Genomic DNA, 57,671 nt, shown 5'->3' with positions numbered 1-57,671 from the left:
AACGACGACGCGATGAAACGCGCAAAAAGATTATCTATGGCGCTGCTGTTTTGAAGCTTCTCGAGGAAATTGAGAGAGACAAAGCTGATCGGTTGCTCAAGCTTCTGCACGAACGTATCTCACGCGACTCAGATCGAGAGCTGTTAGGGCTGTAAACCCAGTTAGATCCTCTTGAGGCACTGCCCGCTCTCAGAAGGGTTGGCTGACTTGGGCCTATTGAAAGAAAAAACTGGCGCGGCTTACCGCGCTCAGTATCGTCAGGTCGCGACGTGCGAAACATCCCTGTCTGGCGAATAGATGTCGAGAATATTCCAATGCCCGGTTGTTGGTGTCGGGTTGTTGATCATTGGCACATCGAGCACGGTTGGTTTGCCACTGGCGATTGCCGCTTCCAGTGCGGGCAACAACTCGTCAGCAGCGCTGAGTCTGTGCCCTTCCGCGCCATAGGCTCGCGCTATGTCGGCATAGCCCGGTCCGTTTGCGGGTGCGGCGGCTGATCCGGGGAACATGGTTCCATAGGTCAAACCGTAATGCGCTTTTTGAAGGCCGGCGATCGTTCCGAAGGCGTTGTTGTTCATGACCAGCCAGATAATGCCCAGATCAAGCTCGACGGCCGTTGCGAGCATCGATGGGTTTTGACCGAAGCCACCATCACCGACCAGACTGATTACAACGCGATCAGGTGCCGCCAGTTTCGCGCCGATCGCGCCCGGAGGGCCGAAACCCATCGTCGCGAACCCGCCCGGGGTCAGGATAGAACCCGGTGTCAGAATATCGAACTGTTGTCCTACCCCGTTCTTGTTCCATCCGACGTCCGTGGTGATGATGGCATCCTCGGGCAGTGCCTTGCGGGTATCTGCCAGAATACGCTCGGGCATCATTGGAAAGGCCGATGAGGTCGCCATTTCCGCGTTGCGCGCTTTGAAGTCCGTCCGGAAACCAGCGATCTTCTGCTCCAGCACGGGGCGCTTGAAGCCGTCCGGATACATCTCGCGGGCAACCCGGTTGAGGACGCGCAAAGCGGCCTTGGCGTCAGCAACGACGCCGATCTCGGTGGGATAGTTCCGACCGATTTCCTGTGGTTCGATGTCGATATGAATGACCTTTGAGCCGGGAATGTTGAACGTATAGCCGGGATACCAGCTGGAACAATCGGCCTCTTTGAACCGGGTGCCTACGGCAAAGATGTAATCGGCATTCAGGCAGGACTGGTTCACCAGTTCGGTGCCCCAAAACCCGGTCATGCCCAGCACAAGCGGATGGTCGTCCCGCAATGCGCCCTTGCCCATCAGGGAATGCGCGACGGGCAGACCCATATGTTCGACAAACTCGCGCAGCTCCTCGCTGGCCTGCGCCAGAAGGATACCGCCGCCGACATAGGCGACCGGGTTTTCGGCTTTAGCCAACGCTTCGACAATCTCTCGCGCTGTCTCGTCGTCAATCGATGGTTTCTTGAGCGCGCGCGTGTTGTCGCGGATACGGTCGAAACTGTCTGAGGAGATCACCTCTGAAAAGATATCCATGGGGACATTGACTAGTACCGGCCCGGGCTGGCCGCTTTCAGCGAGATGAAACGCCTTTTCCAGAATCTCGGCCATCAGGTCCGCCCGATCTACGCGCCATGCACGTTTGACAAAGGGCCGATAAATCTCCCACTGGGCAGCGTCTGCGTGCAGGTTCACTTCCTGATGTGGATGTTTGCCGTAGTAGTGCGAAGGAATATCGCCCGCGATCACGACCATAGGGATACAGTCCAAGGCCGCGTTGGCGACCCCGGTGGCGCAATTGGTCAGTCCCGGGGAGAGGTGGGACAGCACCACCGAGGCCTTGCCCGTCACGCGGGCATAAGCATCCGCCGCGTGGCTGGCGATTTGTTCATGTCGTACTGTAACGAAATCGATGGGACTTTCCGCCAGCGCAGCCAGAACCGCGATGTTCGTGTGCCCGCACAGGCCGAACACATGTTTGACCTCACGACGCTCAAGGAAATCAACGATGTGTTCGGCGACGGTTTTACCGTCCAGTTTGCTTGCGTCCATCACGCGACCTCCTGTCCGTAGAACTCACCGAACAAGTCCGGCTCCGAGGGGCGATCCTCGGGGATGGGACGGCTGACCCAAGTGTAGTTCATCATGTGTTTCATCGTGACGTTTTCGTTGGTGATGTTGCCGCCCCAGATGCCGCAACCCAGACTGCTGGTCATAGGCATACCATTGGTCCAAGCACCCGCATTGGCCTTGGATTGAGGCTGCCGAACCATCATCCGGCTGACCGGAGCCAGACGCGCCAACCGGTCGATATGATCGTCATTGTGGCTGTAGATGCCGCAGGAATGGCCCTTGCCCCCGGTGTTGTAGATCTGGCTGACCGTTTCCAGCGCGTCATCAAACGTGTTGAAGTGATAAAGCGCCATCAGCGTGGTCAGTTTTTCCTTGGAAAACTTGTGCTCTGGCCCGATTTGCCCCTGATTTTCAACCATCAGAAACTTGCGATCTTCGGGGATGCTAAAACCGGCGACTTTGGCCGTTTGCTGCGGCGGACAGGCGATGGTCGGGAAGGTGCGATTGCCCTTTTCGTCCCACATGGCCGCTTCAAGCATGGCCTTCTCTTCATCCGAACACAGGTAGCCGCCCTCGGCTTGAAGCGCCTTGACCATATCGTCGTAAACTGAGCGCTGGATGATGATGTTGCCGTCGGCCGAGCAGCCCGAGCCATAGTCGGAGGTCTTTGAAAGACGAGTGTTCTGCGCGGCGATGTCCAGATCGGCGGTTTCATCGATGACGATGGACGAATTGCCCGCGCCGACGCCATAGGCCGGGCGACCAGAACTGTAGGCCGCTTTGACCATCGGCTTGCCACCCGTTGCCAAAGTCAGGTCGCAGATCTCCATCAGATGTTGCGTCAATGGGATCGACGGTTTGCGGATCGACTGGAACAGGTCTTCGGGTGCGCCTGCTGCTCGACAAGCTGCGCGCATGACCTCGACCATCTCAAAGGTAGTATGGGCGGTCCGAGGGTGCGGACTGAAGATAACCGCATTTCGGGCGTTGGCGGCGGACACGCCAGTCACCGGTGGTGTCATCGCTGGATTGGTCATCGGAATCAGGGATGCGATCACACCGGCAGGCTTGGCATATTTTACCAGACCCTTTTCTTCGTCTACTTCTACGATCCCGGTCGATGGTGTCCGCAAGACATCACGCAGCACCATGTGAATCTTGAATCGCTTCGCGGGGCGCCCTTCGCGATCTCCGATACCGCTTTCGTCCACGCCTTGCTGGGCCAGACGCGTGAAGGTCTTCTCGTTCCCAGCATACCACGCAATTGCCTGAGACAGGCGGTCCAGCCTGTCCTGATCCCAATCCTCGATCTCGGCCATGGCAGCGCGGGCGCGCGCCAGCATATCGGCCGCGAGTTGTCGGTCGTTTTCAGTGAGCTCTTTGCCCATGATGATCCTCTTGGTGTTTTAGAATTGCTGCATCGGGCATGCGGCGCTGTGACCGCGCCTCGCCGAATGTTCGCTTGGCGTGGCTGAGACAGCGACGCGCGTGTTCTTCATATCCCAACTCGGCAACGCGGCTTTGGTTGGGCAGTTCTATGGAGTAGTCGACGGGTGGCATCCGTTCGATGATGCCGGTGAAGTCAATCCAGCCTTCGCCGGGGTACAACCTTGCATCACGGGCCAACTGGATCATGCCCTCGCGCGTATCGGCGATGCCGGGCAGGCAGTCTGAGATATGCAGGAAATGAAACAGGTCCGAGGGGACGTGCAAGAGCTCTCCCAGATCCACGCGGCTGAGATGCAGGTAGAGCGTGTCAACGAGGATACCGCCATTCGGTTGGTCCGCTGCGCGGACAATATCCAACGTCTCGTCCAGCGTGCGCAGGCGGGAAAAGCTTGGAAACTCCAGATCCACTGTCAGCCCATAGGGCGCTGCCAGTTCGCAGGTCTCGGAATAGACGTCGATCAGGAAGTCACGATCATCACGGGTGTTGGTCCACGCGCTCATGATCATGCGTTTTGCGCCCAGCTCTCCGCCAATTTCCAACGAAGGCTCAAAACTGCGCGGGTCGACATCTTCGGTGATGCGCGCAAGTTCGACATCAAGGACTTTCAAGCCGGTGGTAGACAGAGCCGTTTTGGTGGCCTGCACCTGCGCCTTGTCGATTGGGGATTGGGTGAATTCACCGGGCACATGCATCGGAATAAACCGGGGGCTGACGGCATCGTACCCGGCCCGCGCGGCGATATAGACCAACTCGGGCGGTGTGCAGCCAATCAGCGTCAGATGCGCCAAGGAATAGAGAGAGGGGCTTGCGCCAGCCTCTTCGGGTTTCACCATGAACGACAGCTCCACGTGTCTGCGAATCTCAAATTCATCACACGTAGTAAAAAATATCTGATATTTTTTAAAATATCAACTTTTATTGCTGGGCAGGAAATGAAAACGCCCGAGCAATAGCCCGGGCGTGTTTAACCTTTGTGTTGGCGGGGCTTTAGATGGCGACCCAGTCCCCTCCGGACTGGTGAGAGCGCACAGAGGCATCAATGAATCGAACACCGTCTGCGCCTTGATCGACACTGGGATAAGAGAGCCAATCGGCCGGAACGGTAACGCCATCCCGACGCGCCGCGACGGCCATGGCAAATTCCGTATAGAGATTGGCCCAGGCTTCGATAATCCCTTCGGGAAAGCCGCGTGCGGTACGGATCAGACGTTCCGCACCGGGGCCGATGCCGTGCCCGTGACCTCGACTGATCACACGGTCCGGCTCACCGAACCGATTGAACTTCAGCCGTTCCGCATTCTCCAGATCCCACTCCAGACCGCCTTCGCTGCCGAAGACCCGCAACCGCAATCCACCCCGATTTCCGGGGGCAAGACGCGTCGCCATCAGGGTTCCCGGAACCTCGTTTTGATAGCGGGTGAACATGAACACCGTGTCTTCCAAGGGCTTGGGCGCGCCGCAAACATGGAACTCGGCCCGCAGGTCGGTCATGGGCAGACCCGAGACAAAACTGGCGAGGTGTGCGGCATGGGTGCCGATATCGCCGACACAACTGGTCGGGCCTGAAATCTTGGGGTCCAGCCGCCATTTGACATGGGGCGCATCGGCCACATCATCGGGTGTCATCCAGTCTTGCATGAACTCAACATGGATTTGGTTGATTTTACCGATGCCGCCTTCCGCCACGATTTGCTTGGCTTGCCGGATCACCGGAAAACACGACATCGCATATCCGACGGCAAAGACCTGTCCCGTGCGCGCGGCGACCTCCTCAAGCCCCTCGGCCTCGGCAACTTCGTTGGTCAGGGGCTTGTCGCACAGTACATCAATGCCTGCCTCCAGAAACGCTTTGGAAGCTTCAAAATGAACGTGGTTCGGGGTAGTGATCATGACGGCATCTACGCCATCCGGGCGTGCCGCCTCGGCCTGTGCCATCTCCTCGAACGACGCGTAGCACCGGTCGGCCGGCAGGAACCACTCGGCCCCGCGCGCCTTGCTGCGCTCGGCATCTGAACTGAGCGCGCCTGCGGCGACATCCCATCGGTCGCTCATCCGCGCTGCCATCGCTTGCGTGACAGAGATCCGTCCACCGCCAACAACGCCCAGCCGCAAACGGCGAGACAACCGGGGGAATGGGCCGTCAAAGTTCAGGTCTTCGGGTAAAAGTCTCTCAGCCATTCTGAACCTCCATTTCCGGGACCCGTACGCCTTCCGGCAGCATTTCCACCGCCATGAAGATGCTGGGGGTAATCGTCTCGTATTGATGCCAGGGATAGTTGCCTTCGTCGTCATACATCGGCTTGTGGGTCGTGCCGGGGGCCATGAATTCTTCGAGGTAAAGGGTTTCAACATCCCGTTCGCGGCATTGCTGCATTTTGCCAAAGCCTACGATTTGCGTATGCACTTCGCGGAAGCCCGGCACAGGGCAAAACGGATGATCCTTGTGCAATCCGACATTCAGCGGCACCGATCCGGAATGGTACATGGTCAGTCCAACGTTGCCCACGAAGACCTTCGGCGACATGTAGTGGCTGACACCCCGCAGACGCTCCTCTTGACGAACATCAAAAGCAGAGGGCCATGTCTCTTTCACCTCTGCGAACAACGCGTTTTCATCGGCATAGGCGTCGAAACCGTAGACAATGACTGCGCGTTGCGCGTTTTGGATGGAGCTGTTTCGCACGATCACCGATGAAAGTGGCGCAACGGTCTGGTCCTCGACCGCGAGGTTCCTCCCCCCAAGGTTCAGAACAATGGCACGACCCTCGACAGATACTCCGTCTTCATCGGTGATGTGCTGGACGCGAAAGAATGGCTGGGCAAAGTCGAGTGTCTCAATCGGCATGGACCAGCTCCTTCCTCTCATCGTTCAGGAAATCGTCCGGCAGAGGTGCAGGCGCTTCGCATCGGCTTTCTATTGTCTGGTAGGCACCGAATTTCGGTGCCCGTTCAATCGCGTCCATGACCTCGAAAACGTGGTAGGCAAGCGCTCCACTTGCACGGGGTTGGCGTCCTTCTTGTGCCGCCAGGGCAAGATCCAACAGGCCGAGGCCACGGCTGTCTTCGTTAAACCCGTGTTTGTTTTCGACCACCTGCCAGTCCTCGCGACCAGTTGGACGGGGCTGATGAGACCAGCGCGAGGTCTCCCGCGTTTTCAGCCAGACATCCCCTTGAAAGATATTGGCACCATGAACCGGGTCAGGATCAGGAATGCTGATGGTGCCGTTTTCACCGTAGATCTCGAACCGCGGCGTTTCGCTATCCCAGACGTCAAAGCTCATAGTCATCGACCCTACAGCTCCGGAAGAGAACTGCAGCAGGCTTAGGGAGTGCGTGTCGACCTCGACATCCATCCATTCACCGTTTCTAGGGCCGTTTTCGATCATCCGCTGGTCAAACGTCCGCCGCGCCATACCGGCAACGCGGTCAATTGGTCCAAGGCAGCAAGTCATGGCGGTCAAGTAGTATGGCCCAAGATCAAGCAATGGCCCACCACCGGCCTTATAGTAGAAATCCGGGTTGGGATGATGGCGTTCCGTCCCATGGGTGCCGACATGGGCAAAGACCCCGGTTGGTTTGCCGATAGCGCCTTCATCAATCAAGCGCCGAACTGTCTGCCAGCGACCACCAAGAAACGTGTCTGGCGCACAGCCGACCAGCAACCCCTTTTCCGAGGCGGCATGCAGTATCGCTTTCCCATCCGTTCGGTTCATGACCAGTGGCTTTTCTGAATAGACGTGCTTTCCAGCTTCCAGAGCGCGCAGGCTGATTTCGGCATGTGCTGCCGGAACAGTCAGGTTCAGAACGCAGTCAATCGTCGGATCGGCGAACACCTCATCCGGCGTGCATGCCTTGGAGATGCTGAATTGATCCGCCTTGGCGCGGCTTTCCGAAGGATCAAGGCTTGCGCAGGCCACAACCTCGATGTTTGAAAATTTTGATAGTGTTTTTAGATAAATATCGCTGATACGACCACAGCCGATAAGGCCGACCCGGAAGGATTTCGATGTCTCACGTGTCATCTTTCCTGTCTTCGTAGAGGGGTAAGTAATTCGGGGGCATGGGCCCTTTGTTCCGACCGCCCTGCCCCATCTGCTCCCAGGCGTGGGCGAGTATTCCGACCGAGCGGGACAGGCAGAACAGCCCCCGCGACAAAGGCGCAGGAAAGCCAAGCTCGCAGAAGATCACAGCTGTCGCGCCGTCGATGTTCATGGCAATTGGCCGACCGCCGCGTTGACGACCGAGTTCGGCCTGAACCTCTTCTCCTATATTAGCAAAGCGACCCGATACAGTGCCTTCTGCCGCCGCATCACGAACAAGTTGCATCAACCGGGGTGCGCGTGGGTCGACGGGCTTGTGAAACCTGTGACCAAAGCCCGATACGATCTTGCCGTAGGTCTCGCGCCAGCCGTCCAAGCCATCCCGAACAGCATCATTCAGCGAAACTCCCGCATCCATGCGGACTGCGATATCATAGTACAGCTCTGCACACTGCTCGCCTGCCCCGCCGTGCACGTCGCCCAGCATGTTCACCGCAGTTGCCATCGCATTATTGAGACCTACCCCGCAGGTCGCAGCCATACGCGCCGCCGCGATCGAGGGAGCCTGCGGGCCGTGATCCACGCCTGCGACCAAAGCAGCCTCGAACAGGCGCGCCTGCGCGTCGCTGGGCAGATCACCCCGCACCATCAGCCAGATCATCTGCGGGAAAGATACGCTCCCGATCAGATCCTCTATGGCGTTGCCGCGAAAAGCGATCTGTCCGGGTTTCATGTCGATGATCGAGGTGCGCCACCATTGGCGAACAGCCCGCTCATCCATTGTCATGTTTTCATCCAGCACGGTCATTGAGTCTGCACCTCTTTGAGCGTCTGGGTTTTGCTTTGCGCAGCAAGGCGAATGGGCGCGTTACGCGCGCCATAACCGGCATACCCCAAGCGCCGCTCAACAATTTCGAAGAAGAAGCCGTTAAAGATGGGGCGACTGTATATCTGAAAATACTCGGAACCCGCTGTCCGATCGTAGAGAATGTTACCCCGGCGCAGTTGGGCAACCAAATTGTCATCCAATCCGAATGTCGCTTGCAGATCAGCGTAGTAGTTTTCCGGGATCGTCAAACTGGGAAAGCCGGACCTCTGCAATTGGGCTGAGGTTTCAAAAATATCATCCGACTGGAAGGCGATGTGCTGAACACCGGCCCCAAAACCATCTTCAAGGAATGACGCTGCCAGAGTTCGACGCCCAACTGCCCCATTCAGGTTTAAGCGCACTTCGCCTTCGGGACTTTCGATAGCCTGGCTTTGCACGACACCAGACGGGTCGGCGACGTTCACGATAGGGGATTTTGACATCTCGAAAGTCGAAATGTAGTAGAGCAGCCAGCTTTGCATCTCATCATGACGCATCGTCTGGGCCAGATGGTCGATACGGCGCAGACCAGCGGGCTGGGTCGCCTTGGTTTTCGCAACCGGCTCGAACTCGATATCCCAGACCCGATGCAGGTCGGATTTCTCATCGATGAAATGCACGACATTGCCACCGACACCCCGAATGGCCGGGATATCCAGCTCTCCGGTCCCCACCGGCTGTGAGAAATTCGGCGCGCCCAACGCGGTCGCCCGCTGAACCGTCTGATCCGCATCTTTGACACGCAACCCCATGTCACAAACGCAGGGGCCGTGACCCAGGAACGCCGAATGGGCAAAACCTTCCTTTTCGCTATTCACAACGATGTTTATCGCGCCCTGCCGCCACAGCTCGACGGACTTGCTCACATGCTTTCGCTCCATTCGAAAACACATTGCTGACAGCATATCTGCCAGTTGAGCGCCGCTTACCTCATCAGCTGTAAACTCGACGAACTCAAAGCCTGACGCATAAACGCGTTCCGGCAGGTCCGGGATGCCGAAGTCGGTTCCCGGCTCGGTCCGGGATACCTCATCCAGGAGGTTCACCAGCGATCTGTAACAGTCACGCGCCAGCGTTTGACCACCGGGTTGCGGCGCTGCTTCGTTGACGCGCGCAATGGACCAAGGCCCCTTGTACCCAGCACGGGACAACACCCGCACAAAGCCCGCAAGGTTCAGCGACCCAAGCCCTGGCAAAAGCCCGAAGTGCCGTTTGAGCCTGCGAATATCCATCTCAAGCCGGGGGGCGTCGGACAGTTGTACATGGAACAGCCGCTCTCCGGGGATGTCCCGAAGGCGGGCTGGTTTGGACCCGTCGGCAAGCGAGAAGAAAGAATTCAAAGCCAACCCCAGATGAGGGCTGTCGACAGCATCAACGACGCCTAACGCCTGTTCATCCGAGTGAATAAGATCCGACCATGGCAAGCCCATATAGGCCAGACGCATCCCCATTTCTTTAGCGATTTGGGCCGCCTCGCCAAGATCTGCGATTACCTGTTCTCCGGTCGCAGCGGCATCGACCTCGAATGCGGACCCAATAAGCAGCAGATCCGTACCCAACTCGCTCATCAGATCGAGTTTGCGCTTAAGCCGATCAAAGGCGCGCTCCCGTCCGGCGCCGGCCTGACCTTCAAGGTTATGGAAGGGTTGTAACAGGCAAATCTTCAGGCCGAGATCTGATGCAATTTTCCGAATTTGCGATGGCGGCCCGTCAAAAGCGGTCAAATCCGGTTCGTGTAATTCGACACCCCCGAATCCCGCGTCAGCGATAGCACTCAGCTTTACAGCCAGATCACCGGGGATCGACGTTGTCGAAACCGACAGGCACATTATCCCTGATATCCAAACATACGCGGCAACCACAGGACCAGATCCGGCATCAGCATCATGATCACCAAGGCGAAGATGAGAACCGCAAGGAAGGCCCAAATCTCCGAGATGATTTCACGCAGCGGAATGTCCGTCACAGCGTTGATCACAAAGAGTAGAATGCCATAGGGCGGCGTGATCAGACCGATCATCGAGTTCACTACGACCAACACCCCGAAATGCACCAGATCAATCCCAAGCGCTTCGCAGGTTGGAATGAACAGGGGCACAATCACGAGGATGATCGTTGTTGCGTCTAACACGCATCCCAACGCAAGGATCAGCAGGTTGACGAGGATCAGGAACACAATCGGGCTGACATCCGAACCCTCCAGCAGTGCCGAGATCGACTGAGGGATTTGCTCCTGAATAACGATGAAGTTCAGGATAAACGCACCACCAATAACCACCCCGACCGCTGCGGAAGAACGCGCGCTGTCGACGAACACTTGATAAAGGCCACGGAAGGTCAGCGCACGGTAGAACAACGCTGCCAACAGCAGGGCGTAGAATGCAGCCACGGCGGCAGCTTCGGTCGGAGTGGTGACGCCGCCATATATACCGTACAGCAGGATTGCGGGCATCAGTAGTGCCGGAAACGCGTTTGCGGTTTTAGCTGGCAATTCGCGCAGCGGAACAGGTTCTTCCAGTGCAAAGTTCCGCTTGCCGGCAAGATAGTAGTTCATCGCCATGAGGACGACGCCCATGATCAGGCCCGGCAGAATCCCTGCCAGGAACAGCGACCCGATAGAGGCTTTCGACACCAGCGCATAAAGGACCATCGGGATCGAGGGCGGAATGATCGGGCCAATCGTCGCCGACGCTGCCGTGATTGCGGCTGCGTAACCTCGGCTGTAGCGGCCATCCTTGGTCATCATTTCGATGATGATTTTGCCGATCCCCGCAGCATCCGCGACAGCCGACCCGGACATACCCGAAAAGATCAGAGACGCTACCACGTTGACGTGCCCAAGGCCGCCCTTGAATCGCCCGACCGCAGCGACGCAGAAGTTCAGCAAGCGGTCCGTGATCGACCCCGCATTCATGATATTGGCGGCGACGATGAACAAAGGCACGGCAAGCAAGATCGTGCTTTTGTAGAAGCCTTGCAGGATCTTCTCGCCCGCAAGCGCGACGTCCAGTCCGGCCACGCCCAGATACATCAACGAGGCCAGTAGGATGGAATAGCCGATAGGTGTCCCGATGCCTGCCAGCACAAAGAGTGTGAGCAGGCAAGAAAGAAGTTCGAAACTCATTTGCTTGCGTCCTCGTCGTCTTCCACGTCAACGCGGGGATGATCGTCGACCACGTTATATCCCACGACCATTTCAAGTTCAGTTTTAGGTGGGCCGTTGCGCATGATGTCAAAGAACAGCCATCCATAGCGCGCGGCTACGACCAGCATGAACACCGCGTAGATCGAAAACACCGTGCGCAGCGGTACCTTCTCGCCCGAGAAGGGGTTTCGCACGGTCGCGGTCTTGCGGATTTTCATCCAATCGATGTAATCCCACGTCGGCAGGAAACTGTAGAGCATCCCAATGACGATGGCGGCGGCTGCGAGCATCGCAAAGACCTGACGGACACGTCGGGGTACCGACAGGTAAATGATGTCAAACTTCACGTGATCCCGCTCGCGCACGATGAAGGCGCAGCTAAAAAAGATCACCCAGACCCACAAAATGCCGATCAGTTCAAGCGTCCATCCAGCGGGGGTAAAGAAGTACCGCAGAAGAATTTGTAGAAGGAAGATCAGGAAGATTGCCGCCAGCATCCCGCCGGCAATCGCCTCGGTCAGTCGGGAGAACCCTTTGATAAAGGCTTTCATTATGGTTCTCCCTCCCTTGTCTTACTGGGCTCAGTTGCCCAGAGCGTTGATCTGATCCAGAACGCCTTCGGGCCATGAACCTGCAAACTCGCTGTCCAGATACATGGACTGTACCTGATCACGGAACGCTGCGAGATCGGGTTCGTAGATCTCCATCCCCTGCTCTTTCAGGAAGCTGACAAGGTCCTCTTCTTTCTGAAGCTGCTTCTGGCGGCCGGATTCAGCTGCAGCATCCGCAGCTTCCTGAACCTTGGCCTGCTGTTCCGGTGTCAGCCCGTCCCAAACCTCTTTGCCGATTGCAATATAGTTCAAGTCGACCAAGTGCGATGTTAGGATGATCTGATTGGTCACTTCGTAGAACTTGGCATCCACCACGGTCGGCAGCGGGTTGTCCTGACCATCTACAGCGCCGGTCGACAGAGCTGTGTAAACCTCTGAGAACGCCATTGGTGTCGGGGCGGCACCCAGCGCTTTGCCAAGGAACTGCCACGCATCTGTGCCCGGCATCCGCAGGTTCACACCCTCCAGATCAGCCGGAGTGCTGACGGTCAGTTCATCCTTGGGCTGGCGCAGGTTCACCTGACGACGGCCCAGGTACATGACCGACAGCAGTTTGACGCCCAGTTCTTCCTCGGCCTTTTGCTTGAAGGCATCCATCAAGGGATCGTTGAAGACAGCCACCTGATGCGCGGCGTCCTGGTGGACATAGCCTGCGGTAAATATCGAAAACTCGGGGAAGAACTGTGCCAGCTCCTGCGCCGAGGTGATCGACATTTCCAGGTTGCCCCGGCTGATGGCATCCAATTCGGTGCCTTGGGCGAAGATGGTTCCGTTATAGCTGGGCTCGTAGCTTGCGAAATCAGCGACCATGGGCGCGAAAACCTCGGCCATTGCGACCGAGCGCTGATCGGTTTCCGACCCCGACGTTGCGAGGCGAAGTTGCACTTTGTCGTCTGCAAGCGCACCACTTGTTGCGCTGAACAGAACACCTGTTGCAACCAGGGCTGATACAGCAGCCCGGCGGGTAAGTTTGGTAATCACTTTGCTCCTCCCTGAGACATCATGATGCTTTTTTCCGATTCTGAGTTTTGACCTATTTTGGACACTTTGCAAGATTTTTTACAAAATATCAGATATTTTTCATTACCTGCAATCTCTGTTGCTGCGTTTCCTGAAGGTTTCTTATCTTGACAGTCTCGCCAGTTCTGCAAGAATTCTGAATAGCTTCAATAACTTGAAGCGTTCTGAACCCTTCCCATCCAGACACAATCGGCACTGCTTCGTGCCGAGCTACTTCAACAAAGTGCCTGAGCTGATTGACCAGAGGGTCAGACGCACCCTTCTTCAGCGCGGTTGATGAGATTGGCGTCCACCAGTCCCTTTGCTCACCCTGGTAACTCCACAATCGAAGATCGGGAACGGACAACGAACCATGAGAGCCACCTATCATGTAGCTACTCTCAGTGGTCGACGGATAGATTGGATATTCCTGAGACGTCATCTCCCAGCTCCATGGAGCAACGATGCTATCGGACACACTTATGGTCCCGATCGCCCCACTTTCAAACGTCAACAGCGCGCCGGCGACATCTTCGTTGTCGTAACCCCGCTGCGATGAAGCCGACTGAGCCTGAACGGTCACGACTTCTCCGGCCAGGTACCGCAGCAAATCCACATCGTGGACAAGATTGACTGAGATGGGCCCTGCACCGGGTTTCTTTCTCCAGGGCGCAGCATCAAAATATTCGTCTGGCTTATAGAACCAACAATTCGCATGGACAGCGCGCACATCTCCAATCCTCCCATCGACAATGGCTTCCTTAGCTGACCGAATCAGAGGATTGTGCCGACGATGATGCCCAACCATCAGAGGCACATTCGCCTTCTCCGCTGCTTGAATAAGCTCAAGTGCAGCGGTGGCTTCGACGGCGATTGGCTTTTCGACAAGAACGGGACAACCATGTCGAACACACGTGAGGCCTTGTTCAACATGAAGAGTGGTAGGGGTCGCCAGAACAGCTCCGTCCGGCGTCTGATTTGCAAACATTTCCTCCAACGTCTCGTAACACGCGATCGCGTGCTCAACGGCGTAGGCACGACCTTCGTCGCTGGGATCGACCACCGCGACGAGATCAACATGGCGCAACGCTCGGATAGCGTCTGCGTGGCGGCGTCCAACAAGACCAATGCCCACAATGGCAATGCGAAAATTCTTAGACACTTTGCTTCCTTCCGGAGGGTCCGGAAAATCCCGAAACCGAAGATTGTGATCGAGCTGCTTTACCCAACTTGGCCACGACCGTATTGGGCTTTTCGCGATTCCGCAATAATGTATGATATTTTTATTTTTACCATACATCGGTTTGGATTGCTGATGTCTCTGAAAAATGCTAATTGAACGAGGAAACTGATAATATCGGGTGAAACGCATGGTGAAACAGCCATCTACGATAGGTGCAAGCACCTATCAGCGCATCAAGCGGGACATCATCTTCGGGGAACTGCAGCCCGGCTCCAAACTGAAGCTGGACGCTTTGAAGGAACGCTACTCGGCAAGCCTTTCGACACTTCGCGAAACGCTGAACAGGCTCGCCAGCGACGGATTTGTCGAAGCTCCCGAGCAACGAGGTTTCCTGGTCACACCGGTTTCACGAGAAGACCTGACCGAGATTTCAGAGCTGCGGGTCCTGTTGGAATGCCACGCGTTGGAATTGTCCATTGCGAATGGCGACACGGATTGGGAAGGCAACCTCGTTGCCGCACACCACAAACTGCACCTGATGGAACAGCAGCTTCTCAAGGGCGACGAGTCCGAGAAAGAAACCTGGAAACGATATGATTGGGAGTTTCACCAAGCGATGATCGCGGCCTGCAACTCCAAAAACCTTCTGTCTCTGCACTCCATCATCTACGACAAATACTTGCGGTATCAGATGCTTGTGCTGACTTATCGCGGCGAAGAGGCGGTCAAGGAGCACAAGGGCATGTTCGATGCCGCGCTGGCCAGAGACGCCGACACGGCGAAGAGGCTGTTGGAAGATCACATTCGAAATGGCCTCCAGCATACCTTGGAGGCTATGTAAGACGTTCCCCTTGCCGCAATAGCGACAGCCTTCAACGCAGAGCACCCCGGTGAAGGCCAACTTCTTTTGATCGAATTCGCCAGTCAGGGCACCGCTACGACAATTGACCTTTCGGCTTACCCCTTGAAGGTCACGGCACCCATATTTTACAGAGTGTTAATGTGTGGGGTTTGTGTCCAAGACGGACCTCCGCTACCAGATCCCCAACAACGTCGATTGTTAAAGTAGATTTTCATGCGCGGTTGCGCGATTATGCTGCTATCTACGTACCTTATGTACCTTCAAACCATCCAGATAAGCCCGTTTTTCGATCTGAACCTCTTCATCGCCTAAACCTGACCGGTTGAGCTCAAGGAAATACGCAGCAGCCCCAGAGGGTTGGACATTCGCATTCTTGACAGGAAACAGATCATCCGACCGCACATTTATTACGGACAGCACCTTTGTAAGTGCCAGGAAACGGTCGTCAGTGTCTGAGACATTGATCCATAAGACATGCGCTTGCGCAGAAACCGTCTGTTCAACCCTGCTCACAACTGCATCCAGATCGGACGCAGGTTTGAGCTGTTGGGTATAGTCTGAAAGGTTCTCCAGAATTCTGTTGGATTGAATGTTTTGCCAATAAACACTTTTGATCCAGTCAGACGGGTTTCTGGTTGTGTAGAAAAAGGTCACGCGGGCTTTGCCGCCGGCGAACAGCTGCACTTCTTCCAAGAGAACCTGAGCAAGGACATGTGTTTTTGTGTATGACCAGACATTCTTCCGCCCCGGGATCATGCCTGCGAATTCTTCGCTACTGATCAGCAGGGGTTTGTTTTCCTGATCTACAAAAGGTTCGAGCGCCGCGCGCAGCTTTGTGCGAAACCCCTGGAGCACTCGGTCCTGCGGCAGAACGGCGTATCTGCGCGCCGAAAACCCGGCCTCTTTCAGATCACGCGGCAGAAGGATGTTAACGCGTTTTTTCAGAAGCTCCCGGTTTCTGAAAAGCATCGATTGAAAGGTTCTGGTTCCCGTTTTGTGAAAACCCTGATGAATAACCACCTTCATGTCAGAACCCTAGTCTACACCGCGCGACGGTCTGAAAAGCCAAACTCTACCGGGCAAAAACTTATTTGTGAGCGACTGATAAAGACCCCAAGCGATAACCAATTGCGAACAATGGCCAGCATATATCCATTAATGTTTCTAAAGACCGGTCAAATCGATCAATGGAGTCGCGCGCGTTACCTCAAACTCATGCGAGCTATCGGGCAGGGCAATGCTGATCTCAAGGCTTTGAGCACGTTCAAAGCGGCTGAAATAGGCAAACTCGATGGTCGTCAGCGCTGCGATGTCCTGACATTGGATTACATAATCAGCTCGAAACTCAGAATGTTCGGCATCTTCATCCGGCTCATTGCTGGATTCAACAACCTGCGTTTGATCAACGATCCCCTCTGATGTCAGCGCCACATTGGCCGATGCGGTAAAACAGCCCGCATCTTCGGCAAGGACAAATAACTCCAATGGCTTAGATAAATCCGAAATCGCGACCGCAACCTTAGCGCGATCCTCATCTGTCTCTGCTTGGCTTTCAAACCCGACAATATCCGCGCTGGGCACGGTTAGTGACAGTGAGAATTCCGCCCCTGAGAACACCATGCTCAACTGCCCAGTGCCATGTTTGTGCTGGTAGTCTTGCTGTGTTGCATGGGCCATCACGCCCGTCGACAACAAAGACAAGAAAAGAAACAGGCGCATCATCAACCACGTACCACCAAAAATAGAATCACAACGCCGAGTTTAGCCCGAATCGCAAGGTGCGCAACGCAGGTCGCTACGGCAAGTATCGCCAGATATGGGGATGTGCGGCAGTTTGCCCATACGTGAGCGTATATCCGACAATAAAACTCAGGTTGACATTTCCGACTTATTCACTCAACTTTTTGGGTGTAAAAAACAGTGTGGCCACTCAGCCCGCACCGCCCTTTATTGACAGGAAAGATCAAACCACATGTCCAAGTCTATTGCCGCTGCCAGCGCCCTAGCCTTCTGCGCCGCAACCACCGCATCGGCCGCCGATGCGCCTGCAAAAGCAGATGTCCTGAACACCTACGCGAATATTGCTGAAGCCAAGTATGACGATAGCCTGATCGCTGCCAAGTCACTGCAAGCGGCCGTGAACGCTCTGATCGCAGAGCCATCGGATGCCACCCTGAATGCGGCCCGTGCCGCCTGGCTTGCCGCGCGCGTACCTTATCAGCAAAGCGAGGTTTACCGTTTCGGCAATGCCATCGTCGATGACTGGGAGGGCAAGGTGAACGCCTGGCCGTTGGATGAAGGTCTGATCGACTATGTTGACGCGTCCTACGGTGGCCCGAGTGATGAGAATGAGTTTGCCGCTCTGAACGTCATCGCCAACCCAAGCTTTGAGCTGTCTGGCAATGCGATTGACGCCTCTGAAATCACCCCTGAACTGCTGGCAGAAACCCTGCACGAAGCTGATGGCATCGAAGCCAATGTAGCAACCGGCTACCATGCGGTCGAATTCTTGCTGTGGGGTCAGGACCTGAACGGCCACGGCGGCGGCGCTGGCAACCGCCCTTGGACTGACTTTGCACAAGCGGACGAATGTACCAACGGAAACTGCGACCGTCGTGCCCAGTATCTGAGCGCCGCAACAGACTTGTTGGTTAGCGATCTGGAATGGATAACTGCACAATGGGCCGAAGATGGTGAAGCCCGTGCTGCACTGACCCAGAACGAAGACGCGGGTATCAGTGCGATCCTGACAGGCATGGGGTCGCTGTCTTATGGCGAAACCGCAGGTGAGCGGATGCGTCTTGGCGTAATGCTGAACGACCCGGAAGAAGAGCATTCCTGTTTTGCCGACAACACACATAACGACCACTACTACAACGGCGTTGGCATCCAGAACGTCTATCTGGGCAGCTACACACGGATCGATGGCACCCCGGTCAACGGTGCGTCATTGTCGGATATGGTCATCGCAACCGACCCTGCGCTGGATACCGAGATGAAAGCCAAACTGGCGAACACCATGCTGGCCCTGGGCGCGATGAAATCCACCGCCGAAGCGGGGTTCGCCTATGACCAGATGTTGGAACGCGGCAATGCCGGAGGCGAAGCTTTGATCATGAGTGGCGTGAACGGTCTGATCGACCAGACCAAAACGATCGAACGTATCGTTGCTGCGCTTGAGCTAGAGAATATCGAATTCGAAGGATCGGACAGTCTGGATAACCCAGACGCAGTGTTCCAATAAGCTTAACCTTGAGACCAGAGACGCAAGGACGCGTCTCTGGTCAAATTGGTACTGCTATGTGCCAAGTCGTTGATCTTGATCTCGAACCCTACGCCGCAACCAAACGAGATCACCACAAGAACCTTATAGACGGATATGCAATTGGCGGACGAAAGCAATCGAACCCATCTGTAAGGTACTGATCAAACAATTGATCGCTGATGAAGAAAGTCACATCGATGCTTTTGAAACGCCAGCTGATCTGCCTGAGCAGCACAGCACAGCCACCTATGCGCAACTCAATACCGCGGGATTGGGTGAAGGCGCCCAACGTTATCGTGCTGACCCTCTGCACACTGGCTGCCACCCCCGCAGTGCCAAACCAACTGCAAGATCTGCACCTGAACGTCATTCCTCGCACCGCCGAAGAACAGGATCGCATTTCCAAAGTTACTGCGCCACCGCTGGATTTTTTCGCTCCGCAACGCTTTGAAGACCTGCCCGGAGGGGCGGCGACCGTCCGTGTGCGCAATGATGCCGACGCATTTTCCCAGCCTTCGCGCAATCTGAGCTTTGAGCAGGAGCTGGACTTCAAAGTCGGAAACGGGTTGTTCAGGAAAATCTGGGTTTCATCACCATCCTCGACGCTCGCCTCAGATGGTTTGGGGCCGCTCTACAACGCACGCTCTTGCCAGCGCTGTCATATCAAGGACGGGCGCGGGCATACACCGAACGGGCCGGATGACACCGCGATTTCGATGTTTCTGCGGGTTTCCATCCCCGGCGCGGCGGAAGACGGCTATGCCGAGATCGCGGACTACATCGCCACCTTGCCTGAGCCTAGCTATGGCGGTCAGATGCAGGACTTCGCACTGGCGGGACATCCGGCAGAATACCGACTGGATATCACATATGAAGAGGTTCCCATCACACTCTCGGAGGGCGAAACCGCGTCACTGCGCAGCCCAACCTACCAAGCTGCCGATCTGGGCTATGGCCCTTTGCACCCGGATGCCATGCTTAGCCCTCGGGTCGCGCCGCAGATGATCGGCCTAGGATTGCTGGAGGCGATCCCGGTCGCCGACCTGCTGGCCAAGGCCGATCCGGACGACACGGATGGGGATGGGATATCAGGCCGCCCGAACATCGTTTGGTCTGCGGAATATGACGCGCCGATGATGGGACGGTTTGGCCATAAGGCCGGGATGCCAACCGTCATGGAACAATCTGCAGCGGCCTTTGCGGGCGATATTGGCATCGCCAGCCCTCTGTTCCCTACGCCTTTTGGGGATTGCACCGATACGCAGATCGATTGCGTGCAAGCCCCCCATGGCGATGATGACCACAGAGGTTTCGAGATTGATCAGGTTGGGATGGATCTAGTGGCTTTCTACAGCCGTAACCTAGGCGTACCCGGTCGTCGTGATGTAGATGACCCAGAGGTATTGCGCGGAAAAGAAGTGTTTCATAGCTCGGGATGCGTTTCGTGCCACTCGCCGTCCCATGTGACCCACCGTCTGGAAGACCGCGAAGAACACAGCTTTCAGCTGATCTGGCCTTACACCGACCTCCTGCTGCATGACATGGGCGAAGGTCTGGCCGACAATCGCCCCGAAGCGCGCGCAACAGGCCGCGAGTGGCGGACGCCCCCGTTGTGGGGTATTGGCCTGACCAAGCGTGTCTCGGGCCATACAGAATTCCTTCACGATGGCCGCGCGCGCAATTTGCTAGAGGCCATCCTTTGGCATGGCGGCGAAGCGCAGGGGGCCCGAGACCAGGTCGTTTCTATGCCCAAATCCGACCGGGATGCCCTTATCCGTTTTTTGGAGAGCCTGTGACACATGCATAAACTCGCCCTGATCGCAGCCTTGGTTTTTCCGTTGTCCGCAGCGGCACAGGACCACACGCCCACGCTGATCGACGTGACCGAAAACCACATCCTGCCACGCTTCACTATGCTTGCCGAAGCGACAGAAGTTCTAAATGCGACCGCGCAGCAGGATTGTGCTCCAGAATCGCAAGACCTTCGGGCCGCTTACGGCACCGCGTTCGACGCGTGGATTTCGGCAAGCCACCTGCGATTTGGGCCGACCGAAACAGATGATCGCGCATTTGCGATAGCTTTCTGGCCGGACACCAAAGGCTTTACGCCCAAGGCCCTGTCAAAACACATTGCAGTCGAAGATAGCGCCGTTGCGTCATCTGATGCCTATGCCGAAACCTCGATCGCCGGGCGCGGGTTCTTTGCACTGGAACGGATGCTATATGACCCAGAGTTTAACCAGCAAGGAAGCGCTGCATATCGCTGCGCCCTGATCCAGGCGATCAGCGCTGATATTGATGCAAATGCCGATGCTATGGTGGCCGACTGGCAAACCTATGCGCCTGAACTGACGCAACCAGGGGCAGATGGCCTCTATCGCACGCAAGATGAGGCCTTGCAGGAATTGTTCAAGGCATTGTCGAGCGGGCTGCAGTTCACATCCGAGACACGCTTGGGCCGTCCGCTGGGTACATATGACCGACCGCGCCCCAAACGGGCCGAGGCGCGCCGTTCCGAACGATCCTTGCGCCATGTTGAGCTTTCACTTGTCTCCACGCGCGATCTTGCGGCGCGCCTGTCTGCCGAACACCCGGAAATCGCCGCCGATCTGGAAACAGCTTTTAACCGCGCGATCGAAAGTGCTCGGTCTATCGACCACCCGGCGCTGGCCGGTGTTGCGGACCCTCAAGGCCGCTTTCGGATCGAAGCGCTGCAACAGTCGATCAATGATATTCGCCAGATTGCAGCGACTGAGCTTGGCCCGACGCTGGGCATCAGCGCCGGCTTCAACTCATTGGACGGAGACTAAGTCCTTGACCAGTCGCAGGCATTTCCTCGCCGGTCTCGCCGCCGCCAGCATCGCCCCGATCCGTGGATGGGCCGCGGCAGGTGCACCAGACTATCTGGCGGCAGGGCTGTTCCCGGATGGGTCATTCCGATTGGCGGGTCTGAGCGCCGAAGGCGATATCCTGTTCGACGTGCCCCTACCTGCCCGCGGTCACGCCGCCGCCGCCCATCCGACGGAACCGCTGGCCGTGGCCTTCGCGCGCCGTCCCGGAACCTTTGCTATCGTGATCGATTGCGCCGGTGGTACAGAACGGATCCGGCTTCAGGCGCCTGAAGGCCATCATTTCTATGGGCATGGCACGTTCTCAGCAGATGGTTCCAAGTTCTTCGCAACCGAAAACAACTTCGAAACCGGAGAAGGCCGCTTCAGTGTCTGGGATACAAAAACCTTCGAACGACTCGGCGAGTTCTCATCAGGTGGCATTGGCCCTCACGACATACGCTTGATGCCAGATGGGCAGACCCTCGTGATTGCCAATGGCGGCATTGAAACCCGCCCCGAGACCGGTCGCACCAAGCTGAATCTGCCAGTGATGCGCCCGAACCTCAGCTATGTGACCCTAACGGGCGGGCTGGTAGAGCAGATGGAGTTGCCCAGCGCATTGCACAAGAATTCGATCCGGCATCTGGCCATACGCGGCGATGGGCTGGTCGGATTTGCTATGCAGTGGCAAGGCAGCCGGACCGAGCATCCGCCACTTCTGGGTCTGCACCGAATGGGCCAAGACCCGGTCTTGCTGTCCGCCCCGGCTGCAAACCAACGCCATCTACAGGGTTATGCAGGCAGCGTTGCCTTCTCGACCGATGGCGCAACGATCGCCATCACCTGCCCGCGTGGCAATGCACTGCACCGATTCGACGTGCAGACCGCCACATTCACAGACGCCTCAGCACTGCAAGACGTTTGCGGGCTTGGCGCGGGCCTCGATGGGTTGATCTTCACAACTGGATCCGGGCTATTTGGCGCATTAAATCAAGCAGAACCAAAGGTTCTGACGCGTTCGGATTGCCAATGGGACAACCATCTGATCCCGATCCGTACCTTCGCGTGAAATTCGGCAATCCCCTTCACATAGTTTACACTTGGAAGAATCAAACTGCTGCCGTATTGGCGGGCGCGAAACTGGCACGCTTATGTTAAGGATCGACCTGATTGAAACAGACGCCCGACGCACCGCATTCCATCTACGGGGTTGAGAAATGGGGCAAAGGCCTCATCGAGGTGACGGAGCAGGGCGAGGTCGGTCTGCGCAATCCGATGTCTCCGGACACGGCGGCGATCAGCCTGCCCGGTATCCTCAGCGATTTGGATGACCGGGGTATCAAAGCGCCGATGCTGCTGCGCGTGACGTCCTATCTGGAACATGAGATCGCGCATCTGAATGAAAGCTTCGCTGAAGCCATCGCGCGGGTAGGCTACAAAGGCCCCTATCGTGGCGTGTTTCCGATCAAGGTGAACCAACAGGCGCAGGTGGTCGACCGGATCGTCGAGTTCGGCAAGAAGTACAATTACGGGCTCGAGGCCGGGTCCAAGCCCGAACTGGTGGTGGCTTTGGCGCACCGGCTGGCGTCTGAGGCGTTGATTGTCTGCAATGGCGTCAAAGATGCCGAGTTCATCCAACTGGCGATCCTGTCACGTAAAATCGGGTTCAACACCGTCATCGTTCTGGAAAGCCCGAAAGAGGCCGACACGGTGATCGATGTCTACAACGAGTTGGGCATCGAACCCCTGATCGGCGTTCGGGTGAAACTGACCAACCAGATTAGTGGGAAGTGGGAGGAAAGCTCGGGCGACCGCTCGGCCTTTGGTATGAATACCGACCAGCTTGTGGCAACGGTGGACAAGTTGCGCGAGGCGGGACTGTTGCATTGTCTCAGGCTGCAGCACTCGCATCTGGGCAGCCAAGTGCAGGACGTCAACGATGTCCGCCGCGCCGTGGGTGAGGCCTGTCGTTATTATACCGAACTCACCCGCGAGGGCGTTCCGCTGACCCATCTGGACCTCGGCGGCGGTATGGGCGTGGATTATACCGGCGAAAAGAAGGCCGCAGAAAACTCGATCAACTACACGGTTGAGGAGTATTGCAGCAACGTGGTCGAAACCGTCGCTTATGCCATGGATGAGGCCGAGATTGCCCACCCGACATTGGTGACTGAAAGCGGGCGTGCAGTCGTTGCGACGTCTTCGATGCTCGTGTTCAATGTGCTGGAAACCACGCTCTACGATGCACCGGATGGCCCCGAAGTAGAACCAGACGACCACCACATGGTCTCGGACCTCGCTACGGTACACGGTTACCTCAGCAAAGATCGCCTGCAGGAATGCTGGAACGACGCCACATTCTATCGCAACGAATTGCGCGCCCTCTTCCGACGCGGCTATGTTGACCTGCGCCAAATGGCCCGCGCCGAACGCATCTACCTGTCGCTGATGGCCCGCCTCAAGGCACTGGCCGCCAGCGATGAACTGGACACGGATGTGGATGATCAGCTTGAGAAAGTGGCCGATATCTACCACTGCAACTTCTCGCTTTTCCAATCCCTACCCGATGTCTGGGCCATCGACCAACTGCACCCGATCGTGCCGCTGCAAGGGTTGAACCAAATGCCCGACCGCCGCGCCGTTCTGTCCGACATCACCTGCGACAGCGACGGCAAGATCGACCAGTTCATTCTGGCCGACGGTGTCTCACCCAGCCTGCCGGTGCATTCGCTACCAGATCAGGGCGAGTACTTCATGGGCGTCTTCTTTGTAGGTGCCTATCAGGAAACGCTCGGCGATCTGCACAACCTCTTCGGTGATACCAATGTCGTCACCATCGACCTGCGGGCAGATGGCGGCTTCGACCTGCTCCATGAACAAGAGGGCGACACAATCAGCCAGGTCCTGTCTTACGTTGAATTCGACCCGCAGGATTGCGTCGCAGCCTTCCGCAAAATGGTGGACGAGGCGATCTCGACCGGTACTCTGCAAGCCAAGGACCGCAAAACCCTGATGAGCGCCTATCGCGACTCGATCAACGGCTACACCTATTACGAATAACCCCCTGTGAGAGGAGATGACCCCCATGGGTTCTTTGAGTGGAAAAACACTGGTTGTCGGCGCGGGCGGCGTATCGCACGCTGCCGTGCACAAGATGGCGATGAACTCGGACATCTTTACCGAGATCACTCTGGCCAGCCGCACGAAATCGAAATGCGACGCCATTGCCGCAGCCGTCAAAGACCGCGTCGGTGTGGATATCGCGACCGCAGAACTGGACGCCTACAAGGTCGAAGACACCGTCAAGCTGATCAAGGAAACCGGAGCTGAAATCCTTGTAAACCTCGCCCTGCCCTATCAGGATCTGGTGTTGATGGATGCCTGCCTTGAGGCCGGCATCCACTACCTCGACACTGCGAATTACGAACCCGAGGATGAGGCCAAGTTCGAATATCACTGGCAATGGGCCTATCAAGAGCGGTTCAAAGAGGCCGGGCTGACCGCCATCCTCGGTTCGGGCTTTGATCCGGGCGTGACATCCGTCTTCGCGAAATGGCTGAAGAAGCACAAGCTGGATACCATCCGCCAGATCGACGTGCTGGACGCCAATGGCGGCAGCAACGATCAGGAATTTGCGACCAACTTCAACCCGGAAATCAACCTGCGCGAAGTGCTGGCCGAGGTCCGCCACTGGGAAGGTGGCGAGTGGAAGCACTCCCCCGCCATGACCCACAAGGTCGAGTTCGACTTCCCCGCCATCGGCCCCAAGAACATGTACCTGATGTATCATGAGGAACTGGAATCGCTCAGCACCCACTTCCCCGAGATCGAGCGCGCCCGCTTCTGGATGACCTTCGGCGACGCCTATATCACCCACGCCAAGGTGCTGGAAAATGTCGGCATGACCCGCATCGACCCGGTGATGCATGACGGCAAGGAAATCATCCCGATCCAGTTCCTGAAAACCCTGCTGCCCAATCCCGGCGATCTGGGCGCGGAAACAAAGGGCAAAGCCTGCATTGGTGACATCGCCACGGGTCAGGCCAAGGACGGCTCGGGCGAGAAGACCTTCTACATCTACAACATCTGCGACCACGAAGAATGCTATGCTGAGGTCGGCTCCCAGGCCGTCAGCTACACCACGGGCGTCCCCGCCATGATCGGCGCAGCACAGGTTCTGAAAGGCAATTGGACAGAGCCGGGAGTCTGGAACATGGAACAGCTCGACCCCGATGACTTCATGGACATGCTAAACACCCACGGCCTTCCATGGCAGGTCCACGAACTCGACGGCCCCGTAGAATTCTAGATCCAGAACTTCATCTGGCTATAAGTATCCTGGGGGTCCGGGGGCAGCGCCCCCGGCCTCTCTAACAATCGGAGACGCCGGACATGTCCGACATGATGACTACCCAGGCCGGAGACGCCGGTGCCTTCCGCAATTTCGACCTCAGCCGCGTCCCCACACCCTGCTTCGTGGTCGACGAAAAAGCGGTCGAGCGGAACCTGACCATCCTCTCCGACATCGGCACCAGGTCCGGCGCGCATGTCCTCAGCGCGCTCAAGGCGTTTTCGATGTTCTCGCTGGCCCCTCTGGTGCGCCAGCACCTCGGCGGCACGTGCGCCAGCGGCATTTATGAGGCACGACTGGGCCGTGAGGAATATGGCGGTGAGGTCGCCACCTTCTGCGCTGGATACAAAGACGCCGACATGGACGAAATCCTGTCGCTGTCCGACCACATCATCTTCAACTCGCCTGCTCAAAAAGTCCGCTTTCTCGCCAAAGTCCAAGCCGCCAATGTGCAGGCGGGCTTGCGCATCAACCCGGAACACTCCGAAGGCGAGATCCCCAAATACGATCCCTGCGCGCCCTGCTCGCGCCTCGGGACACCCGTCAGCCAACTGTCTGAAGATACTCTGATCGGCGTGGACGGTCTGCACATGCACACACTCTGCGAACAGGGTTTCGAACCGCTGCAGCGCACATGGGCTGCCGTTGAGCCGAAACTCAAACCCTTCCTCGGCCAGCTCAAATGGCTGAATTTCGGCGGCGGTCACCATATTACCCGCGATGACTACGACCGCGATAGTCTGGTAGAATTCATCAAATCCATCCGCGCGAAATACAATGTCGACATCTATCTCGAACCCGGCGAAGCCGTGGCACTGGACGCAGGCATTCTGGTCGGCGAAATCCTCGACTTGCCGACCAATGGCATGACCCTTGCGATCACCGATATCTCGGCCACCTGCCACATGCCCGACGTGATCGAAGCCCCCTATCGCCCCGCCCTGATGGACGAGGCCAAGGCGGGCCATACCTACCGTCTGGGCGGGCCGTCGTGCCTGGCAGGCGATGTGATCGGCGACTACACATGGGATCAGCCGCTGGAGATCGGGCAACGCTTTGCCTTCCTCGATCAGGCACATTACTCGATGGTCAAGACCAACACCTTCAACGGCGTACCTCTGCCAACCATCGCCCTATGGAACAGCGAAACGGACGAACTGAAGATCATCAGACAGTTCGGTTATGACGACTTTAAGGACCGCCTCTCATGAGCATTTTCCTCGACAGTGAACTGACTCCCGCTGAGCGCTCGGAAGACGCGCGCTTTCGCGTGATCCCGGTGCCGCTGGAACGCACTGTTTCATACGGATCAGGCACCGCCAAAGGCCCCGAGGCGATCATCGAGGCCAGCAGCGAGCTGGAACGCATCACCGGCAACGCCGAACCCTGCGTCGAGGGTATCTTTACCGAAGACCCTCTGGAGTGTGACGGCCCCTTACCCGAGGTGATGGAACGCCTCGCCCAACGGACCGAGGCCGCCGTTCGCGCGGGCAAAGTACCGGTGACGCTGGGCGGCGAGCATTCCCTCAGCTACGGCGCGGTGATGGGTGTGGCGCGGGCGCTGAACCAGCCCATCGGAATCGTCCAGATCGACGCCCATGCAGACTTGCGCAACGCCTATCAAGGCGAAAAACACTCCCACGCCTCGGTCATGCATCTGCTGGCCGAAAAGGGCGTCCGACTTGCGCAGTTCGGCGTGCGTGCATTCTCAACCGAAGAGGCCAAAAGCCGGCTGCAAAACCATGTCTTCCACGTCGACGCCGAGGAACTGGTGACCGGGAACATCCACTCAGTCGATCTGCCGCAAGATTTCCCGGAGCTGGTCTATGTCAGCTTTGATGTCGACGGCCTGGACCCTTCACAAATGCCCGCTACCGGCACACCCGTGCCGGGTGGCTTGGGCTATTATCAGGCACTGCACCTTGTTGAACATGCCTTGAAAGGCCGTAAATGCGTTGGCTTTGACGTGGTGGAACTGGCACCGGATGGCAACGCTGCATGGGATTTCACTGCCGCACAGATCGTCTATCGCCTGATGGCATCCTGCTAGATTTCGAGCGCCCCGCCGAGCTTAGACCCACGTGAAAAAGGCCTCAGGCCGGAGAGGCCAAAGCCCCCTCTGGTCTGACACGTTTCTTCAACACAGGTCGGCCTGCAACAAGCAAAAACAAGACCGAAATGACTATCCCGATCACCGCTGGCAGATAAAGCAATCCCCAAAGCCGTGGATCATCGATCACAACGGGCGACACAAAGCCTCTGACACCTTCCAGCAGGACCAGAATTGTGAAGGCCCCCAGAATCTGTGGCCATAGCCCAAAACGAGAGAAGCTGCCAAGCATGAGCGTTGCATACCCCGCCAGCGACACCGCGATACAGATCGCAACCCACGAGAAGCGCTGATGCAATTCTTCAATCAGGTGCCCACGGCTGTGGAATTCCGTTTCCTCGATGGTCTTCATGGAATAGAGCAGTTCTGCCGTTGAAATCGCTTCAAGGCTGCGCCGGGTCATGCCGCCTGTATTGGCCAGTTCCGAGATGTCGTAGGATGCGTCCTGAAACAGGGTCGACGACAGCGTCCGTCCCTCGGCATTCAGGCGCAAAGCCACGCCATCGACCATCACCAGATGAATACCGGTGCTGTTGTTCACGAGATAGGCCGTGGCGCTGGAATAGCTGACTGCATTCTCTGGATCACGCCGGTCGGACACAAACACCTCTTGCAGTGTTCCATCCAGATCAATGCCCCCGATATAGACCGTTACATTTTCGGCCGGGTGCATGAATTCACCTTCGTTCAACAGCTGTGCTGTCACATCCCCGGCAACCTCGGCCTGTCTGATCTCAAGCTGCTCGACCGAGGCCGGGCGCAGGAAGACACTGATGATAGCCATCATCAGACCCGTGATAAGGCCGAACAGAACCACAGCGCGCGCCAACCTCCAGGGGCTGGACCCGGTCGCCAGCATCACTGTCAACTCGCTTTCTCGGCTCAATCGGTTGGTGACGTACACCGCAGCTGCGAACACTGCCATGGGCATCACCGTGCGGATCAGGGTTGGCAATGTCAGGGCAGTGAACTCCAGAAACACCATCGCCGATTGCCCGCCGCTGATGACACGATCAAACAGGCTGACGGATCGAGTGATCCAGAATACCCCGACAAGGACCAAAGTGAAAAAGCCGAACAGAATCAGCAACTGTCGCAGGAAATATCCATCAAAGCGCGACATGGGTCCTCGTGTGTCTGTGTCTACCGGGTCTGACCATAGGCCATTCGATTGGCAGAGGAAACCTGTCGTCCTTGCTAATGCTTCGCCCACTCCAATCCTTGCGAGATTTCGTTTTGTGAACTCTCAAGTTCATGCGACACTCAGCAGATTATGAATAACGGAGTTTAACAAATGGCCTTATTTTTCTCGCGCCGCACTTACAATGCACAGAAAAAGAAATTCACCCTGAAACCTGCCGCGAAATCGCGTTACGTCCATATCACTCAGAAAACCGCCGACGGACGTATCCGCAAAGGGGGCATCATCAAAAAGGCGAAATGGCTGGAGCTTGTGCAGCAGCAAGGCGGAGACTCTGCCGTTTTAATCTATGTTCACGGCTTCAATACCAGCCAGAAGGATATGCTGGATCGGTTGGACAAGATTGAAAAGGGCGTCCGGGCCAACGGATTTAAGGGCGCGGTTGTCGCCTTTGACTGGCCCAGCGACGGGTCGCTGCATACCTATGACAGCGACCGCGCAGATGCCAAAGCTGTAGCCCCGCATCTGGTTGGGGATGGGATGTTGCCAATTCTCGGCATGACACCCAAGCCCAAGGTGCACATTCTGGCGCATTCTATGGGGGCTTTGGTTGTCTTGCGCGCCTTCTCTGACTTCGGTGATTCCGCAGGACCCGGCAACAAAATCTGGTCGGCAGATCAGGTTACCTTCGCCTCGGGTGATGTGGATGCGGATTGGTTGGAAAAAGGCGCCTGGGGCGATCTGGTTCTGAAAAAGCGCAGCAAGCGGTTTACCAACTACTACAGCGGCAAGGACAAGGTTCTGGCGCTATCCGGCGGCCTTGTGAACGGTGGCAGGGAACGTGTCGGCCGCGTTGGAATGCCCAAGCTGACCTCAAAAGGGCATTGGGACATCTATTGCGAGGAACAATACAAGCGCGACGTGCCGAAAGGGCAGCGCAAGATGGCCAAATCCCATCGCTGGTGGTTCGATAGCGAGGGGTTTTACAAAGATCTGTCACTGACCATCGACGGGCGGGATGCCAAAACGATGCCGACCCGGCACAAGACGAATATCGGGGACCAATTATTGTTGGCTTGATGGTGTGTGGGTCTGGTTAATGCGGTGATGTCCAATCTGAGCGGATGGCATTCGTTCAACCAAGGCCTCTGAACCCCAATCGGATCAAGGCTCGGGAGTTTGCAGTTCAGAGAGTGCCTACGGCACAGCGCACAAGGCCCCAGCCTTTATCGACGCCGGACGCCTTGAGCCCCTGAACCAGCGCATCAGACAGGAACAGTATCTCTGGGACTTTGGGGTCGAGCCATATGTCTGGCCCACCCAAGGCTTCAGGGATGACAACAAGTTCTGCCTCTTGGCCACTTTGAGGACGAAAACGAATTCCGTGCCGATTGTTGAGCGGCGCTCTATAGTCGCCTCTCGGCCCAAGCACGTCGTAATTTCCCATGGAACGTTTATTGGCGACATTGAGCAGGTAGTAGGGTTCAGATGTGGTGCGCGCGGTCTCTTCGGAGTTCATCAACGTGATCGGGTGAAAGACTGTCGTTCCCAAATCATAGCGCTCCAGAACACGTTTGGCAGCCTCCGATACCATCGGCAATCCGCCACCAGAGATAAACGGCGCGGTATAATAGTCCGCCTTCGAATTATAGTACCAGACCTCGCCTACCATTTCCGGGGTGAGAATATCTCCGCGCTTCCAGTCGTTATAAACAGCATCGAAAAGGGGCTTGTACTTACTGAGTTCAGCCTCCGCAAGCTCCCAGGTAGGTATGTCAATGAACTCGCGCCGAACAACAGGTTGCACTTTGTTAATATTGTTGGTTGTGGTTGCGATCCACACACATTGGTCCGGGTCAATGTTGGCTGACGCTGACAAAGGCACGACCTCAATAAAAGATATACGAAACTGAAGCGGAGGAATGGCAGGGGCAGCAGGGTTCGAACCCGCGACCTACGGTTTTGGAGTTCGTGGGTCTTTCATTTCTACCGATACCTGCCCATATCTATCTGTATGTAATTGAACGGTTTGGGTATCGAGGTATACTCCTAGGCATCTCTGTCAAACGCACAAAACGCACAAAAAACGCACAAAAGAATGAAGATCCGACTGAACGAACGCAAGGCCGATGAACTCAAGCCCAAGGACAGGGGCTACGAGGTCCGGGATGAGATTGTGCGCGGCCTAGTCCTTCGTGTCGGAAAACGTGGACAGAAAGTTTGGGAGGTAATCATACAGCGCGGCAAACGCCGCCAGCGTGAACGTCTAGGAACATTCCCTGACATCAGCGTGAAGCAGGCCCGCAAGTTGGCTGAAGAGGCCAAAGAGCAGGCCCACGTAATTCGCACTGATAACAGTGCCAAGACTGTTTCTGACTTGTTCGACGCGTATAGAGCCGCACGTGAGCCTGAGTTGAGGACTTGGCACGACATACAGTCCGTTTGGGACATCTGGGCCAAGGACCGCATTGGGCACATTCGGGCAACCGACCTGTCCTTCTACCACGGTCAAGACCTGCGAACCTACGTCAGCAAGAAATCCTCCCCGATCCGGGCCGGTTCAGTTGTCAGCTACCTGCGCCCTTTCCTCGCCTGGTGCGCCGAGGAACAAATGATAAAGAGCAATCCTTGGGAAAAGCTCAAGGTTGGCGCAAAGGCTGGAAGTCGAGACCGTGTTCTTACGGACGATGAATGGGCGGCGATTTACGCGACCGCCTGCGAAATGCCCTACCCTTTCGGACCCTTCACCCAAGCTTTGATGCTAAGCGCCCAGCGTATCAGCAACGTCGCCCAGATGCGTTATGATGAGATACAGGGCGATGTGTGGGTAATACCCAAAGAAAAGGTGAAGGCCACGCGCACTGCCAGCGCCGCAGCCCATGAAGTTCCACTGTCTGAATCTTTGGCCGCACTAATAGCCAACATAAAGAAGCGCGGTGATTACGTTTTCACAACCACAGGCGACAAACCAATCGCGCCAGGATCGAAGCTGAAAGCTAAGCTGCAAAGCAACTCCGAAACGTCCGACTGGAGATATCACGATATCCGCCGCACCGCCGCAACCCTGATGACCACTGGCAATGAGGCTGGGAAGGCAAACAGGTTCATTGTTGAGCGCGTCTTAGGCCACGCGGACAGCAGCGTAACCGCTATCTATGACCGGGCCACCTACCGAGACGAAAAGCGCGAAGCCCTTGAGGTGCTGGCCGCAACTGTATCAGGCATTGAGGGCAGTGCTATGCCAGAACGTACGGTAGTGAGTATTTCGAAATGATGATTGATGCGGACCTCGGCACCCATGATGCCATAGTGGAGGTGTGCACGCATCATTTGGGCCGAGAATTCGTTGAAGACAATTCCGATGTTCTTATTCCAGGCTGGTTCCTTGACTTGGACTTTGTTCACGCAGTCGAAAAAGACAGTCAGAAAAAGGCCGTCAATGACATTCAAGACTGCCTCGCCAAGGCACTTAGGAAACTCTACTCGCTTCACCCCGACTTGAGACAAGCCATTGAATGGCAGGTTTCCGACAACCTTGCCGAAGACGACCCGGTAACGCGATTACAAACTTTTGCAAAGATGGAAGGGGAACTGACACCCTTCAAATCGCACGAAAACCTGGAAACCCTCATTCGGGCCGCACTATCCTCATTTATTGGCGTTTCAGCAGACACACCTGGCCTTGAAACCCATTACGGAACACCTGGGAAGTCGGCAAAATCGACCGCAAAGAATGTCCTTCACGATTTGAATATGAGGGATCTAACGCCCCAACAGCGGGAAGGTGAAACTTGGCAGAAAGCTCTGACGGTCAAGCGGTGCCGGGAATTCTGGCGCGTTGCAAAGGACATTGATGCACCCAAAACCTATTCAGGCCGGTTCGGTGAGTTTCTTAGTGATGTAATTGCAGCGTTAGGTAAGCACGACGCTTGGAGCAGTGGACCGGCGACCATGAGGGCTTGGGCCGGGTGTACCACAGAATACGAGTGGTTCCTCTAAGCCTAAGAGTTCACACCTAGGCGGTTGTTTTCGCGCCTAGCTGGTAATGTTTTACCTCAGAATATCTTCAAATTGCTCTGTATTCACGTCGCGCCTTGGCAAACGCCAAACAGCGGCACAGCCTCAAGGAGGTCGATATGAATACAGTTCATTCGCTTACCGAGCAGCCGTTCCGACCGGATGAGTATTATTCGCCGGATGACGTTGTGAGCAAAGGCTTCGCCGCCAAACAGACATTGGCGAAATGGCGTCACGAGAAAAAAGGCCCGGCTTACATCAAGTCCGGCAGTCGCGTGCTCTATAGCGGCAAAGACTTAATCGACTGGCTTAAGGCTCAGCGAGTTGAGCCAAAGGCCGCTGCCTAAAAGAAACCCCCACCCGAGGCACGGGCGGAGGCAAATTCTTTTAGGTGACGCTGAAAGAATAGCCGAAAACTCGATGTCTTTCAACAAAAGAAAGGCAATACAGAATGATTTTCGAGCAAAACCAAACAATCGACGAAGTGCTGCCTCAAGCAGAACGCGTGATGCGAGCACAGGATCTACAGGTCCATTGCCTACGGAGGAAACACGGTTTGTCGGAGGCCGCAGCGCGGTTGGTCGCCGCGCTGCACTTTGGCGAGGTGCGGTCATGAGCGTTACCATCCAAAAAAACACCCCGGAGGAAATTGTCGTCAGTCGCCAGGACTACATCGGGCGCGACGTGGTGAACCTCCGCGTCTGGTATCTGGCGAAAGACGGAGAGAAGTATGCAACGCGAAAGGGGCTGGCGTTCAACGCCACCCTCCTCCCCGACATTCAGCAAGCACTGGCTGAATTGGCTATGGAAGGGGGTGCGTCATGACTGCACTCGTTCAGTGCCCTAAGCCTCGGATCCCGGTCGAGGAGATTGCGCGCCTTCACGGGGCCGGGTTTAGCCTGTTGCCACTGGGTGGAGGGTCGGACGCAAAGGCCCCTCTGTGCAGCCTTCAGGGGGTTAACAGATACCCGCTAAGGCGCGTGCTTGGCCCAATGCATGGTAAAGCGAGCGCTTGCTACGGGGTTCGATTGTCTGGCCTAGCCGTGATTGACTGCGACGAAGACAACGCGGCTTTGATGAAGGACATGGAGGCGCGCTTTGGTGCGTCGCCGGTTCACGTGTCCACGCCGCGCGGTGTTCACCTGTACTACGCAGATAATGGCGGTCATGCACCCAATCTGCGCGCTCAAGGCTTTCCTGTGGACGTTAAACGGGGTTCTCACAGCTACGTTGTTGGACCACATTCAACTCGCCCTGATGGCGGTGTCTACGAACCCACCCAAGGCATCCTCGGTATCGATGGCTTGCCTACCATATCGCTGCAGACTGACGCGACGAAGTCCCGCGCGGGAACCATAGCTGCAGGAAATCGCAATCGGGAACTGAGCCTTGCCGCAATCGGAATGGTGGAGGCCGTAGACACGCCCGACGAGTTGTTCAGCAACCTAGCCTTCATCCGTGACGACGAATGCGAAGATCCCGCCACATTGCCCGATTCAGAACTGCGCAAAATCGCCGATTGGGCCTGGACTAAGAGGCTGGAGGGCAAAGTGTACCGAGACCGCGATAGCGAGTTTCGCATGAACCGCGCCGCGTTGGATAAGCTGTCAGAATACGACAACGCATCGGATGCCATCGCTTTGCTCGCAACGCTCCTTGCGAACCACGGCCACATCGCTGGAAAGACGTTTGCCCTGGACCACGCGGGAATGGCGAAAGCAGGACATACCAGTTTGGGTCGCCGCCGATTTTCAGATGCTATCAAGACGCTTCGCCATGCGGGTCTTCTCGGTATCGCCAAAGAGTACTCGGTCGGACGCAGTCATCGGACGTACCGTCTTCTGCGGATCACACCTGAAATGCCCAACGTGCATTCGCTGCTCTCGGCTAAGGAGGCGTCCTAATGCAAAGGGGGAGGGGTTTATTAATTACATATGTTGACCGCTTCCGGTCAAAAGGGGCTTTGCGTCCAATTCACCAACAATCCAACAAGCGAGGCATGTGCAATGACGGATGAGGCAAACCGCAATAGCGGAACCAATACGGAAGACAGAAACCCGGACGGCACGTTTGCCACCGGCAACCCAGGCAAACCACGTGGAACCCGTCACAGGGTCACACGAGCGGTTGAGGAGCTGCTTGAAGGCCAATCTGAGCAAATCACCCAGAAGGCGGTCGAAATGGCGCTTGAGGGCGACAGCACTGCCCTACGGTTGTGTCTGGAGAGAATTGCGCCCGCCCGAAAGGACTCTCCTGTGTCTTTCCCCCTTCCGCCCATCAAAACCGCACAGGACGCGTCAGAGGCAGCGCAAGGAGTCCTGCAGGCGGTTTCTCAGGGTGAGGTGACACCAATTGAGGGAGCGACGGTCATGGGCCTGGTGGAGCAGTTCCGGCGGGTGCTGGAGACGACAGAACTGGAACGAAGGATCACAGCATTGGAGGCAGCGAAATGAGCCTGAAATCACGTGTCGAAAAAGTTGAGCGCAAATCCGGTCTTCAAGACGGAGATCCGGTGGATAGCATCATCATCTGCTCACTGCCTCCGAGGCTTGGGGAAGATGGATCGGTCATTCCGCGAAAGCCTGGGGACAATGAGGGTCAGACACCGGGTTTTGCGCACATCATCAAAGGGCCTAGCGCGGGCCAGCAGGTTAATGCCTTTGAGGGGGAAACAGTCGCGGAGTTCCAAGCCCGCGTTGAGCGCATTGTGGAGGGTGCAGAATGAGCATTCGGTCGAGAGTAGGAAAGCTGGAGAAGGTGTCATTCAACGGTGAAGCAGATTGGTGCCCTGTGTTTGAAACTGACGCCTCGGGTTCATTAGTCGCGGGCGAGTTTCCGCAGGTTGGCCTGCCACGGCTGGTTCGCAACGAAAGTGAAACAAGCGAAGACTTTTGCAATCGGGTCTACTTGGAGACTTCCAGAGCTACTGCCACACTCTCAGGCGGGATTTATCAGAGGTTCACTACTGAAACTTTGGAGGGATGCCTAAGAGCGTTGGAGCGCGAAATAGCGAGGCCTGATCCGAACCTATTACTCAACTAAGAAAGGAACGTTCAATTTCTGAGGTTGTTATTCGCCAAGAGAACAGGCCCCGTCCTCCAAGACGCAATTCTCACTACAAATTTTTGCTGCAAGTCGAAACAGTACAAGGAAACAACTTTGCGAAGGTCGCGCTCAAAACAGAGTACTTGCAACTTTTGGTATGTCGATTTTCAGAAGTTACTGTCATAACCAAACTTCAAAAAGCCAGTAAGAAACGCGGCTGCATGATCCGCCGCCAGTTCTCGAAAGACATCGTCGGTCTTCTTGTTGCATAAATCAGAAACACCACGAACTGCGATCACTTCGGTTAACCTGTCTTGAAAGTGCTCTCGTGCTCTTCGAGCGGCATGTGTCATTCCGCCACTCTCCATTTCAACCGCGAAGTACTCCTTGTCATCATTCTTAATATCTTCGCGTATAGATTTTTTGTTGAGCACAAAGTCCCAGGACATGATTTTACCCAAACGGACAATTGGCTTTGTTCGGTCGAAATATTCATCCACTCTGAAATCCTCGATATCAGGGCGTAGATCCTCGTCAGCAATCGCAGTTTTTAGCCACTTGTCGCATTCGGTTCGAAATCCGGAGTCTTTGTGAGTTGCAAAGAGCCCCACTGCTGGTGCTTCATCATCAGGCGCTGAATTATTGTGTTTGATGAAGCTCGAGATGAGATTTTGGAGTCTGTCGTTCACATGCTGGTCACCGAGAGAAGTTTTTCTCATAGCATTGGAAACGCTTTCACCAGAAATCTTATCGTAGCCGCGCCAGTGTATACTGCTTGAAACTATAACGTTACCCAGTTGCGCTTTCTCGACATCCAGTGATCCCCCGATACCACAAAACGCAACGAGGCGCGGTCTATGCTGTGTATGGAGCAAATGAGAAAGCTCAATTCCAGCGTAGCCGTTACCGGCTCGTCGCAGACATCGTGTTAGAACAATTAGATCAGGCTGATCGCTCGAAAGCGGCAACTTCCAGCGCTCGAGATCCTTGAGTTTTTCTGCTTTAGTGGGTTGAACCCGCCTAGCACCAACTCTCTGCAGATGAGCATTTAGTGCAGCAGCTTCCAGTTCTTCAATAGCCGTAAAAATCAGGACATCACAGTCTTCAACATCATAGTTATCGTGCGCGGAAATATCGCGCGTACCAATTGCCATACTGAACTCCAAGCCCTTTTTAACGAAAGAGACTATCCCGCTCGAAATGTACTTCGTCAAGCTTTGGTGCTGATAGAAAGCGAACAAACAAAATGCGGTAGCGGTACGCTATGCTATCAAATTTTCCCGCAGCAATTAGTTGCGACAAGCGTTCTGCAGCAGGGATGCCGCCTATCGCATAAGAGCACTCGAAACATCCATCCGTCATTGAAGTTAGTCTAGATGCTAGACCCAATTCGCGCAGCAGACTCCCTTGAAACGAGAGTGTTCGGTTTGTTGACGCTGGTCCAAGCGTACCAAAAAAACCGATGGTTACATCAGACACTTCTTCTCCCATACCTTGTTGAGAAACAAAGGCTGGGGATAACCTCGACGCGTGTGAAAAGGCTGCTTCTGCTGCTTCAGAGTACATGCCAATATGCCCCTCGTAGTGGTTTAACACCACATTTTGTGCTAGAGTACCACGATTGACATATATGTGAAGCTATTTTTGACACAACAACTGCGTTCGATAGCGTAAATAGCTCGAAAGGGCAACGTAAGTCAGTCTCGGATGTGTTCACCATACAAAAGGCTCACTCAATAAACTCAATACAAATTAGAATCCGATTACACCCAATAGAAAACGCTAAATCTTCTACAATGTCAAAATAGGGCAATATCGAGGAGGTTTTTGAGTTGTCGTCGCGCAATCATGATTGACCTTGTGAAACAGTCTTCAAACCTTTTGGATTTTAACAGTACCCCGCCCGTTTAAGCCGTGATTTGGCTGCCGGGGTTTCTAGTCCGATATATCTTCCGGTCGGGTCGTATCGGTTGCAGCGAAGCGCATGTCCTGCGGCGATTACAGCGGCCCCTACGTCCTCTCCGTTGGCATAGCAAACCCCCACCCATCTATCGTGAGTGCGTTCGCCGTTGAGGTCGCAGGATATCGACTTGCCGCGAAGATAATTCACCATCCAGCGCTTAGCGTTCTGCCCCGAACGTGTGTCCAGTTCTGGAGCATCAACGCCATTCAATCGTACTGGAGTGCCATTTACAACGATTGTGTCGGCGTCTCGCACGTGTAACTGAGCGTGGGCGGCGGAAGTGGAAAACAGTATGAAAAATAAGAAGCGTATCATGTGTTATACATATAGAAACCTGATGCGAAGTCTCCCAAAAAGAACGCCCAGCCAATGTGGCCGGGCTAGTCCGAGGAAAATCTTGGATTGGTTCGAGTATTCCGCAAATTGGTAAAGATTTACTTAGTGTCTCACGTCAAAAGAAAAGTACTTCCTAGCGCTTTACTCCATCACTGCTCAAGAAGGTTTGCAAACCCATCTTGAACCGCCCTGCGAATGGCCGCCGCAAGACGGGCCTTTTGGGTCGGCAACGAAATTGCGCGCAGCATCGATTACCTTTCAACCCACCTGAACGAGCAGGTCACCATCGACGACATGGCCGACCACGTCGGCATGAGCCGTGCGGTATTCCATCTCCGGTTCAAGGAAGCCACAACATTGTCGCCAATACAGTTCGTGAAATCCATGCGGCTGAACAACGCCGCCATGAAGATTGCGGAAGGAAAGGCTGTGTCGGAGGCAGCCTGGGACGTGGGCTATCAAAGCTCTTCTCAATTCAGCCGAGAGTTTAAACGTATGTACGGCCAGTCGCCCCGGCAATGGAGCCAAGACCTACAACCAACCAAAGGGTTGGCCTAGGGCCAAGAAAGCAGACCCTGAATGAGGCAATGGCCACGGAGACTGGATGTTCTACGGCCATGCAGGGCCAGACGGGCACTCAATCCTGAACTGGTGGCTGATTGACCTCAAGGCGTTCAGAGCGGCGCTGATACGGCACAGGACCACCGGAGCGCACCTGTTGATGGGCGACAAGCGCAATGCCGACGGAACGTGCTTCAAGTGGTTCGACATCAGGTCGTTTCCGAAGGAGCCGCCGTTGGTGGTGGCGAGGGGCGGAGGGTAAAACCGTAACTTGGGCCGGGCGGCTTTTGCTTCGGAAGGCAGCTACGAGCCCCTACCAGACCTTCACCTCCATATCTTACTTTGCTTGCGCAGAGAGCCGCGAACGGCGTAGTCCGGACATTCAATTCCACCAAGTGAATTGGAAAGGCGCGGACAAAGCGGACTTTCAATTTTTTCGATTGAAAGTCCGCTTCTTGGTGGTAGCGCATGCTTTAATTGAGGTGATGCACATCTTGAAGGCCGTAGATCGGCGTCGGGATGCCCTCCATCCGGGCCTTTATTTGCAACGCTAGGAACTGTGAATAATGCCGGGACTGATGCAGGTTTCCACCATGCATCCAAAGGTTTGGAACCTGTGTCGGCTTCCACATATTGCGTTGCTCGCCTTCCCAAGGCCCCGGGTCCTTGGTTGTGTCAGAGCCCAGACCCCAGCATTTCCCAAGCCGATTTGCCATATCCTGACCCATCAGGTCCGCGACCCAGCCGTTCATCGAGTTATACCCGGTCGCATAGACCACCAGATCAGCATCCAGATGCGTGCCGTCATCAAGGATAACTCCGGTTTCATCAAGCGCGGTGACCTGACCGCGTTTCAGCTTGATCTCGCCATCAATGATCAACTGGCTGGCCCCGATATCGATGTAGTAGCCCGATCCGCGACGCAGGTATTTCATGAACAGCCCGCTGTCGTCATCGCCCCAATCCAGCCAGAACCCGACCTTTTCCAGGCCGTCATAGAACTCTTTGTCTTGCTCTTTCATCGCGGCATAGGCCGGAATCTGGAATTCATGAAGAATGCGATAGGGCAGAGAAGCAAAGATCAGATCGGCCTTTTCGGTCGTCATACCAGACCGCACCGCACGTTCAGAATAAAGATCGCCCAGTCCGATTTCCATGAGGGTGTCCGAGCGGACAATATGGGTTGAGGACCGCTGCACCATTGTCACATCGGCATCGTTTTCCCAAAGCGCCGCGCAGATGTCGTGGGCCGAGTTGTTGGACCCCACCACAACGACCTTTTTACCAGCCCATTTGTCGGGACCTTCATGTTCCGACGAATGCACCTGTTCGCCTTTGAAAACATCCATACCCGGAAAATCAGGCATGCGTTTCTTGCCGGACATCCCCGTCGCCATGATCAGTTGCTTGGGCCGCAACACCACCTCTTCGCCATCCCGGTCCACCGTGATGGTCCATTCGCCCTTGTCTTCATCGAAGGTGGCGGATTTGGCCGTCGTGCGCGTCCAATAATTCAGCTCCATCACTTTGGTGTACATCTCAAGCCAGTCGCCGATCTTGTCCTTGGGCGAGAACACGGGCCAGTTTTCCGGGAACTTGATATAAGGCAGATGGTCATACCAGACCGGATCATGCAGGCAGAGGGATTTGTAGCGATTGCGCCAACTGTCGCCAGGCCGGTCGTTCCGTTCGACGATGATCGTCGGCACACCCAGCTGACGCAGCCGCGCGCCCATGGCGATCCCACCCTGACCACCGCCAATGATGACGCAGTAGGGCTGTGTTGCGTAGCCCAATTCAGCCTCTTCCTGGGCCCGTTCTTCTGCCCATGTGGTCCTGTGTTTGCCCGCACCATGCTTGGCCCCAAGTGGGCGGTTGAACCCTTTGGGCTCTTCATGACCTTTCAGCTCGACCATCGTGGTCAGCAAGGTCCATATCTTGCCATCCTTGAGGCGGATTAACCCATAGCCGCGTGCCACTTCGGTTTCGAACTCGATCCATGCGGTGGTTATTCCGCCGTCTTCAGTGGGCACTTCACCTTGGGCTATTTTCCAACCGCTCGGTTTGGTTGTGGCCAACTGATGCGCGAGCATATCTGCCACCTGCGCCTTGCCTTCGACCGTTTTGATATTCCAGGTAAAGCTGACCAGATCGCGCCAATAGCAATCGTCCTGAAACATATCGCAGGCGGCATCGATATCGCCTTGGGACAAAGCCGCACCGAAGTCATCCAAGAACCCCTGCACCTGATCCGAGAGTGTTGTGTCGAGCATGTCATCCTCCCTATCTCCACGGTGCAAAAGGCTGGCAAATCCGCGGCCCTTCGGGCAAGTCGATTTGGCGGCTCAACGCTTGACCTAGGCCAAAAACACCAAGACTTGTTGCGCGCGCAACAAGGGCGCAACACGAAGGCATGTGCGTTTATGCAGGTGGAGTAAGCCCGGCCTTTCGCACACGGCGCAGAATTGTCGACCGGTTCACGCCAAGGCGTCGCGCCACTTGAGACATGTTCCAATCGCAAGCACGCAGCAGTGCTTCGAGATCATCTGAGTCCAGCTTTTGCGCAGGGGCGAGCGCCGGGGCTGGCAAATCCGTCAAGTCGATGATGTTGTCCTGACACAGGGCGACCGCGCTGTGCAGCAGATGTTCCAGTTCACGAATATTGCCGCTCCATAGTCGTGATTTCAGGTCGGCGCGCGCGACTGTCGACAGGTGAATATCATGGCTTGCAAACCGTCGAAGCAGACGATCAATTAGCCAATCCAGATCCGCTCGGTGGCGCAAAGGCGGCAGAGAAAATGTGGCCCCCGCAATCCGGTGCAGCAGATCTTCACGCAGACCGCCCTGCAATCCCGCCGGGGGCTGCCGACATGAGGCAATGATCCTCAGATCAGCCCGCCGCTCAAGCACTGCTAAAAGAGAGGCCTGTGCAGGCTCGCTCAGGTCTTCAACACCGCGCAGGAACAGCGTGCCGGGGTCGATGGTTTGGCAGAAATCGAATGTCTCGGTATCGCAGCAGATCACTGTGTGGAAATCCTGTCTCGCAGGATCGGCCATGTGGATCGCACGCGCCAGTTTGGTCTTGCCCGTGCCGCTTTCACCGGTCAGCAAAAGCGGCAGGCTGGTCGGTGCAAGACGTGCAGCATTGTTCAAAAGCTGCTGAAGGTCCGCATCCGGCCCCGCAAAACTGCCAAGAGCTCCGGGCAGAACCTGTTCTCGCTTGCGCAGGGCCGCCGTCATCTGCGACGTCTGTGGCGCAACGGCATGACCATAGAGCGCGCGCCCGTCCTTGAGGTGTAGAACCCGTTCTTCGGACGGTCTGCCGCGCATGAACTCCGGCATGTCATCAACACTGATTTCAAGCCAGTCCTGCAATTGCGACCCGATCAGGTGGCCCGAACCGTCCGGGTCCAGTGCCCGTCGGGCCCCCGAGGTCATACCAATGATCTTGCCGCTTCCGTCCACTGCAACCGCCGCTTCAGGATCGACCTCAAGAAATTCGGGGCTGGCTGAAAAGCGCAGGACCCAATCGCGCCGGGTCGATGCCATCAGGTTTGCCATCTCGACGCGACGGGCGGAATTCGTCACCAGTGTCATGGCCAGATTCTGCGACGCCTTAGGCGAAGGTCCACGCAACAACGAAACATCCAGAACAGCCGCAAGACCACCTTTGGTGTCGAAAATAGGCGCTGCCGTACAAGACAGCGGCGTATGCGTGATCGAAAAATGATCCCCCTGATGGATCGTCACCGGCTGACCTGTAACGATGCACGACCCTACCCCGTTCGTTCCTGCCAACTCTTCCGTCCACTTGAATCCCAGATGAAGACCGGCAGTTCTGAGTTCGTCCTCAAAGTTCCGGTCGCCAAAGAAATCGACGCAGACGCCATCTGAATCCGCAAGCAGCAGGACGTAGTTCTGCCCTGCAACCTGCGCAAACAACGATTGCAGCCCCGAGCGCGCTGTTGCGATCAGACGTTCGGATTGCTCCAGATGTTCACGGAATTTGGTGTCAGGGAGGATGTGCGCGGGTTCCTGTCGTGAGGGATCCATACCGTAGGTTTCAACACAGCGCTGCCAGCTGTCCGCGACAAGCCGGTCCCTCCCTGTATCGAACCCGCTTAAGACACGGTCAATCTCTTTTGTGTGCTGGCGATCCAACAGCTTCCCGCCCTACAAATCCTCTCTAAAATTAGCATGAGGATGGCTTCGCGCCTATGTTCAAATTTCGTCTGGCAAACGTTTTGGCGCTTTGCCTCGTCAAGCTGAGCTTCGTTGAACGCGCAGCATTGGGCCCTTTCGGGCTCACAGCCACCTTTCTCTGCGGATCGCAGGGACTGGCGGTCAGAGCCCTGACCTGCCTTTCCTGGTCTATTTGACCACTGCATTTGCATTCGTCAGGTTTCGTTGGCATTGCAGACCTTCGAGGTTTGATTGATGAACTCACAGGACGCGCCACTAAGCGGCCATTCAACCGGCTAACTTCATTGATCTCCTAGTGCCCACTTCTGCCATAGTCACATAGCTTGGACGCTGCAAATGTATTAATCTGCACTTAGCCCTATTTGGTTGTTCGCCCCCAACGCTTCGCCATCATATGTTCTTCGAGCCAATGAGTGAGTTTTTCAGTTTCTCTGATGGCCTCAAGAAGATGGTCTCTCGAAACGTGGACCACAGGATCCAAAAACGAGACACTTGCTATCTCTGAATCACTGAACTTGGCTCTGTCCACGTCACTCATAAAAAATAGATGACCATATTTACTCCTGTCAGTCTTCGAGTGATTAACGCGCATGGTCGTTATATTCTCAGGATGCTGATCACGATTGCGAGCCAGCGTAATCTGCTCAATCACTCCCAGGTCGGCAGGGCAATTCCGACGGGATATGTCGAGGATCTGCTCAAAGCAGGTCATGTAGCCATCGATAAAGCCCTTCTTGAAAGCTTTCTTCCGCTCTCCCTCCTCCCATTGCACCCCTAGCTCCCGCTCCCAAGTTCTGAAGTAGAGTTGCAATGATGGTGAAACCATTGACAAGCATGTACGACCTAGTACTTCAAGGGCATCGGATGCCTCGATCCACTCAAGCAAATAGGCGGGTTCACCATCCTCACTATATGGTGGGTCGTCAAACGGCGGTAGCTCATCCTCGATAGCCCTAATGGTCGTTTCAAACGGCTTTGCAGCCGTATCGTAAAACCGTTGTATGAATTTAGTGCGCTCTTTGTAAAAGTACAGGACGTCCATTCTTGTCTCCGGTGTATTCATTTGCGGTCAGTGGAGTGAGACATAGCGTCTCGTGTATTGATCCACTAAGCGCTTTGAAAAATTTCGTCCCAACGCTTCGCGAGCGGCAAGCAGCAAATGTGCCAGATAAGCCAATATGCATAGATGGAGTCGGAGCCATAGGCGACACCGTCATGATGGAGGGCGTGAGCTACACCATGGCGAATATTTGGCCCGTGTTTTGAGAGAAATACCCGGCGAATGTCGTCTGTCAGGGCGACTCCGAAGATCGCCTTGAGCTCATCTCCGAGCGTGTCATAAAGCGCTGAAATAGTCCGGTCTTCTTGCGTGCCCGTCGCATCATCAAATTTTGACACGTCATGTCCGTGCGACTTGAGAACGTGCCTAAGAATTCCTTCAAGCATGGGGGTTAGAATGTACATCGCAGATACGTACTCGCCCCGGAAAAAATTTGCGAAACCTACTGATATCGTGTGGAAAAGGTTAGGCGGAACAGCAGGGCTATGCCGTAGTATATGCCCAATTTCTTGATCACTAACAAAGTGCTCCAACGCAATTGTGCTTCGCGCTACGTCCACAGCAGCTTTTGCAACACAGTTGCGCCGTATACCTTCGGCTTGTGCTATCTTGCCTTCCAGATCGGCAGGAGTAAGCTCATCCTCAGACAATGTGCCCTCTGACTTCGCGACAGTCTTACCGTCGCCATCTAAGAAAGCTGTGCCGAAAATCGACGAAAGCGGGAAATCGGCTACTTGCTTTTTGGCATCGGCCACAAGTTTGTCCGGATCAGGTGAGAAGGCCAGCAAAGTAAACATCCTAAATGCAGAGGATAGATCTTGGCCCTGGAACTTTTCTCTTACGCCCTCGGCAGTTTCTTTAACGTCCATGCTATATTCAAAGGACTGCATTTCGTCTTTGATACCGTCTTGAATGTCGATCAGACGATGGCGTAGTTCATTGCGCCGCTCACGGGACGATGGAAGGCCATGATACTCGGCGATTGCCTGTGACATCCAGTGCGCAGCTATCATGGCGGCTCCTTCTTTTGCCGCAAGCGTTTCAGCTTCAGCAGCAAGGCACTCTGCGGCCCTCCTTCTACAGTCATCGGCTTTGTCTTGTGCTCCAGCCCCGGCGTTAGCTCCGGACGCAAGTCTCCATAAATCAACTACGATGGTTGTACCTAGTTCAGAACCATGTGCCGATAGAAAGTCTTCCACGAACTGGGCAACATCTTCGGCAGACGATGCAGACCAATCTAAGTCCGTTTCCCCAAACTTCCGCAACAAGACAGCATGCTCGCTTTCACTTGGTCTTATTCTCAAGTCAGCAAGGATACTTAGAAGCTCAGCGTGGTATGGATCAGGGCGCCCCAACCCTCTAGAAACCTGAAGCGCGTGTGAGAGGATTTCATGGCCAGTCAAACCAAACGCGGACGTATCATAGGTGCAAGTCAGCTTTCCTTCATCGAGTCCACGAAGAACTTTTATGTACTCTGCAAGTGCAGCTCTTCCGAGCTGGTGCTTACTTCTTTCTAGGTACCATGCAAGATGCCCCAGCCGTGCCTTTACGACCGGGTTGTCACACATGTCGAAGCATTTTTCGATGATGTTGACAAAAGGGCCGTCGAAGTCTTCAGGCGCGGCTGACCTCGTTTCTGGGGAACGAAATATTGGGTGAAACGGTTGTTGGGGATTGTCGGTCGACGCTCCCATCCACATGATTGCACTCAGCATGTTGAACAGGTGTTTGTGTCCGTTGCTGTCGGAAAGCGTTTTTGCGGCATTGTTGAAGTGGTCGCCATATACCCTCGGTTCGCAGGAGGTTTCCCCGTGGATAACGGGCGCAATCTCGAAACCGGGAAAATGTTCTTCTGTTGCAAGCAGCCACATCGGCTTCGGTGGCTCTTGCGGGTCAATTTCTTGGGTCATTTAAGTCCAATCTAAATAATGGATTTTGGGAAATGCGGCACACCGATAGGTAGTACCCCTTATATATGTATATACTTGGAATTGCCCTGATTTGTCACAAACGGACTCAAAAAAACTGCCACAGAAACAATAGCCCGCCGCGATTGGAGGCTTAGATGCACTCTCTGATGGGTTTGAATACCTACTTTGCAAAATCTGCTTCTGCAGCATTGCTGCCTTTCGTAATGCTAGGTCCTGCACCAGCAGCGAACGACCGCTCTGTGGCCCGAGCAGCCGGTCCAGAAATGGGCCGGTTGTTACACTGAAAGCAGTGTAAGAAATCGCCCCATACGAGAACTATCAGTAAAAACCGGACCGTCGGGCAGGTTTGGGCTTCACGCTCGAATAGCAGGAGCAGCAAGAATAGCAGCCATGCTATTGGTCACACTTTCGCCCAGTCAATCACTTACACTCGCCCGATAGGTTAACATCGATTGAGTGATTCATGCGTATTCGGTTCAAACTTCTGTTCATTGGCATCCTGACTACCATTCTGGCTTTCTCAGCGTCAGCCGAAGAGATCCCGCCAAATGAGGCAATGCAGCACGTTGGTGACTGGGTGACAGTTGTTGGCGTCGTTAGTCAGGTTGCCGACAATGGCAAAGGCACCAGTTTTCTCAACTTTGGGGGCCGCTACCCTAATCACACTTTCTACGGCGTGGTTTTAAGGAAGTACGAACACAAATTCCCCGACGTTCATAGATACCAAGGCCAAGCCATCGCAATCAGTGGAAACATAACGCTCTACAAAGGCAAGCCGCAGATTGTCCTGTACTCACCGGAGCAGGTTCAGATTCGCTGACTCTTTCCACAATGATGGAAACAAACAGGGCTTGTTGCTGGTTTCTGCTGTGTGTCGGTTGGGTATCCTCAGTTTAAAGGCAGGCCATTTAATAATGGTGGAAAAAGGTGCGGGGAGCCCTTGAACCTCACTTCCGGCCCGGATCGGTGGAATTTGAACCTGACAAAACCTGACATATGAATCACCGGTTTCTACCGGGGAATAGCGGGCACAGGGTGAGAGTTCAGGCCCGATTCACACACTTTTTTCGCAAAACGCACAAAAAAACGCACAAAATTCTGCAGCAGGTGAGCGGAAAATGTGGCTAAGCGTTTGATTTTAATGGCAGGGGCAGCAGGGTTCGAACCCGCGACCTACGGTTTTGGAGACCGTCGCTCTACCAACTGAGCTATACCCCTATGGTGCGCCACCAGATATGCCAGCCGCGCGGCGGACTCAAGAGGCTTTTTTGCAATCCTTCTCAGTTCGTCATCAGACAAACAAGTTGCGCGGCGCGCGCAGTGCGGTAAGACAAGGCTCGGGCAACAAAAGGAACCCAGTTTGAGCCTCCGCACGAAAATCGCTGACAGCGAAGTTTTACTGAATTGGGCTGCGCGGCGGATCGCCAGTTATATCCGGTTGGTCAACCGCAACACGCGCTGGCAGCGCATCGGGTATGAGGAACTGGACCAGTTGGTCGAACAGGGGGAACCGGTCATCGTTGTGCTGTGGCACCAAAGACTGGCCCAATCGCCTTATTTCTTCCCACTAGACAAAGGCGAAATCTGTTCAATCACATCCTCGGCACGCGCGGGCAGCATGGTTGGACGCGTACAGAAACTATTCGGCATGGACACGATCGCCATGACCAGCAAGAACGCGAACAACATCGCGGTGTCGCGCGAAGTGATCGGCAAGATAAAACGGGGTATCTCAATCGGGATTGCCGCTGACGGCCCACGGGGCCCGGAACGGGTGTTGTCGACCGTACCACTGGTCTGGGCGCGCACCTCGGGCAAACGGGTTTTTGGCATCACCTTTTCTGCCAAACATGGGCGAGAGGCGGGTACCTGGGATCGCCTGTTGATGCCCCGCCCCTGGCGCAATGAGGGCGTGTTTCTGTGCCGCGAGTGGACCGAAACGGTGCCGCGCAAGGCCAGCGAAGAAGAGATTGAGGCGCTGCGGCTCAGCCTTGAGCAACACATGAACGACATCACGGCCGAGGCCGACCGGATGGTCGGGCGCGAACCGTGGTCGCCCGAGGCCTAACCGCCCCTTAAGCGTTGCATCAGGTAGATTTCGCTGCCTTCGGGGATGGGTTCGGTTAGCCCCGTGGCAATGACGCGCCCGTCGACAGCAATAGAAACGCCTGCATCAATCGGGGCCTGCAACTGAGGGTATGTATCGACCAAAGCTTGCAGAAGCTCTCCGGTGGTCTTGGCCTCAACCTCTACCACCTGTCGGCCCCCGGTCAGTGACCGGAGGCCGGACCAAAGATGGACCTCAACCATTGTCCTTAAGCGCCGCCAGAATGCGCGGCGGAGACATTGGCAATTGCTTCATCCGAACACCAGCCGCGTTTGACACCGCGTTGGCGATGGCCGCTAGGGGCGGAACGATGCCGGTTTCACCCACACCACGCACTCCAAACGGGTGGCCGGGGTTGGGCACTTCGACAATCACCGTGTCGATCATCGGCAGGTCGCTGGCCACCGGGATGCGATAGTCGAGGAAGATCGAGTTCTGCAACCGGCCATCCTCGCCATAGATATATTCCTCGTTCAGCGCCCAGCCGATGCCTTGCGCGGCGCCGCCCTGATATTGACCTTCCACATAGGTCGGGTGGATCGCCTTACCGGCGTCCTGAATGACCGTGTAGCGAGTGATCGATGTTTTTCCGGTTTCCGGGTCGACCTCAGCATCGACGATATGGGTACCGAAGGACACACCCGCACCTTCCGGAGTCGCCTCGAAATGGCCTGAGATCGGACCGCCGGTGCGCCCCATATCCGCCGTGATGTCGGACAGGGCCAGCGGATCGAAATCGCCAGCATTGGGTCCAGAGGGCACGGCACAGCCGTCTTCCCATTTCACAGCCTCAACCGGGATACCCCACTTGGCCGCCGCACGTTCGCATAGTTTTTCGACCGCGTGTTTGGCCGCCTTGATGGTCGCCAAACCCGACGCGTAGGTCACGCGCGAGCCGTGGCTGACGTCGTTGTAGCCTAGCGTTGCGGTGTCTGCGATGGTCACGCGGATGTTTTCATAGGGAATACCCAAAACCTCAGCCGCCATCAGCGCCATCGACGCGCGTGAGCCACCGATATCGGGCGTTCCCACCATCAACTGCGCCGAGCCATCCTCGGACAGTGCGAGCGACACCGAAGTTTCACCGCCATGGTTGAACCAGAAGCCACAGGAAATCCCGCGCCCCTGCCCCGGCTTCAGCGGGGCCGAATAGTGCGGGTGCGCCTTTGCGGCCTCCAGCGTTTCGACCAGACCAATGCGTTCGTAGGTCGGGCCATAGCTGGCTTTGGTCCCCTCGTGGGCGGCGTTCTTTAGGCGCACATCAACAGGATCGAGGCCCAGCTTGTTACACAGCTCATCAATCACCGATTCGACGGCAAAGGCCCCCATTGGGGCGCCCGGCGCGCGATAGGCCGCCTGTTTCGGGCGGTTGGCCATCACGTCATATCCGATCTGTTTAACGTTGGTCAGATTGTAAGGGGCAAAGGCGCACATGGCGGTCATATCACCCGGCGCGCCGGGGAAAGCCCCACCTTGCAGACGGAATACGCCCTGCGCTGCCGAAATCGTGCCGTCCTTCTTCATCCCAATCTTGATATCCATAGACGCCGAGGCCGTTGGCCCCGTGGCGCGGAACACCTCTGACCGGGTCATCACGATCTTGACTGGGCGGTTCGCCTTGCGGCTCAGTGCGAGCGAGACAGGTTCAATGAAGACGGTGGTCTTACCACCAAAGCCGCCGCCGATTTCGGATGCGGTGACACGCAGTTGGGAGGTCTCAATCCCCAGCAGAGCCGCACAGGTTTTCTGAGCGATCCAGTGGCCTTGCGTTGTGCACCACAACTCACCTTTGCCATCATTGCCCAGCATGCCCAGACAGGCGTGCGGTTCGATATAGCCCTGATGGGTGGCCTCGGTGACAAAGCTGTCTTCGATGACCAGATCAGCCTCGGCAAAACCCGCTTCGACATCGCCATGGCCGCTCTCGTGGTAGCGTACAACGTTGGGATGCATCCCCTCGGGTACTGAATAGTCCGCCGCCCCTTCACGAATGACCGGCGCGTCGGGTGCCATCGCCTTGTCCACATCGGTGACATGGGGCAGGACCTCGTATTCAACCTCGATCAGTTTCAACGCATCGCGCGCCGCGAGGGCAGAGGTCGCCGCGACAGCTGCCACCGCGTGACCATCATAGAGCGCTTTTTCACCCGCCATGACGTTTTCCAGCACGTTCCAAAATTCGCCTTCCAGACCGGGCTTGAACGGGACATCGGCGAAATCGGCGCGGGTGATGACGGCTTTGACGTCCTTATGCGCTTCGGCTTTGGATGCATCGATCTTGATGATCTGCGCATGGGCATGGGGCGAACGCAGGATAGCGCCGTGCAGCATGCCGGGCGCGGTGATATCCGCACCAAACTTGGCGCGGCCTGTCACCTTATCCAGACCGTCCGGGCGATCTGGGCGGGTGCCAACAAAAGTGAAATCAGTTTTGCGATCGTCCAGAGCCATTATGACGCCTCCCGCATCTCAGCCGCCGTGTCCATCACAGCGCGAATGATTTTGTCATAGCCAGTGCAGCGGCAGAGGTTTCCTGCCAGCCAGTACCGGGTTTCCTCTTCGGTCGGGTTGGGGTTCTTTTCTAGCAGCGATTTGGCCGCGACCAGAATGCCCGGAGTGCAGATGCCGCATTGCAGGGCGGCGTATTCGATCATCTTTTTCTGCAACGGGTGCAGAACATCCCCGTCCGCGATGCCTTCGACCGTCTCGATCTGCTTGCCTTCAGCTTCGACGCCCAGCATCAGGCACGAGCATACCAGACGGCCATCGACTGTGACGGAACAGGCGCCACAATCGCCGGTGCCGCAGCCTTCTTTTGCGCCCGTCAGGTTGAGCTTGTCGCGCAGGCAATCCAGCAAGGTTTCACGCGGATCGCACAGATAGTCGACCGCGTCCCCGTTTACGGTGGTTGATACGTGGAGCTTGCTCATACGTTTTCTCCCTTCGCGCGGGCATAGGCGATTTTTGCGGCGCGTTTGGCCAGCACTCCGGCCACTTCGGTGCGGAAGGCGATGGTGCCGCGTTTGTCATCGATCGGGTTGCAGGCTGCCGAGGCCGCAGTGGCCAGCGCATCCAGTGCGGCGTCATCCAGCGTTGAGCCGATGATGGCCTTGGCACAGTCTTCGACCAGCAGGACGGTCGGGGCCACAGCGCCCAACGACACGCGCGCCTCGGTGATGGTATCGCCGTCCAGCCGCAGGCTGACGCCGACGCCGACGACGGCAATGTCCATCTCGGTCCGTGGGATAAAGCGCAGATAGGCGTCGCCGCCGTTTTCGCCGCGGGCAGGAATGTTGACGGCCGAGATCACCTCGCCCTTGGCCAAGGCGGTCTTGCCGGGGCCTGTCGGGATATCTTCGACCGCGACCGTCCGATCCCCGTCGGGGCCGGTCACGGTGACGGTCACACCCGCCGCAATCATCGCAGGCACCGAATCCGCTGCCGGAGAGCCATTGCACAGGTTGCCTGTCAGCGTTGCGCGCCCCTGCACCTGAGTCGATCCGATCAAGTCCATCGCCTCGACCACACCGGGCCAATCACGTCCAAGCTCGGGATGCTCGCTCATCTCGGCACCCGTGGTAGCAACGCCAAGGGTCCAACTGCCATCAGCGTTGCGGGTGATGTCATTTACACCGTTGATTTTCTTTATGTCGATCAGCGTATCGGGCGTCACCAGTTCCGAGCGCAGCTGCACCAAGACATCGGTGCCGCCGGCCAGAAACCGTATGATGCCCGTCGCTTTTGCGGCCAGAGCCGAAGCTTCGGCAAAGCTGGCAGGGCTGTGATAATCCATGATTTTACCTCGCGCCTGTGGGTCAGGATTCACTGGGGTTCGGATGGACGTTAGTTCAGCCATCCTCCGGCGTCCATGGCCCGCACGACCTATTTTGATGTCAAATCATGTCGCTTTCAGACCGTAGTCAAAGGTCGATCTCGATCACGCCGTCGGGATCTGCCGCGCGGCTTTGGCACAAGATCATTGCTTTTTCGCGTTGTTTCGCTGACAGAACGAAATCGCGGTGGTCAACTTCGCCCGCCAAAACACCGCATTTGCAGACACCGCAGATTCCATCTGAACATTTCACATCCACGTGAAACCCAGCCTCATTCAGGACCTGAGCCGCATCCTTGTCTGAGGGGACAGACAAAACCTGACCCGAACGCGCAAGCTTGAGGTGAAAGGGGTGATTTTCATATTCAGGCACTTCCGGAGCCGAGAAATACTCCAGATGCCGTGCGTCATCAGGGAAACCTTGTCGAGCGGCCGCTTGCATCACCCCGTCCATGTAGCGATCCGGACCACAGGTATAGACGTGCCATCCCTCGTGATAGTCCGAAAGGATAGCATCCAGATCGGCACGGGTTCCTTCGTCAGAGAAATGATAGTGAACGCGATCTGCCCAAGGGGCAGCGGCCAGGTCTTCAATGTAACCGGCACTGTCGCGTGCGCTGGCAGAGTAGTGCAACTCGAACGCACGACCCAGCGCATGCAGACGGTGAGCAAAGGCAATCATCGGCGTGATCCCGATGCCGCCACCCATCAGGAAGGTCTTGGTCGCGGTCTCGTCCAGTTCGAAATGATTGATCGGATTTGAGATGAAAACCTTGCGCCCTTCGTTGAAGATCCGGTGCAACAGGGCGGACCCGCCGCGCCCCTCATCCTCGCGCAGCACGCCGATCTGATAGGTTGCCCGATCCGATGGATTACCCGACATCGAGTATTGCCTCAGGAATTCGGGCGCGACCAGCACGTCCAGATGTGCGCCCGCTGTCCATCCCGGCAGGGGCGCACCGTCCAGCGATGCAAACTCGTATTTCGTGACATCCGCTGTCATCTTTTCGACCTTGGTCACGGCAACCCGCATCACAGGTGCGTGGCCAGCGATCTGATAGCGATGTACAACAGAGAGATCCCCTGCAACCTTGCGGGATTTGTATTCGTCCGCCGAAACCATCGCCTGATACGCGGCGATCCCGGCCTCTCGGTCCATTGCAAAGGGATAAGGCCACGGGTGTGGGGCCAGATTGGCGGGGTACACCGCCAAAGTCTGATCCTCGTACTTTAGGTCAAGGTCCCGTTGCAGATCACGCCGGTTGAGTGGATGGGTTGAGGGTCGATAGGACCCATCGCCCTGCAATTCGATGTCCCACCACCATTTCTTGGTGTCATTCAGCCCGCCATTTCCAACTGCGTCATCCAGTCTGGCCAATGCGGGGGCCGCTTGCGGAATGTTCATCGCAGCCCAGCGAAAGGGGCGTTCCTTGAAGATGCCTTCTAGGTTCCAGGGGCAGGTTTTCATACAGCGTCCGCACATTGATCCGCCGGGTGTGGTGATCCGGTAGGTCGCACATTTCTGGCTGTCGGACTTCCAGATTTCATAGCCGTTGAACATCAGCTTGGGTCCAGCCGTGATCGCGCCCGAGGGGCATTCGCGCGCGCATTTGTTGCAGGACTCGCAAAAGGACTGCAGGCCAAAATCGATGGGCTTGTCGTGATCAACCGGCATATCGGTCGTCACCACACCTGATTTCAGACGTGGGCCCAGATAGGGGTTCAGAATGACCTCTCCAATGCGGCTGACCTCACCCATTCCCGACAGCAGCAGCAATGGCGGTTGCAGCACTTCGCCATCCATCACCGTATGCGCTTTGGCCTTGTAGCCCATGTTCCTGATCTGCTGCGCGATCACCCCGCCAAGCAGTGAAAACCGCAGATAGGCCCGCATAGATTGTGCGACGCTGATCCAGTCATCGCCGCTTGCGCCTTCCATCGTTTCATAGCCCTGGTCGATGATCATGCTGACGGCCTGATCATGGGGCGGTACGATTTCTTCTCCTGTCGCGTCGTGGGAATACCAGCTCCAGTCCGGGCATCGGCTGAGGCCAACCGCATCGACGCCCAGAAAGTAACTTGTCGCCTTGATGTTGGCGGCGTTGCGTGCGGCGTCCGAGGGTTTGGGCACGTCCGCACTCTCGCCATCCTGCAAAAGTACAAACGCACCAAGAGCCCGACGTTGAGCAAAACTCGGGGCGGATTTGCGCACGTAATATCCACCCTTTGCGGCATCTTGCAGATGTTTGCCCATATCCCCGAACTGGGCGCGGGCGAACATGTCCGCGCGTTTGGGGACGCGGGCGACATTTTCTTCGTCGATATAGGTGGTCGGCGTTTCGACCCGTTTCAGCGTCTCAAACGGATGAGCGCCGTCCACATAGCGCCGCTTGGCATATGGATCGCGGTTCAGTGCGTTCTTGGCATACCCCGCCCCCAGCCACCAGGCAGGACCCTGCGTGCGAAACCAGGGTTGTTCTGCCATTGGGACCAAGGGCAGATCATGGGCAATCTCCATCTCTGTCGTGACCGCGGCCAGCCCAAAACGCCGCCCCAGCCACGGGGCCACCAGCGCCGAGTTTTCAACCGTCGCCAATCCTGCGGCTACTGCCAGCTTGCGCAAATCAACCTCAGACGACATGGCTGAATGTGCCCGTGCATCAAAGCCAAGCAATCGGATGTAGTTCGCAATAACGGTCGCGTTTTCAGTCGCCAGAAGGCAAGCACGGTGGTCCTGCGCATCCATGATCCAATCCGCACCGGGCTCATCCGGCTGAGGATCGCGGTTGTATTCGTACAGAAAGACGATGGCGTGACGATGGCTACCTATCGGACCGGGTGTTGCTTCGACGCTTTCCTTCAGATCCGCCATGATCACATCAATGCCCGAGGCAAGCGTCTTTGTCTGACGACTGCGCAGAGCTTGCGCCAACCGGTGGATATCCGGGTTACGGCGGGGCTGTTCCAAGAAAGCGTCGCGCGGCAAAGGTCCGCAACCCATCATCGACGCGTCATTAAAATATCCAAACGCTTTCAGATGGTTCGCGCGGATCATGGGATCAGCTGGGATATCCGATATAGTCGGGTTCACCAGACCATCGCGGATCGTGTCCAGCATCGCCTGAAACTCACCCATCGCATTGACGATGCTTTCGGGCTGTTCATTCCGGTGAAAGCTCAGTAGCGGCATTTCGGGCAGCGCCGACAGGTCCGGCATGGCGCTTTGGCGCGCCAGACGTTCCAACGGATATGGACCCAAATGCACCGGTCGGTTTTTATCCGAGAAAAAGCGAATGCCCATTGAGCCTCCTTGCCTGAGAAGTGTCTAGCGCCCGGTGGACAGCAAATCCATTCATGCCTAATCATATATCATATGAAGAAAATCGATTTTTCTGACCTTGATGGTAAGGTTCTCCGCGCGTTTCTGACGATCCTCGAGGAGAGTTCCGTCTCGAAAGCTGCCGACCGATTGGGCGTAACCCAATCCGCGATCAGCCACACATTGGGCAAGCTACGCCATGTGCTTGGTGACCCGCTCTTTGTGCGATCGGGACAGGGGCTGACGCCGACAGAACGCGCTTTGTCACTGAAAGAACCGGTACAGACCGTCCTCGACGGCATGCGTGCGCTGACCGATGAACGCCCATTTGATCCTCAGTCAGAAGAGATCGAGATTTCCATCGCAACCAATGATCTGCCGCGCGAGTTGATCTTTCCCGACCTCCTGCGCGAAACCCGCACCGAGGGGGTTCAGCTAAGGATCGACTTCATCGCGTCAGGCGTGCCAGACCCAGACGTGCTGCGCAGTGACAGGTGCCAATTGATGCTGACCCCGCTGCCCCCGGACGGGCCGGATATTCTGCAGAAACGCCTGCTGCACAGCCCTTTGATTGTATTTTTTGATAAAACCCAGCGCGATGCGCCCGACAGTTGGGAAGGCTACTGCGAAAGCGACCATATCGAAGTGCGATTCCCCGATGGCCGCAGCGCGCGCGCCGTGATGCGTGGGGTCGACCAGAACCAAATCCGACCACCCGTCGTGACCCTGCCCCATTTCAACGCCATTCCCTCATTCGTAAAGGGCAGCCCCCTGATATCGACCGATACGGCCTTGATGAAACAAGGCCCACTATCCGAGCTGGACTGCGCGCCCCTACCCTTTGAGTGCGAACCTGTGTCGATCTACATGGTTTGGCATCAACGGATGGCCAACGACCCTGCCCATCGTTGGCTGCGCAAAAGGATTGAAGAGATCGCGGCTCGGCTGCGAAGCTAACTGTCAATCAACCAGTTAAAACCGCGCTTTAACTAGATGCGTCAGTGCAGCACCCGTTTCAAAATAGACCCGTCGCAGGCGAGGCCATCGCTCTTGGTGCTCGCGTACCACTGGAACAGGCAGGCAAGAAGGATCACCCTTCAGAAGGCTTTGCGCCATCAGACGTCCAAACACTGTACCGGGTCCGATGCCCCGACCAGAAAACCCATGCGCCGACAAGGCATTGGGGCCAATTTGAGTGATCTTCGGGATATGGTCAGACGTCATGGCAATGCGACCATGCCACCCTTCGACAAGGGGCTGATCTGAGAGTTGCGGATATATCTGATCCAGTTTTCGTCTTACCCAGGCCGAGTGTATTCCGCGCCCGGCATGACTCAAATCACCCATGCCACCGATGATCATCCGCCCGTCGCCATCCAGACGGAGCGATGTCATGATCAGACCCGTATCCCAGCATCCCTCACCAGATGGTAAAATGCTGGCGCGCAGATTGTGTGACAGGGGGGCGGTCGCATACTGGAAGTAATAGACAGGGACATAGTCAGGTGCAGTTTCTTCAGAGCCCTGATGATACGCATTGGTGGCCTGAATGACAGCCCGCGCCCGCACACTTCCCTGAGGTGTCTCAAGCAACCATTCCTTGCCTTCGCGGCGCAGGCTTCGGACCGGAGTTTCCGTATAGATGTGCGCTCCTGACTCTGCAGCCGACCGCGACAGGCCCATGACATATGCCATCGGCTGGATGGTTCCCGCTCGCGGATCATATAGCGCTCCGTGGAACGCACTGCTGCCGGTTCTTTGTGATGCATCCTGCGCCGTTATCAACTCAACTGGCGCACCGCTGGCAACCAACTGCGCATGTCGTTTCTGCAGATCGCGGCGCCCTGCTCCGGAATGCGCACAGTGAAGCGTGCCCTGCCGTACCGGTTCACAATCGATCCCATTTTGATCTATTAGATCGAAGACATCCGCAGGTGCCTGCGCCAACAGATCGATCAGCCGGTCACCGGTTTCCTGTCCCAGATGATTGCGGATATCGTCAGGCGGTAGCCAAAGGCCTGCATTGACCAGCCCCACATTTCGCCCAGAGCCGCCATGCCCGATGCTCTTTGCTTCGAGCAGACAAACAGACGCACCCTGCTGCGCCGCATATAAGGCCGCCGAACAGCCCGTATAGCCACCTCCTACGATCGCAAGGTCCACACTTATGTCAGACAACAACGGTGTCGCCGCGACAGTTTCACGGCAGGTGGTTCGCCAAAGAGGTTCATCGGGATCGGTCATGGCGCGCTTTCAATCATTCTGCGCAGCCTTAGCGCGTCCATGCGACTGTTACCAATCAAAGATCAAACCTGATCGAAAATCTGCGCGGTCTTCGACCTTGCGTCCTGCGGACGGCAGGGGCCGGGCCAGCGCGGGCA

At 56.2% G+C, this 57,671-nt stretch carries 51 protein-coding genes and 1 tRNA gene (1 of these 52 running past the window's edge); 21 read left to right on the top strand and 31 right to left on the bottom strand.

Going from position 1 to position 57,671, the window contains the following annotated elements; all coding sequences use genetic code 11:
- The 13 genes from ACR0KG_RS19290 to ACR0KG_RS19230 all read right to left on the bottom strand — a co-directional run.
- Nucleotides 1–110, bottom strand: partial view of a hypothetical protein gene (locus tag ACR0KG_RS19290; protein ID WP_480828182.1) — the 5' portion only. The gene continues 292 nt to the left of window position 1, outside the view; 110 of the gene's 402 nt are visible here — the first part of the coding sequence; it begins with the start codon at nucleotides 108–110; its stop codon lies off the left edge, out of view.
- 147 nt (nucleotides 111–257) lie between these two features.
- Nucleotides 258–2,039 carry a thiamine pyrophosphate-binding protein gene (locus tag ACR0KG_RS19285; protein WP_480551265.1) on the bottom strand — a complete coding sequence of 594 codons (1,782 nt, stop codon included), beginning with the start codon at nucleotides 2,037–2,039 and terminating at the stop codon, nucleotides 258–260.
- Nucleotides 2,039–3,448 (bottom strand): aldehyde dehydrogenase family protein, encoded by a 1,410-nt coding sequence (locus ACR0KG_RS19280; protein WP_480828181.1) that lies wholly within the window; start codon nucleotides 3,446–3,448, stop codon nucleotides 2,039–2,041. The genes ACR0KG_RS19285 and ACR0KG_RS19280 overlap by 1 nt, the downstream gene beginning before the upstream one ends.
- Nucleotides 3,429–4,343 (bottom strand): sugar phosphate isomerase/epimerase family protein, encoded by a 915-nt coding sequence (locus ACR0KG_RS19275; protein WP_480828180.1) that lies wholly within the window; start codon nucleotides 4,341–4,343, stop codon nucleotides 3,429–3,431. Before ACR0KG_RS19275 ends, ACR0KG_RS19280 begins: the two co-directional genes overlap by 20 nt.
- Nucleotides 4,344–4,497: 154 nt before the next feature.
- A complete protein-coding gene (locus ACR0KG_RS19270) occupies nucleotides 4,498–5,688 on the bottom strand; it encodes a Gfo/Idh/MocA family protein (protein WP_480828179.1) in 1,191 nt (396 codons plus the stop codon).
- The gene (locus tag ACR0KG_RS19265; RefSeq protein WP_480828178.1) at nucleotides 5,681–6,355 is read right to left on the bottom strand and encodes a hypothetical protein; all 675 of its coding nucleotides are present in this window, start codon (nucleotides 6,353–6,355) and stop codon (nucleotides 5,681–5,683) included. The genes ACR0KG_RS19270 and ACR0KG_RS19265 overlap by 8 nt, the downstream gene beginning before the upstream one ends.
- The gene (locus ACR0KG_RS19260) at nucleotides 6,345–7,532 is read right to left on the bottom strand and encodes a Gfo/Idh/MocA family protein (RefSeq protein ID WP_480828177.1); all 1,188 of its coding nucleotides are present in this window, start codon (nucleotides 7,530–7,532) and stop codon (nucleotides 6,345–6,347) included. The genes ACR0KG_RS19265 and ACR0KG_RS19260 overlap by 11 nt, the downstream gene beginning before the upstream one ends.
- Nucleotides 7,522–8,358 (bottom strand): citryl-CoA lyase, encoded by an 837-nt coding sequence (locus ACR0KG_RS19255; protein WP_480828176.1) that lies wholly within the window; start codon nucleotides 8,356–8,358, stop codon nucleotides 7,522–7,524. The genes ACR0KG_RS19260 and ACR0KG_RS19255 overlap by 11 nt, the downstream gene beginning before the upstream one ends.
- Nucleotides 8,355–10,247: a bifunctional sugar phosphate isomerase/epimerase/4-hydroxyphenylpyruvate dioxygenase family protein gene (locus ACR0KG_RS19250; protein ID WP_480828175.1), complete on the bottom strand. Its 1,893-nt coding sequence runs from the start codon at nucleotides 10,245–10,247 to the stop codon at nucleotides 8,355–8,357. The genes ACR0KG_RS19255 and ACR0KG_RS19250 overlap by 4 nt, the downstream gene beginning before the upstream one ends.
- Nucleotides 10,247–11,542: a TRAP transporter large permease gene (locus tag ACR0KG_RS19245; protein WP_074736095.1), complete on the bottom strand. Its 1,296-nt coding sequence runs from the start codon at nucleotides 11,540–11,542 to the stop codon at nucleotides 10,247–10,249. Before ACR0KG_RS19245 ends, ACR0KG_RS19250 begins: the two co-directional genes overlap by 1 nt.
- Nucleotides 11,539–12,114 (bottom strand): TRAP transporter small permease, encoded by a 576-nt coding sequence (locus ACR0KG_RS19240; protein WP_480828174.1) that lies wholly within the window; start codon nucleotides 12,112–12,114, stop codon nucleotides 11,539–11,541. Before ACR0KG_RS19240 ends, ACR0KG_RS19245 begins: the two co-directional genes overlap by 4 nt.
- Nucleotides 12,115–12,144: 30 nt before the next feature.
- Complete coding sequence (gene dctP / locus ACR0KG_RS19235; RefSeq protein ID WP_170787610.1) at nucleotides 12,145–13,155, bottom strand: TRAP transporter substrate-binding protein DctP; 1,011 nt, start codon at nucleotides 13,153–13,155, stop codon at nucleotides 12,145–12,147.
- An 88-nt stretch (nucleotides 13,156–13,243) separates the two neighbouring features.
- Nucleotides 13,244–14,335: a Gfo/Idh/MocA family protein gene (locus ACR0KG_RS19230; RefSeq protein WP_480828173.1), complete on the bottom strand. Its 1,092-nt coding sequence runs from the start codon at nucleotides 14,333–14,335 to the stop codon at nucleotides 13,244–13,246.
- Nucleotides 14,336–14,543: 208 nt separating this feature from the next.
- Here ACR0KG_RS19230 and ACR0KG_RS19225 point away from each other — a divergent pair, with 208 nt between their 5' ends.
- Complete coding sequence (locus tag ACR0KG_RS19225; protein ID WP_480828172.1) at nucleotides 14,544–15,197, top strand: GntR family transcriptional regulator; 654 nt, start codon at nucleotides 14,544–14,546, stop codon at nucleotides 15,195–15,197.
- A 258-nt stretch (nucleotides 15,198–15,455) separates the two neighbouring features.
- On the opposite strand, the gene ACR0KG_RS19220 is transcribed toward ACR0KG_RS19225, so the two are convergent.
- Both ACR0KG_RS19220 and ACR0KG_RS19215 read right to left on the bottom strand, forming a co-directional pair.
- Complete coding sequence (locus ACR0KG_RS19220; RefSeq protein WP_480828171.1) at nucleotides 15,456–16,187, bottom strand: hypothetical protein; 732 nt, start codon at nucleotides 16,185–16,187, stop codon at nucleotides 15,456–15,458.
- A gap of 195 nt (nucleotides 16,188–16,382) precedes the next feature.
- Nucleotides 16,383–16,937, bottom strand: coding sequence for a ZrgA family zinc uptake protein (locus tag ACR0KG_RS19215; RefSeq protein WP_480545048.1), 555 nt, complete (start codon nucleotides 16,935–16,937; stop codon nucleotides 16,383–16,385).
- A 253-nt stretch (nucleotides 16,938–17,190) separates the two neighbouring features.
- Here ACR0KG_RS19215 and ACR0KG_RS19210 point away from each other — a divergent pair, with 253 nt between their 5' ends.
- The 8 genes from ACR0KG_RS19210 to speB all read left to right on the top strand — a co-directional run bounded on the left by ACR0KG_RS19210 (nucleotide 17,191) and on the right by speB (nucleotide 27,715).
- The gene (locus tag ACR0KG_RS19210) at nucleotides 17,191–18,462 is read left to right on the top strand and encodes an imelysin family protein (protein ID WP_480828170.1); all 1,272 of its coding nucleotides are present in this window, start codon (nucleotides 17,191–17,193) and stop codon (nucleotides 18,460–18,462) included.
- Between the two features lie 269 nt (nucleotides 18,463–18,731).
- Entirely contained in the window at nucleotides 18,732–20,279 is a 1,548-nt protein-coding gene (locus ACR0KG_RS19205) for a di-heme oxidoreductase family protein (RefSeq protein WP_480828227.1), read from the top strand.
- Nucleotides 20,280–20,282: 3 nt separating this feature from the next.
- Nucleotides 20,283–21,293: an imelysin family protein gene (locus ACR0KG_RS19200; protein ID WP_480828169.1), complete on the top strand. Its 1,011-nt coding sequence runs from the start codon at nucleotides 20,283–20,285 to the stop codon at nucleotides 21,291–21,293.
- Nucleotides 21,294–21,297: 4 nt separating this feature from the next.
- The gene (locus ACR0KG_RS19195; RefSeq protein WP_480828168.1) at nucleotides 21,298–22,383 is read left to right on the top strand and encodes a DUF1513 domain-containing protein; all 1,086 of its coding nucleotides are present in this window, start codon (nucleotides 21,298–21,300) and stop codon (nucleotides 22,381–22,383) included.
- 101 nt (nucleotides 22,384–22,484) lie between these two features.
- The gene (gene speA, locus ACR0KG_RS19190; protein ID WP_480828167.1) at nucleotides 22,485–24,374 is read left to right on the top strand and encodes a biosynthetic arginine decarboxylase; all 1,890 of its coding nucleotides are present in this window, start codon (nucleotides 22,485–22,487) and stop codon (nucleotides 24,372–24,374) included.
- Nucleotides 24,375–24,399: 25 nt separating this feature from the next.
- Nucleotides 24,400–25,623: a saccharopine dehydrogenase family protein gene (locus ACR0KG_RS19185; RefSeq protein WP_480828166.1), complete on the top strand. Its 1,224-nt coding sequence runs from the start codon at nucleotides 24,400–24,402 to the stop codon at nucleotides 25,621–25,623.
- A gap of 83 nt (nucleotides 25,624–25,706) precedes the next feature.
- Entirely contained in the window at nucleotides 25,707–26,876 is a 1,170-nt protein-coding gene (gene nspC, locus ACR0KG_RS19180; RefSeq protein WP_480828165.1) for a carboxynorspermidine decarboxylase, read from the top strand.
- Nucleotides 26,873–27,715 (top strand): agmatinase, encoded by an 843-nt coding sequence (gene speB, locus ACR0KG_RS19175; RefSeq protein WP_480551233.1) that lies wholly within the window; start codon nucleotides 26,873–26,875, stop codon nucleotides 27,713–27,715. Before nspC ends, speB begins: the two co-directional genes overlap by 4 nt.
- Nucleotides 27,716–27,758: 43 nt before the next feature.
- Here the strand turns inward: speB and lptF are convergent, their stop codons facing one another.
- Complete coding sequence (gene lptF / locus ACR0KG_RS19170; RefSeq protein WP_480551231.1) at nucleotides 27,759–28,898, bottom strand: LPS export ABC transporter permease LptF; 1,140 nt, start codon at nucleotides 28,896–28,898, stop codon at nucleotides 27,759–27,761.
- A gap of 171 nt (nucleotides 28,899–29,069) precedes the next feature.
- On the opposite strand from lptF, the gene ACR0KG_RS19165 reads away from it, so the two are divergent.
- The gene (locus tag ACR0KG_RS19165) at nucleotides 29,070–29,996 is read left to right on the top strand and encodes an alpha/beta hydrolase (RefSeq protein WP_480828164.1); all 927 of its coding nucleotides are present in this window, start codon (nucleotides 29,070–29,072) and stop codon (nucleotides 29,994–29,996) included.
- Between the two features lie 106 nt (nucleotides 29,997–30,102).
- On the opposite strand, the gene ACR0KG_RS19160 is transcribed toward ACR0KG_RS19165, so the two are convergent.
- Entirely contained in the window at nucleotides 30,103–30,759 is a 657-nt protein-coding gene (locus ACR0KG_RS19160) for an imm11 family protein (RefSeq protein ID WP_480828163.1), read from the bottom strand.
- Nucleotides 30,760–31,014: 255 nt separating this feature from the next.
- On the opposite strand from ACR0KG_RS19160, the gene ACR0KG_RS19155 reads away from it, so the two are divergent.
- The 7 genes from ACR0KG_RS19155 to ACR0KG_RS19125 all read left to right on the top strand — a co-directional run bounded on the left by ACR0KG_RS19155 (nucleotide 31,015) and on the right by ACR0KG_RS19125 (nucleotide 35,658).
- A complete protein-coding gene (locus ACR0KG_RS19155; RefSeq protein WP_480551227.1) occupies nucleotides 31,015–32,190 on the top strand; it encodes a tyrosine-type recombinase/integrase in 1,176 nt (391 codons plus the stop codon).
- Nucleotides 32,187–32,915: a hypothetical protein gene (locus ACR0KG_RS19150; protein ID WP_480551225.1), complete on the top strand. Its 729-nt coding sequence runs from the start codon at nucleotides 32,187–32,189 to the stop codon at nucleotides 32,913–32,915. Before ACR0KG_RS19155 ends, ACR0KG_RS19150 begins: the two co-directional genes overlap by 4 nt.
- A gap of 137 nt (nucleotides 32,916–33,052) precedes the next feature.
- Nucleotides 33,053–33,280: a helix-turn-helix domain-containing protein gene (locus ACR0KG_RS19145; protein WP_480551223.1), complete on the top strand. Its 228-nt coding sequence runs from the start codon at nucleotides 33,053–33,055 to the stop codon at nucleotides 33,278–33,280.
- A gap of 265 nt (nucleotides 33,281–33,545) precedes the next feature.
- Nucleotides 33,546–33,758: a PC4/YdbC family ssDNA-binding protein gene (locus ACR0KG_RS19140; RefSeq protein WP_480551221.1), complete on the top strand. Its 213-nt coding sequence runs from the start codon at nucleotides 33,546–33,548 to the stop codon at nucleotides 33,756–33,758.
- Nucleotides 33,755–34,837: a bifunctional DNA primase/polymerase gene (locus tag ACR0KG_RS19135; protein ID WP_480551219.1), complete on the top strand. Its 1,083-nt coding sequence runs from the start codon at nucleotides 33,755–33,757 to the stop codon at nucleotides 34,835–34,837. The genes ACR0KG_RS19140 and ACR0KG_RS19135 overlap by 4 nt, the downstream gene beginning before the upstream one ends.
- Nucleotides 34,838–34,939: 102 nt before the next feature.
- Complete coding sequence (locus ACR0KG_RS19130) at nucleotides 34,940–35,386, top strand: DUF5681 domain-containing protein (RefSeq protein WP_480551218.1); 447 nt, start codon at nucleotides 34,940–34,942, stop codon at nucleotides 35,384–35,386.
- A complete protein-coding gene (locus ACR0KG_RS19125) occupies nucleotides 35,383–35,658 on the top strand; it encodes a hypothetical protein (protein ID WP_480551216.1) in 276 nt (91 codons plus the stop codon). The genes ACR0KG_RS19130 and ACR0KG_RS19125 overlap by 4 nt, the downstream gene beginning before the upstream one ends.
- Nucleotides 35,659–36,145: 487 nt before the next feature.
- Here the strand turns inward: ACR0KG_RS19125 and ACR0KG_RS19120 are convergent, their stop codons facing one another.
- From ACR0KG_RS19120 to ACR0KG_RS19110, 3 genes are all read right to left on the bottom strand, one after another.
- A complete protein-coding gene (locus ACR0KG_RS19120) occupies nucleotides 36,146–37,132 on the bottom strand; it encodes a hypothetical protein (protein ID WP_480551215.1) in 987 nt (328 codons plus the stop codon).
- 19 nt (nucleotides 37,133–37,151) lie between these two features.
- Entirely contained in the window at nucleotides 37,152–37,544 is a 393-nt protein-coding gene (locus ACR0KG_RS19115; RefSeq protein ID WP_480551213.1) for a hypothetical protein, read from the bottom strand.
- A gap of 322 nt (nucleotides 37,545–37,866) precedes the next feature.
- The gene (locus ACR0KG_RS19110; RefSeq protein WP_480551211.1) at nucleotides 37,867–38,256 is read right to left on the bottom strand and encodes a thermonuclease family protein; all 390 of its coding nucleotides are present in this window, start codon (nucleotides 38,254–38,256) and stop codon (nucleotides 37,867–37,869) included.
- Nucleotides 38,257–38,472: 216 nt separating this feature from the next.
- On the opposite strand from ACR0KG_RS19110, the gene ACR0KG_RS19105 reads away from it, so the two are divergent.
- Complete coding sequence (locus ACR0KG_RS19105) at nucleotides 38,473–38,835, top strand: helix-turn-helix transcriptional regulator (protein WP_480551209.1); 363 nt, start codon at nucleotides 38,473–38,475, stop codon at nucleotides 38,833–38,835.
- Between the two features lie 476 nt (nucleotides 38,836–39,311).
- Here the strand turns inward: ACR0KG_RS19105 and ACR0KG_RS19100 are convergent, their stop codons facing one another.
- From ACR0KG_RS19100 to ACR0KG_RS19085, 4 genes are all read right to left on the bottom strand, one after another.
- Nucleotides 39,312–41,111 (bottom strand): NAD(P)-binding domain-containing protein, encoded by a 1,800-nt coding sequence (locus tag ACR0KG_RS19100; protein ID WP_480828162.1) that lies wholly within the window; start codon nucleotides 41,109–41,111, stop codon nucleotides 39,312–39,314.
- A gap of 148 nt (nucleotides 41,112–41,259) precedes the next feature.
- Nucleotides 41,260–43,002: a sigma-54-dependent Fis family transcriptional regulator gene (locus ACR0KG_RS19095; protein ID WP_480828226.1), complete on the bottom strand. Its 1,743-nt coding sequence runs from the start codon at nucleotides 43,000–43,002 to the stop codon at nucleotides 41,260–41,262.
- A 397-nt stretch (nucleotides 43,003–43,399) separates the two neighbouring features.
- Nucleotides 43,400–44,083: a hypothetical protein gene (locus tag ACR0KG_RS19090; RefSeq protein WP_480551180.1), complete on the bottom strand. Its 684-nt coding sequence runs from the start codon at nucleotides 44,081–44,083 to the stop codon at nucleotides 43,400–43,402.
- Between the two features lie 65 nt (nucleotides 44,084–44,148).
- Nucleotides 44,149–46,011: a DUF7380 domain-containing protein gene (locus ACR0KG_RS19085; RefSeq protein WP_480551178.1), complete on the bottom strand. Its 1,863-nt coding sequence runs from the start codon at nucleotides 46,009–46,011 to the stop codon at nucleotides 44,149–44,151.
- Nucleotides 46,012–46,495: 484 nt separating this feature from the next.
- On the opposite strand from ACR0KG_RS19085, the gene ACR0KG_RS19080 reads away from it, so the two are divergent.
- Nucleotides 46,496–46,852 (top strand): nucleotide-binding protein, encoded by a 357-nt coding sequence (locus ACR0KG_RS19080; RefSeq protein ID WP_480551176.1) that lies wholly within the window; start codon nucleotides 46,496–46,498, stop codon nucleotides 46,850–46,852.
- Nucleotides 46,853–47,174: 322 nt separating this feature from the next.
- Here the strand turns inward: ACR0KG_RS19080 and ACR0KG_RS19075 are convergent.
- A tRNA-Trp gene (locus ACR0KG_RS19075) sits at nucleotides 47,175–47,250 on the bottom strand.
- A 142-nt stretch (nucleotides 47,251–47,392) separates the two neighbouring features.
- On the opposite strand from ACR0KG_RS19075, the gene ACR0KG_RS19070 reads away from it, so the two are divergent.
- Entirely contained in the window at nucleotides 47,393–48,100 is a 708-nt protein-coding gene (locus ACR0KG_RS19070; protein WP_480828161.1) for a lysophospholipid acyltransferase family protein, read from the top strand.
- Here ACR0KG_RS19070 and ACR0KG_RS19065 read toward each other — a convergent pair.
- The 5 genes from ACR0KG_RS19065 to ACR0KG_RS19045 form a co-directional block, all read right to left on the bottom strand.
- Nucleotides 48,097–48,342 carry a MoaD/ThiS family protein gene (locus tag ACR0KG_RS19065; RefSeq protein WP_480551172.1) on the bottom strand — a complete coding sequence of 82 codons (246 nt, stop codon included), beginning with the start codon at nucleotides 48,340–48,342 and terminating at the stop codon, nucleotides 48,097–48,099. The genes ACR0KG_RS19070 and ACR0KG_RS19065 overlap by 4 nt on opposite strands.
- Entirely contained in the window at nucleotides 48,335–50,590 is a 2,256-nt protein-coding gene (locus tag ACR0KG_RS19060; protein WP_480828160.1) for a xanthine dehydrogenase family protein molybdopterin-binding subunit, read from the bottom strand. The genes ACR0KG_RS19065 and ACR0KG_RS19060 overlap by 8 nt, the downstream gene beginning before the upstream one ends.
- Entirely contained in the window at nucleotides 50,590–51,069 is a 480-nt protein-coding gene (locus ACR0KG_RS19055) for a (2Fe-2S)-binding protein (protein ID WP_353010563.1), read from the bottom strand. The genes ACR0KG_RS19060 and ACR0KG_RS19055 overlap by 1 nt, the downstream gene beginning before the upstream one ends.
- Nucleotides 51,066–51,932: an FAD binding domain-containing protein gene (locus ACR0KG_RS19050; protein WP_480828225.1), complete on the bottom strand. Its 867-nt coding sequence runs from the start codon at nucleotides 51,930–51,932 to the stop codon at nucleotides 51,066–51,068. Before ACR0KG_RS19050 ends, ACR0KG_RS19055 begins: the two co-directional genes overlap by 4 nt.
- Nucleotides 51,933–52,059: 127 nt before the next feature.
- A complete protein-coding gene (locus ACR0KG_RS19045; RefSeq protein WP_480828159.1) occupies nucleotides 52,060–55,272 on the bottom strand; it encodes a reductive dehalogenase in 3,213 nt (1,070 codons plus the stop codon).
- 72 nt (nucleotides 55,273–55,344) lie between these two features.
- Here ACR0KG_RS19045 and ACR0KG_RS19040 point away from each other — a divergent pair, with 72 nt between their 5' ends.
- Nucleotides 55,345–56,247, top strand: a complete 903-nt coding sequence (locus ACR0KG_RS19040) for a LysR family transcriptional regulator (RefSeq protein ID WP_480828158.1) — start codon at nucleotides 55,345–55,347, stop codon at nucleotides 56,245–56,247.
- A 15-nt stretch (nucleotides 56,248–56,262) separates the two neighbouring features.
- On the opposite strand, the gene ACR0KG_RS19035 is transcribed toward ACR0KG_RS19040, so the two are convergent.
- Nucleotides 56,263–57,534, bottom strand: a complete 1,272-nt coding sequence (locus ACR0KG_RS19035) for an NAD(P)/FAD-dependent oxidoreductase (protein ID WP_480828157.1) — start codon at nucleotides 57,532–57,534, stop codon at nucleotides 56,263–56,265.
- Nucleotides 57,535–57,671: the final 137 nt, after the last annotated feature.

Source organism: Ruegeria sp. H4 (assembly GCF_056533065.1).
The sequence above is the reverse complement of the archived record's forward strand: the minus strand, read 5'-3'. Positions and strand labels throughout refer to the sequence as shown.

Excerpts from the sequence above, each read along its gene's own strand:
- ACR0KG_RS19285 (WP_480551265.1), bottom strand. The coding sequence starts at position 2,039 with ATGGACGCAAGCAAACTGGACGGTAAAACCGTCGCCGAACACATCGTT.
- ACR0KG_RS19280 (WP_480828181.1), bottom strand. The coding sequence starts at position 3,448 with ATGGGCAAAGAGCTCACTGAAAACGACCGACAACTCGCGGCCGATATG.
- ACR0KG_RS19275 (WP_480828180.1), bottom strand. The coding sequence starts at position 4,343 with ATGGTGAAACCCGAAGAGGCTGGCGCAAGCCCCTCTCTCTATTCCTTG.
- ACR0KG_RS19270 (WP_480828179.1), bottom strand. The coding sequence starts at position 5,688 with ATGGCTGAGAGACTTTTACCCGAAGACCTGAACTTTGACGGCCCATTC.
- ACR0KG_RS19265 (WP_480828178.1), bottom strand. The coding sequence starts at position 6,355 with ATGCCGATTGAGACACTCGACTTTGCCCAGCCATTCTTTCGCGTCCAG.
- ACR0KG_RS19260 (WP_480828177.1), bottom strand. The coding sequence starts at position 7,532 with ATGACACGTGAGACATCGAAATCCTTCCGGGTCGGCCTTATCGGCTGT.
- ACR0KG_RS19255 (WP_480828176.1), bottom strand. The coding sequence starts at position 8,358 with ATGACCGTGCTGGATGAAAACATGACAATGGATGAGCGGGCTGTTCGC.
- ACR0KG_RS19250 (WP_480828175.1), bottom strand. The coding sequence starts at position 10,247 with ATGTGCCTGTCGGTTTCGACAACGTCGATCCCCGGTGATCTGGCTGTA.
- ACR0KG_RS19245 (WP_074736095.1), bottom strand. The coding sequence starts at position 11,542 with ATGAGTTTCGAACTTCTTTCTTGCCTGCTCACACTCTTTGTGCTGGCA.
- ACR0KG_RS19240 (WP_480828174.1), bottom strand. The coding sequence starts at position 12,114 with ATGAAAGCCTTTATCAAAGGGTTCTCCCGACTGACCGAGGCGATTGCC.
- ACR0KG_RS19225 (WP_480828172.1), top strand. The coding sequence starts at position 14,544 with ATGGTGAAACAGCCATCTACGATAGGTGCAAGCACCTATCAGCGCATC.
- ACR0KG_RS19220 (WP_480828171.1), bottom strand. The coding sequence starts at position 16,187 with ATGCTTTTCAGAAACCGGGAGCTTCTGAAAAAACGCGTTAACATCCTT.
- ACR0KG_RS19215 (WP_480545048.1), bottom strand. The coding sequence starts at position 16,937 with ATGCGCCTGTTTCTTTTCTTGTCTTTGTTGTCGACGGGCGTGATGGCC.
- ACR0KG_RS19210 (WP_480828170.1), top strand. The coding sequence starts at position 17,191 with ATGTCCAAGTCTATTGCCGCTGCCAGCGCCCTAGCCTTCTGCGCCGCA.
- ACR0KG_RS19205 (WP_480828227.1), top strand. The coding sequence starts at position 18,732 with ATGCGCAACTCAATACCGCGGGATTGGGTGAAGGCGCCCAACGTTATC.
- ACR0KG_RS19200 (WP_480828169.1), top strand. The coding sequence starts at position 20,283 with ATGCATAAACTCGCCCTGATCGCAGCCTTGGTTTTTCCGTTGTCCGCA.
- ACR0KG_RS19185 (WP_480828166.1), top strand. The coding sequence starts at position 24,400 with ATGGGTTCTTTGAGTGGAAAAACACTGGTTGTCGGCGCGGGCGGCGTA.
- nspC (WP_480828165.1), top strand. The coding sequence starts at position 25,707 with ATGTCCGACATGATGACTACCCAGGCCGGAGACGCCGGTGCCTTCCGC.
- speB (WP_480551233.1), top strand. The coding sequence starts at position 26,873 with ATGAGCATTTTCCTCGACAGTGAACTGACTCCCGCTGAGCGCTCGGAA.
- lptF (WP_480551231.1), bottom strand. The coding sequence starts at position 28,898 with ATGTCGCGCTTTGATGGATATTTCCTGCGACAGTTGCTGATTCTGTTC.
- ACR0KG_RS19165 (WP_480828164.1), top strand. The coding sequence starts at position 29,070 with ATGGCCTTATTTTTCTCGCGCCGCACTTACAATGCACAGAAAAAGAAA.
- ACR0KG_RS19155 (WP_480551227.1), top strand. The coding sequence starts at position 31,015 with ATGAAGATCCGACTGAACGAACGCAAGGCCGATGAACTCAAGCCCAAG.
- ACR0KG_RS19150 (WP_480551225.1), top strand. The coding sequence starts at position 32,187 with ATGATGATTGATGCGGACCTCGGCACCCATGATGCCATAGTGGAGGTG.
- ACR0KG_RS19145 (WP_480551223.1), top strand. The coding sequence starts at position 33,053 with ATGAATACAGTTCATTCGCTTACCGAGCAGCCGTTCCGACCGGATGAG.
- ACR0KG_RS19140 (WP_480551221.1), top strand. The coding sequence starts at position 33,546 with ATGAGCGTTACCATCCAAAAAAACACCCCGGAGGAAATTGTCGTCAGT.
- ACR0KG_RS19135 (WP_480551219.1), top strand. The coding sequence starts at position 33,755 with ATGACTGCACTCGTTCAGTGCCCTAAGCCTCGGATCCCGGTCGAGGAG.
- ACR0KG_RS19130 (WP_480551218.1), top strand. The coding sequence starts at position 34,940 with ATGACGGATGAGGCAAACCGCAATAGCGGAACCAATACGGAAGACAGA.
- ACR0KG_RS19125 (WP_480551216.1), top strand. The coding sequence starts at position 35,383 with ATGAGCCTGAAATCACGTGTCGAAAAAGTTGAGCGCAAATCCGGTCTT.
- ACR0KG_RS19120 (WP_480551215.1), bottom strand. The coding sequence starts at position 37,132 with ATGGCAATTGGTACGCGCGATATTTCCGCGCACGATAACTATGATGTT.
- ACR0KG_RS19115 (WP_480551213.1), bottom strand. The coding sequence starts at position 37,544 with ATGTACTCTGAAGCAGCAGAAGCAGCCTTTTCACACGCGTCGAGGTTA.
- ACR0KG_RS19110 (WP_480551211.1), bottom strand. The coding sequence starts at position 38,256 with ATGATACGCTTCTTATTTTTCATACTGTTTTCCACTTCCGCCGCCCAC.
- ACR0KG_RS19105 (WP_480551209.1), top strand. The coding sequence starts at position 38,473 with ATGGCCGCCGCAAGACGGGCCTTTTGGGTCGGCAACGAAATTGCGCGC.
- ACR0KG_RS19100 (WP_480828162.1), bottom strand. The coding sequence starts at position 41,111 with ATGCTCGACACAACACTCTCGGATCAGGTGCAGGGGTTCTTGGATGAC.
- ACR0KG_RS19090 (WP_480551180.1), bottom strand. The coding sequence starts at position 44,083 with ATGGACGTCCTGTACTTTTACAAAGAGCGCACTAAATTCATACAACGG.
- ACR0KG_RS19085 (WP_480551178.1), bottom strand. The coding sequence starts at position 46,011 with ATGACCCAAGAAATTGACCCGCAAGAGCCACCGAAGCCGATGTGGCTG.
- ACR0KG_RS19080 (WP_480551176.1), top strand. The coding sequence starts at position 46,496 with ATGCGTATTCGGTTCAAACTTCTGTTCATTGGCATCCTGACTACCATT.
- ACR0KG_RS19065 (WP_480551172.1), bottom strand. The coding sequence starts at position 48,342 with ATGGTTGAGGTCCATCTTTGGTCCGGCCTCCGGTCACTGACCGGGGGC.
- ACR0KG_RS19060 (WP_480828160.1), bottom strand. The coding sequence starts at position 50,590 with ATGGCTCTGGACGATCGCAAAACTGATTTCACTTTTGTTGGCACCCGC.
- ACR0KG_RS19055 (WP_353010563.1), bottom strand. The coding sequence starts at position 51,069 with ATGAGCAAGCTCCACGTATCAACCACCGTAAACGGGGACGCGGTCGAC.
- ACR0KG_RS19050 (WP_480828225.1), bottom strand. The coding sequence starts at position 51,932 with ATGGATTATCACAGCCCTGCCAGCTTTGCCGAAGCTTCGGCTCTGGCC.
- ACR0KG_RS19045 (WP_480828159.1), bottom strand. The coding sequence starts at position 55,272 with ATGGGCATTCGCTTTTTCTCGGATAAAAACCGACCGGTGCATTTGGGT.
- ACR0KG_RS19040 (WP_480828158.1), top strand. The coding sequence starts at position 55,345 with ATGAAGAAAATCGATTTTTCTGACCTTGATGGTAAGGTTCTCCGCGCG.
- ACR0KG_RS19035 (WP_480828157.1), bottom strand. The coding sequence starts at position 57,534 with ATGACCGATCCCGATGAACCTCTTTGGCGAACCACCTGCCGTGAAACT.